The 57,671-nt window shown below is 53.7% G+C and carries 51 protein-coding genes, 1 tRNA gene and 3 pseudogenes (1 of these 55 running past the window's edge); 27 read left to right on the top strand and 28 right to left on the bottom strand.

The window, feature by feature from the left end; genetic code table 11:
- The 4 genes from D5269_RS05095 to D5269_RS05080 all read right to left on the bottom strand — a co-directional run.
- A protein-coding gene (locus tag D5269_RS05095; protein ID WP_120484065.1) for a lactate dehydrogenase crosses the window boundary here: on the bottom strand, positions 1-1,106 show its 5' portion. The gene continues 133 nt to the left of window position 1, outside the view; the window shows 1,106 of its 1,239 coding nt (coding positions 1-1,106); the start codon lies at positions 1,104-1,106; the stop codon falls past the left edge of the window.
- Between the two features lie 93 nt (positions 1,107-1,199).
- Positions 1,200-6,056, bottom strand: coding sequence for a cytidyltransferase-related domain protein (locus D5269_RS05090; protein WP_120484064.1), 4,857 nt, complete (start codon positions 6,054-6,056; stop codon positions 1,200-1,202).
- Positions 6,057-6,321: 265 nt separating this feature from the next.
- Complete coding sequence (locus D5269_RS05085) at positions 6,322-7,257, bottom strand: magnesium transporter CorA family protein (protein ID WP_016316753.1); 936 nt, start codon at positions 7,255-7,257, stop codon at positions 6,322-6,324.
- 784 nt (positions 7,258-8,041) lie between these two features.
- Positions 8,042-9,964 (bottom strand): FapA family protein, encoded by a 1,923-nt coding sequence (locus D5269_RS05080; protein WP_120484062.1) that lies wholly within the window; start codon positions 9,962-9,964, stop codon positions 8,042-8,044.
- 233 nt (positions 9,965-10,197) lie between these two features.
- On the opposite strand from D5269_RS05080, the gene D5269_RS05075 reads away from it, so the two are divergent.
- On the top strand, positions 10,198-10,872 hold the full coding sequence (locus D5269_RS05075; RefSeq protein WP_016316755.1) for a redox-sensing transcriptional repressor Rex: 675 nt from the start codon (positions 10,198-10,200) through the stop codon (positions 10,870-10,872).
- 55 nt (positions 10,873-10,927) lie between these two features.
- Here the strand turns inward: D5269_RS05075 and rsmA are convergent, their stop codons facing one another.
- Positions 10,928-11,776, bottom strand: coding sequence for a 16S rRNA (adenine(1518)-N(6)/adenine(1519)-N(6))-dimethyltransferase RsmA (gene rsmA / locus D5269_RS05070; RefSeq protein ID WP_120484061.1), 849 nt, complete (start codon positions 11,774-11,776; stop codon positions 10,928-10,930).
- Between the two features lie 199 nt (positions 11,777-11,975).
- On the opposite strand from rsmA, the gene D5269_RS05065 reads away from it, so the two are divergent.
- A complete protein-coding gene (locus tag D5269_RS05065; RefSeq protein ID WP_016316757.1) occupies positions 11,976-12,467 on the top strand; it encodes a dCMP deaminase family protein in 492 nt (163 codons plus the stop codon).
- Positions 12,468-12,661: 194 nt separating this feature from the next.
- Here the strand turns inward: D5269_RS05065 and D5269_RS05060 are convergent.
- A tRNA-Val gene (locus D5269_RS05060) sits at positions 12,662-12,737 on the bottom strand.
- Between the two features lie 882 nt (positions 12,738-13,619).
- Here D5269_RS05060 and ruvC point away from each other — a divergent pair.
- The 12 genes from ruvC (at position 13,620) to D5269_RS05000 (ending at position 26,716) form a co-directional block, all read left to right on the top strand.
- Positions 13,620-14,111, top strand: coding sequence for a crossover junction endodeoxyribonuclease RuvC (ruvC, locus tag D5269_RS05055; protein ID WP_016316758.1), 492 nt, complete (start codon positions 13,620-13,622; stop codon positions 14,109-14,111).
- 9 nt (positions 14,112-14,120) lie between these two features.
- A complete protein-coding gene (gene ruvA / locus D5269_RS05050; protein ID WP_120484060.1) occupies positions 14,121-14,720 on the top strand; it encodes a Holliday junction branch migration protein RuvA in 600 nt (199 codons plus the stop codon).
- Positions 14,721-14,747: 27 nt separating this feature from the next.
- Positions 14,748-15,797 (top strand): Holliday junction branch migration DNA helicase RuvB, encoded by a 1,050-nt coding sequence (ruvB, locus tag D5269_RS05045; protein WP_016316760.1) that lies wholly within the window; start codon positions 14,748-14,750, stop codon positions 15,795-15,797.
- Positions 15,798-15,822: 25 nt separating this feature from the next.
- Positions 15,823-17,163, top strand: coding sequence for a phosphoglucosamine mutase (glmM, locus tag D5269_RS05040; protein ID WP_016316761.1), 1,341 nt, complete (start codon positions 15,823-15,825; stop codon positions 17,161-17,163).
- A 25-nt stretch (positions 17,164-17,188) separates the two neighbouring features.
- Positions 17,189-18,064 carry a class I SAM-dependent methyltransferase gene (locus tag D5269_RS05035; RefSeq protein ID WP_120484059.1) on the top strand — a complete coding sequence of 292 codons (876 nt, stop codon included), beginning with the start codon at positions 17,189-17,191 and terminating at the stop codon, positions 18,062-18,064.
- A gap of 240 nt (positions 18,065-18,304) precedes the next feature.
- The gene (locus D5269_RS05030) at positions 18,305-19,156 is read left to right on the top strand and encodes an energy-coupling factor transporter ATPase (protein ID WP_016316763.1); all 852 of its coding nucleotides are present in this window, start codon (positions 18,305-18,307) and stop codon (positions 19,154-19,156) included.
- Positions 19,153-20,022, top strand: coding sequence for an energy-coupling factor transporter ATPase (locus D5269_RS05025; RefSeq protein WP_016316764.1), 870 nt, complete (start codon positions 19,153-19,155; stop codon positions 20,020-20,022). Before D5269_RS05030 ends, D5269_RS05025 begins: the two co-directional genes overlap by 4 nt.
- Positions 20,015-20,836 (top strand): energy-coupling factor transporter transmembrane component T, encoded by an 822-nt coding sequence (locus D5269_RS05020; protein WP_120484058.1) that lies wholly within the window; start codon positions 20,015-20,017, stop codon positions 20,834-20,836. Before D5269_RS05025 ends, D5269_RS05020 begins: the two co-directional genes overlap by 8 nt.
- Positions 20,837-20,921: 85 nt before the next feature.
- Positions 20,922-21,659 carry a tRNA pseudouridine(38-40) synthase TruA gene (gene truA, locus D5269_RS05015; RefSeq protein WP_016316766.1) on the top strand — a complete coding sequence of 246 codons (738 nt, stop codon included), beginning with the start codon at positions 20,922-20,924 and terminating at the stop codon, positions 21,657-21,659.
- A gap of 64 nt (positions 21,660-21,723) precedes the next feature.
- A complete protein-coding gene (locus tag D5269_RS05010; RefSeq protein ID WP_120484057.1) occupies positions 21,724-23,199 on the top strand; it encodes a DUF5711 family protein in 1,476 nt (491 codons plus the stop codon).
- 28 nt (positions 23,200-23,227) lie between these two features.
- On the top strand, positions 23,228-24,214 hold the full coding sequence (locus D5269_RS05005) for a CvpA family protein (RefSeq protein WP_016316768.1): 987 nt from the start codon (positions 23,228-23,230) through the stop codon (positions 24,212-24,214).
- Positions 24,215-24,409: 195 nt separating this feature from the next.
- Entirely contained in the window at positions 24,410-26,716 is a 2,307-nt protein-coding gene (locus D5269_RS05000) for an ATP-dependent Clp protease ATP-binding subunit (RefSeq protein ID WP_120484082.1), read from the top strand.
- Between the two features lie 31 nt (positions 26,717-26,747).
- Here D5269_RS05000 and lpdA read toward each other — a convergent pair whose 3' ends face one another.
- Positions 26,748-28,157 (bottom strand): dihydrolipoyl dehydrogenase, encoded by a 1,410-nt coding sequence (gene lpdA, locus D5269_RS04995; RefSeq protein WP_120484056.1) that lies wholly within the window; start codon positions 28,155-28,157, stop codon positions 26,748-26,750.
- A 219-nt stretch (positions 28,158-28,376) separates the two neighbouring features.
- Here lpdA and D5269_RS04990 point away from each other — a divergent pair, with 219 nt between their 5' ends.
- Positions 28,377-28,565 carry a YjfB family protein gene (locus D5269_RS04990; protein WP_120484055.1) on the top strand — a complete coding sequence of 63 codons (189 nt, stop codon included), beginning with the start codon at positions 28,377-28,379 and terminating at the stop codon, positions 28,563-28,565.
- A gap of 190 nt (positions 28,566-28,755) precedes the next feature.
- On the opposite strand, the gene D5269_RS04985 is transcribed toward D5269_RS04990, so the two are convergent.
- The 14 genes from D5269_RS04985 to D5269_RS04920 form a co-directional block, all read right to left on the bottom strand.
- A complete protein-coding gene (locus tag D5269_RS04985; protein ID WP_120484081.1) occupies positions 28,756-29,148 on the bottom strand; it encodes a hypothetical protein in 393 nt (130 codons plus the stop codon).
- A gap of 558 nt (positions 29,149-29,706) precedes the next feature.
- Positions 29,707-30,507, bottom strand: coding sequence for a TPM domain-containing protein (locus tag D5269_RS04980; protein ID WP_120484054.1), 801 nt, complete (start codon positions 30,505-30,507; stop codon positions 29,707-29,709).
- 12 nt (positions 30,508-30,519) lie between these two features.
- Entirely contained in the window at positions 30,520-31,605 is a 1,086-nt protein-coding gene (locus D5269_RS04975; RefSeq protein WP_120484053.1) for a hypothetical protein, read from the bottom strand.
- 55 nt (positions 31,606-31,660) lie between these two features.
- Positions 31,661-33,052 (bottom strand): SPFH domain-containing protein, encoded by a 1,392-nt coding sequence (locus D5269_RS04970; protein ID WP_120484052.1) that lies wholly within the window; start codon positions 33,050-33,052, stop codon positions 31,661-31,663.
- Positions 33,053-33,286: 234 nt separating this feature from the next.
- On the bottom strand, positions 33,287-34,813 hold the full coding sequence (locus tag D5269_RS04965) for a recombinase family protein (RefSeq protein WP_120484051.1): 1,527 nt from the start codon (positions 34,811-34,813) through the stop codon (positions 33,287-33,289).
- 33 nt (positions 34,814-34,846) lie between these two features.
- Positions 34,847-35,005, bottom strand: coding sequence for a hypothetical protein (locus D5269_RS04960; RefSeq protein WP_158604868.1), 159 nt, complete (start codon positions 35,003-35,005; stop codon positions 34,847-34,849).
- Between the two features lie 197 nt (positions 35,006-35,202).
- The gene (locus D5269_RS04955; RefSeq protein ID WP_120484050.1) at positions 35,203-36,567 is read right to left on the bottom strand and encodes an MATE family efflux transporter; all 1,365 of its coding nucleotides are present in this window, start codon (positions 36,565-36,567) and stop codon (positions 35,203-35,205) included.
- 89 nt (positions 36,568-36,656) lie between these two features.
- Positions 36,657-37,493 carry a sugar phosphate isomerase/epimerase gene (locus tag D5269_RS04950; RefSeq protein ID WP_158604867.1) on the bottom strand — a complete coding sequence of 279 codons (837 nt, stop codon included), beginning with the start codon at positions 37,491-37,493 and terminating at the stop codon, positions 36,657-36,659.
- A 126-nt stretch (positions 37,494-37,619) separates the two neighbouring features.
- Positions 37,620-38,453, bottom strand: coding sequence for a TIM barrel protein (locus D5269_RS04945; protein ID WP_120484048.1), 834 nt, complete (start codon positions 38,451-38,453; stop codon positions 37,620-37,622).
- A 15-nt stretch (positions 38,454-38,468) separates the two neighbouring features.
- Positions 38,469-39,845 (bottom strand): sodium/glutamate symporter, encoded by a 1,377-nt coding sequence (locus D5269_RS04940; RefSeq protein ID WP_120484047.1) that lies wholly within the window; start codon positions 39,843-39,845, stop codon positions 38,469-38,471.
- A 118-nt stretch (positions 39,846-39,963) separates the two neighbouring features.
- The gene (locus tag D5269_RS04935) at positions 39,964-40,371 is read right to left on the bottom strand and encodes a cupin (RefSeq protein ID WP_120484046.1); all 408 of its coding nucleotides are present in this window, start codon (positions 40,369-40,371) and stop codon (positions 39,964-39,966) included.
- Between the two features lie 54 nt (positions 40,372-40,425).
- A complete protein-coding gene (locus D5269_RS04930; RefSeq protein ID WP_120484045.1) occupies positions 40,426-41,154 on the bottom strand; it encodes a GntR family transcriptional regulator in 729 nt (242 codons plus the stop codon).
- Between the two features lie 109 nt (positions 41,155-41,263).
- Positions 41,264-41,605: a hypothetical protein gene (locus D5269_RS04925; RefSeq protein ID WP_243150710.1), complete on the bottom strand. Its 342-nt coding sequence runs from the start codon at positions 41,603-41,605 to the stop codon at positions 41,264-41,266.
- A 102-nt stretch (positions 41,606-41,707) separates the two neighbouring features.
- The gene (locus D5269_RS04920; protein WP_120484044.1) at positions 41,708-42,472 is read right to left on the bottom strand and encodes a 4Fe-4S binding protein; all 765 of its coding nucleotides are present in this window, start codon (positions 42,470-42,472) and stop codon (positions 41,708-41,710) included.
- A 144-nt stretch (positions 42,473-42,616) separates the two neighbouring features.
- On the opposite strand from D5269_RS04920, the gene D5269_RS04915 reads away from it, so the two are divergent.
- Positions 42,617-43,054 (top strand): Rrf2 family transcriptional regulator, encoded by a 438-nt coding sequence (locus D5269_RS04915; RefSeq protein WP_120484043.1) that lies wholly within the window; start codon positions 42,617-42,619, stop codon positions 43,052-43,054.
- 186 nt (positions 43,055-43,240) lie between these two features.
- Here the strand turns inward: D5269_RS04915 and D5269_RS04910 are convergent, their stop codons facing one another.
- The 3 genes from D5269_RS04910 to D5269_RS04900 form a co-directional block, all read right to left on the bottom strand.
- Positions 43,241-43,519, bottom strand: a complete 279-nt coding sequence (locus tag D5269_RS04910) for an SDR family NAD(P)-dependent oxidoreductase (protein ID WP_207709097.1) — start codon at positions 43,517-43,519, stop codon at positions 43,241-43,243.
- Positions 43,520-43,636: 117 nt separating this feature from the next.
- On the bottom strand, positions 43,637-44,803 hold the full coding sequence (locus D5269_RS04905; RefSeq protein WP_120484042.1) for an iron-containing alcohol dehydrogenase: 1,167 nt from the start codon (positions 44,801-44,803) through the stop codon (positions 43,637-43,639).
- A gap of 33 nt (positions 44,804-44,836) precedes the next feature.
- Positions 44,837-45,838, bottom strand: coding sequence for an alpha/beta hydrolase (locus D5269_RS04900; RefSeq protein ID WP_120484041.1), 1,002 nt, complete (start codon positions 45,836-45,838; stop codon positions 44,837-44,839).
- A gap of 360 nt (positions 45,839-46,198) precedes the next feature.
- Between D5269_RS04900 and D5269_RS04895 the strand changes: the two genes are divergently transcribed.
- The gene (locus D5269_RS04895) at positions 46,199-47,077 is read left to right on the top strand and encodes a LysR family transcriptional regulator (protein WP_120484040.1); all 879 of its coding nucleotides are present in this window, start codon (positions 46,199-46,201) and stop codon (positions 47,075-47,077) included.
- A gap of 2 nt (positions 47,078-47,079) precedes the next feature.
- On the opposite strand, the pseudogene D5269_RS04890 reads toward D5269_RS04895, so the two are convergent.
- Positions 47,080-47,373 (bottom strand): annotated as a pseudogene (locus tag D5269_RS04890) (IS5 family transposase); the annotation flags it as partial.
- Positions 47,374-47,586: 213 nt separating this feature from the next.
- Here D5269_RS04890 and D5269_RS04885 point away from each other — a divergent pair.
- Together D5269_RS04885 and D5269_RS18995 are read left to right on the top strand one after the other, a co-directional pair.
- Positions 47,587-48,033: pseudogene (locus tag D5269_RS04885) on the top strand (sigma-70 family RNA polymerase sigma factor); the annotation flags it as partial.
- Positions 48,010-48,191, top strand: a pseudogene (locus D5269_RS18995) (helix-turn-helix domain-containing protein). The pseudogenes D5269_RS04885 and D5269_RS18995, both read left to right, overlap by 24 nt.
- Before the next feature lie 312 nt (positions 48,192-48,503).
- Here D5269_RS18995 and D5269_RS04875 read toward each other — a convergent pair.
- Positions 48,504-49,298 (bottom strand): peptidoglycan DD-metalloendopeptidase family protein, encoded by a 795-nt coding sequence (locus tag D5269_RS04875; protein WP_016316413.1) that lies wholly within the window; start codon positions 49,296-49,298, stop codon positions 48,504-48,506.
- Positions 49,299-49,668: 370 nt separating this feature from the next.
- Here D5269_RS04875 and D5269_RS04870 point away from each other — a divergent pair, with 370 nt between their 5' ends.
- Both D5269_RS04870 and D5269_RS04865 read left to right on the top strand, forming a co-directional pair.
- The gene (locus tag D5269_RS04870; RefSeq protein ID WP_022788467.1) at positions 49,669-50,304 is read left to right on the top strand and encodes a corrinoid protein; all 636 of its coding nucleotides are present in this window, start codon (positions 49,669-49,671) and stop codon (positions 50,302-50,304) included.
- Between the two features lie 61 nt (positions 50,305-50,365).
- On the top strand, positions 50,366-51,451 hold the full coding sequence (locus D5269_RS04865) for a zinc ribbon domain-containing protein (RefSeq protein ID WP_016316411.1): 1,086 nt from the start codon (positions 50,366-50,368) through the stop codon (positions 51,449-51,451).
- A gap of 69 nt (positions 51,452-51,520) precedes the next feature.
- Here D5269_RS04865 and D5269_RS18865 read toward each other — a convergent pair whose 3' ends face one another.
- Positions 51,521-52,696, bottom strand: coding sequence for a hypothetical protein (locus tag D5269_RS18865; protein WP_120484039.1), 1,176 nt, complete (start codon positions 52,694-52,696; stop codon positions 51,521-51,523).
- A 292-nt stretch (positions 52,697-52,988) separates the two neighbouring features.
- On the opposite strand from D5269_RS18865, the gene D5269_RS04855 reads away from it, so the two are divergent.
- From D5269_RS04855 to D5269_RS04830, 6 genes are all read left to right on the top strand, one after another.
- Positions 52,989-53,489 carry a tRNA (cytidine(34)-2'-O)-methyltransferase gene (locus D5269_RS04855; protein WP_016316409.1) on the top strand — a complete coding sequence of 167 codons (501 nt, stop codon included), beginning with the start codon at positions 52,989-52,991 and terminating at the stop codon, positions 53,487-53,489.
- Between the two features lie 10 nt (positions 53,490-53,499).
- Complete coding sequence (locus tag D5269_RS04850) at positions 53,500-54,435, top strand: DegV family protein (protein ID WP_120484038.1); 936 nt, start codon at positions 53,500-53,502, stop codon at positions 54,433-54,435.
- 94 nt (positions 54,436-54,529) lie between these two features.
- Complete coding sequence (locus D5269_RS04845) at positions 54,530-55,414, top strand: hypothetical protein (RefSeq protein ID WP_120484037.1); 885 nt, start codon at positions 54,530-54,532, stop codon at positions 55,412-55,414.
- Positions 55,415-55,579: 165 nt separating this feature from the next.
- A complete protein-coding gene (locus D5269_RS04840; protein ID WP_016316406.1) occupies positions 55,580-55,987 on the top strand; it encodes a BlaI/MecI/CopY family transcriptional regulator in 408 nt (135 codons plus the stop codon).
- Between the two features lies 1 nt (position 55,988).
- The gene (locus tag D5269_RS04835) at positions 55,989-57,140 is read left to right on the top strand and encodes a M56 family metallopeptidase (protein WP_158604866.1); all 1,152 of its coding nucleotides are present in this window, start codon (positions 55,989-55,991) and stop codon (positions 57,138-57,140) included.
- Positions 57,127-57,378 carry a hypothetical protein gene (locus D5269_RS04830; protein WP_120484035.1) on the top strand — a complete coding sequence of 84 codons (252 nt, stop codon included), beginning with the start codon at positions 57,127-57,129 and terminating at the stop codon, positions 57,376-57,378. Before D5269_RS04835 ends, D5269_RS04830 begins: the two co-directional genes overlap by 14 nt.
- Before the next feature lie 74 nt (positions 57,379-57,452).
- On the opposite strand, the gene D5269_RS18295 is transcribed toward D5269_RS04830, so the two are convergent.
- Positions 57,453-57,671, bottom strand: a 219-nt coding sequence (locus D5269_RS18295) for a hypothetical protein (protein ID WP_207670302.1), incomplete at its 5' end; no start/stop codon positions are given.

The raw sequence follows: 57,671 nt of genomic DNA, 5'->3' as shown, positions 1-57,671 counted from the left end.
AAAAAGACCGACCCGCAATGCCACTCGCCGCGCAGCATCAGCAGCAGGGAGAGCGCCCCGGAGGAGAGCGCGGGCGCCACATACGGTTTGAAGCCGATCTCCCGCATCTTGAGATTGGCGGTGACAACCAAGTGAGTCAGCTCCTGCGAGAGTGCATCGTCGTAATGCGCAAGCGAATTCGCCACCACGAGCTCCTGACCGTGTGGGCCGAACGACCGTCCTTCGGTAAGGAAACTGGCGAACCGCGGGTCGCGCTTGGCGAAATAGGCGGCGCGGGCGTTCATCACACCCAAGCCAAACCCCTGGATCTGTTCAGGGCGCAGGCCCTGACCGTCAAACTCCCCGGCCTCGTTCTGGTTGCTGGCGAGGTAGGCGGTTTTGGCGAGCGGGTCTACCGGGTCACTCACTGCGGCCCACAGCCCTTTGAATTTCTGCTCCCGGGCCAGCTTGGCGTAATGGGCGACGATCTTCGAGTTGGTCTCGAACTGCGCCATCCGCACATCCTTGACCCCTGATCCGACCGGAGGAATCCCCTTGGATGCGACAAATACAAACAGGTCACAGTCGAACAGCCGGTCCGGGGGGATCACTTCAACTTCGGGCATCGCGTCGTAAGCCCAAGGCAGAGAAATCTGGTTCATCTCAAATTCCCAGCGGGCAGTTGTCTTTTCCGAAAGGTCGCAGATGCCGATCGAGGAGATCACATCCTGCCCGAGCAGCTTCAGTCCGGTTAAAAGGGTGCTTCCCACATCCCCAATCGCAAGGATATTGACCCGTTTTTTCCGTTTGTCCGGCGTGCAGGAGATGAGTGACTCCCACTGTGGGTGCCGGTAGTTGACCGCACGCAGCCTGCCCTCCTGAATCAGGCGTCCGAGCAGCGGGTCCGGGTCGCCGTCCGGCAGGCGGGAGGCATCCAGCCAGCGGATGCCCTCCGGCTGGGCGAGCTGTCCCGGATGCCCAACCGAGAACGAAGCGCGGCAGGACTGCGGGTCAGCCTCAAACAGGAAAACCGCTTTGGGTGCATCCGCAGGCGGTTCTACAGCGGGAAACGGCAGATCATGACGTGCACTGCAAAGCAGATGTCCGTCCATTTTGTAATAAAACATAGTTAATATACGCTCCTTTATGAAAATGTTCCACCTTTCGATCCCGCAGCCTTTCAAAAAATCACCGAAGGGTTTGGGATACAAGGCAGCTCTTCAGATCATCAGCTTGCGGGTACGCATCAGCATTTCGAGGTCGTTTTCGAGATAGACCGATGCCGAAAGGTTGGGGTCATAGGCCATACAGGCGCCTTTGTCCGGGCAGAGCGGCAGAATGACCGCCTCGGAAAGCCGGTTCAAGGTAAGGTTGCGCCCGAACTGTTCGCGGTATTCCGACTCGAGCACCATTAGGATGTCCCGCGAATTCTCAATGCAGCAACGGGAAAACTCGAACGCCGCCAGATGGGAGCAGTCGGAGACAAAGAACGGGGTCGAGTAGGGCAGAATCCGGTTGACCGACGGAAGCAGCCCTGCAACCGGCATATTTTCCCGCCGGACGGTGTCACCGCCGATAAACGGGTAGAGGGTGGATTCCACGAACCAGTATTTCAGATTCGGCACATAGTAGATGCAGTCAACCGGACGGTTGCGCATCGCCATCAAATCACGCCCGCGGCCCGAGAGCACCCCCACCATCAGCATCCTGATGCGGATATCCTCCTTGATAAAGAGCGGGTCGAGCGCCTGCATCCGGTATCCTTCGTGCAGCAGGCTGTCGACCAGGATCACCGGACGGTTGAAGGATTTGATCGTCCGGACCTGGCTCTCGATCGGGGAATAGTAGGGGAATGCTTCGATGCAGTTGTCTATGATATCGGGGGTGTAGACCTTATCGGTATGGAGCGTTTTCGTGACCGTATTTGGCACTACCGTACCGCGCAGAATCTTGCCGAACGGCACACACATATTCTTTCCGAGCCTGCGGGGGAAGGTCTGGGTATTTGAAACCCCGTTGAGTGCGGTAATCTTGTCGACCATCCGGTGGTGGATCATGTCCGCCGAGAGGGAGAGCACCAGACTGCCCGGTTGAATCTGGGTGGTGGCGAGCTGGAGCCGGTAGTGCGCGGCCTTGATGGCGTCCAGCACCCGCCGGTTGGAGCGGAACGGCTCTTTGATGGTGGTTTCAAGGTTCTGGATCAGGACAAGCGGCGCACGCATATCGACCACATAAAGTGGGCTTGGCGCCTTGTCCGAACATGGTGCACAGACAAATCCCTGCCGTTCGAGCATCTCATGGATGAACGAAGGCGAACCGCTTCCGTAGGAGGAAAAGACCGCATAAGTGCAGCCCTCCGCAAGCGAGGTTGCGAGCGCCTCGGTGAGCAGGAGCTGGGGCAGGTCGTAGGCAGTTTCGGTAATCTGGGTATAGATGCCGGTGAGCAGCAGAATCTTCCCAGAGGCGCGGCGGCGGACATAATCCGCGTAATCATCGCGGTGCAAGGAGAAAAACAGATCGGAACTGGTGATCTGCCGCAGGCTGGCATACCCGATGATCTGCCTGCGCTTGCCGAGATGCCGGAGCAGGATCAAGGTATCCCCATTCTCTGAGATGCTCTGGCAGATATGCTCAACCCCTGCCCGGTCGGCCAGAACCGAGCGCTCCAGTTCGGCCAGCAGTTCGGGCTGTGGCTCATCCTCTCGCTGGAACAGAATCTCATCGGTATGGATCACCGGCTTATACTGCGGTTCACGCAGATAGAGGCTGTTCTGGTAGATGAACTCCTGTACTGCCGGGTCGATCAGGTTGGAGATGTCGCGGTTGAGGTCGATGTTTTCACGGATACGGGTCGAACTGATGTCCTCCAGATGGGGCGGCAGGGTCAGCTCGACCACCTTGCCGGTGATGAGCGAGAGCGCCGCGCGGTCATGCTCTCCCTCGTCGCCCTCCTCGCCGCTGATCCGCCGGAACACGATATGGTTCATCGAATGGATCGAATCCGCAGACGGAGCCGCACGATAGGAGGAGGCGTTGCGCACCACGTCGCTGCCGACCACAATATAAAGCTCCTTGCTGGGGAACATCCCGCGCAGGCGGCGCAGGTCAGCGGGGTTGGCGATGTTGACCGGCACATCATCCGGGAACAGCTGGACATGCAGCTCGTCGGCAACCGACATGCTGACAATCTGCCGCCGGATCAGGTGGGGCTGGGTCTTTTTGGACCAGGAAAACTCGTCTATCGCGAGGTAGACCTCGAACCCGAGGTCGCGGATCGCCCGCACGATTCCCTTATGTGAGAGGGTGAACGGGTCGAAGGTCCCGGGGAAGAAGGCGACTTTCTGCCGCTGCTCGAAGTGAAAGCTGCCGTAGTCGATCCGGTGGAGTGCAATAAACCGGTAGATGTGAGAAAGGGCGGCTGCACGATAGAAGAATGCCAGACCGCCGCCCGGGTTCTCGGTAATCAGAAAGACCAGCTTTTTATAGCAGTGGGAGAACAGGTTGGTTTTTTCCTCGGGGGAAAGGTTGGATGTGCCGAAGATCGACTTGCCGATGACCAGCAGCGCTTCCTGACGCACCGACTCACGATAGTTGGCAAGCCCGTCGAGCAGCAGTCCAAGTAAGTGCTGGCGGCGTGCTTCGAAGGTATGCTCGCTCTGTACAAACCGCTCCTGATAAACCGGGTAGTGCTCGAGCAGGACGCCCAGCGTATTGAGCGAGACCGCAACAATCCAGTCGTTCGAGCTGCCGAGCAGTTCCTCCAGCCGGACGATCAGTTCATCCAGCTCCTTAGGATGCAGATAGAGCGCCAGTTCGCCCAGATAGTTGGGGATGTACTTCGAGAACTCGTATTCGCCGACCTCCAGCCCCTTGGCAAGCTCGACCGCGATCTCGTTGCGCTGGTCGAGCGAGAGCAGCGGCATGACCCGGAGCAGCGCGGAGCCGGCGTCATGCCGGACAACCACCCATTCACTGACTTTGATCAGGTTGGAAAGGTGGGTCGCAATGTGCAGGATATGTTCCCGCTGTCCGTGGGTGAGCTGGTCGAGCAGCACCTCGATGTTGATCGACTTGATAATCCAGGGGGTGGCCGCCTTGAGGTTGTCCAGATAGATGTCACTGAACACATCCTGGCTGTAAAGGACCTCCTCCTGCATACTGGTGCCGAGGCCGAGGCTTTGCAGGGCCTTATACTGCAAAAACAGCATCGGTATATTCTGCTGGCAGTCCAGCCCGCTGATCATCTCCCCGAGCATTCCTATGCAGGGATGTTCCCGGTCGAGCGCCGACGCAAGCTGGGTGAGGAACCGCATTGCCGCAGAGGCCAGGCGGATTTCCCCATCCAGCTTGAGGAAATAGCCTGCAAATGCGATCAGCCGTTCGATCAGTTCCGGGCTGCAAAGGGTATGCGGAAGATAAAGCATGGTATCGAGCAGCGCAAAGGCGGACCCGTCATCGTACCGCTCCGGATTGTTGTAATACCGGGTAAACCGCCCCAGAAAGACCGGTGCGTCATCCTCCCGGCAGGTGTCCAGCGCGGACCCGACAATAATCTTGACCGTATAGCCGATCCGGCTTTTTTGCTGGGCAGTGATCTTGTGGTCGGGGAAGATCAGCATTTCAAGGTATTTTTCCCAGAGGCTGAATGGGGTCTGTTCCGTGGGGTCGATCACTGCATCCTTGGGAAGCTCCTTTCGATACCCCATCCGGAACTGTGCGATAATCATGCCCATCAGCCCTGCGGCCTGACGCCGGATATCCCCCTCGCGGTGCATGAGCAGTTCGTACAGGAAGGAGAGCGCCTGCGTTTTCTGGTGAGGGCTGAGATAGGTGGAATACTCTTCGAAGATATCCAGATAGGCGCGCAGGCGTTCCCAGTTTTTCTCGCTGCGGGCCGCTTCGAGGATGTTGCCAAACTGACGGTTGCTGCTCAGGTTGTGCATCAGGCCCAGGTTGTGCTCAACCGAAAGCAGTACCAGCTTGTCGATCGTCTCGTCCGCATCCATCAGCGAGACGTTTTTCTGGGGAGGCGGCGAGAGCGGCCGGCCGGCTAGGTCAAAGTCCACCCCCAGCTGGCGCAGATAGTTTTCAAAGTCGTGCAGCTTGTCATAGACAAACCGATAACGGCGGCGCTTGGCCTCGTCCACATTGTCCAGTTTGTCCAGAATTACCTGGAAGGAAGCATCCAGATCATAGATCGTCGTGATCTCCCGGCCTTCGCTGTCCCGGCTCTGCTTGACCCGGAAGTCTGCATAGATCAGCGCCAGAGATTCGGCCGACAGGTTTTCGATCTCGAGGTCCCAGGTCGAATGGTTGGCGGCGATATGGCCGATCGTGGGGATGTCATGCGCAAGGAACCAGCGGTCGGTGTAATAGTAGTGCAGATAGGGTACCCGCTCCCCCGGCTTGCAGCCAAATTTCCCGAGATCGTGCCCCGCAGCAGCGCCCGAGACCAGTGCAAGGTCTACCGGTATGCCCGCCTCATGCAGCCCATAGGCAACTGTCATGGCGACATGGTGCACCCCGACCACATGTTCCATCAGGCAGAACGGGGTCACCTCCCGGGCGATCCGCAGAAGCTCATAGACATACTCCTCCCGGAAGATTTTCAACAGGCGCCGGTAATCCTGTGCATGGTCGCATCCGGTGAGATCCTCCTCGGGGACAAACCGGAAATCGTACAGACAGTCAAACGGCAGGGCCTGTTTTTCGTAGGCAAAAAGCACCTGCAAAAGCTGAAGCAGGAAGCGGGCGCCGTCGTTGTGTTTTTTGGCACGCGCAGCAAATTCCGCATCCGGAAACATCAGGTTGCGGGCAAACAGGAAGGTAAACTCGAGCCATCCTTCCTCCGGCTCCGGGGAGAGCCGGTTCAGCAGATCGACAACAAGGCTGGCAACCTTCCCGCAGTTCAAGCGTTCCTGGATCGGCAGAATCTGTCCCAGCAGGGTGGGCCAGTCGGCATCGTGCATTAGGGCGGTCATCGCCTTTTTGGTTATCGAGAGCCGCTGCAGGAACTCGCGTCCACACATCGCCTGGGAAAGATCGAGCGCTGCCTGTCGGATCAATTTCTTGGACATAGGGTTTCCTCCATCTCCTTACCGGGCCTGGGGGATGCCCGGCAAAATTTCAGTTGATCTTACAGTCATATTATGCACCCATTTACAAGGTTTGGCAAGGGATTTGCAGGGCAGAATTGCCGCTTTGAAGGATTTTTTCCCATCCTCGAATCCTGCCAGCCGTTTTGCTGCCTGGAAAGCAGCAGCCCCTGCGTTGGGGGTGGCCCGCGGCAGAGGCTGTGCCGGAAATTTCATCCGGCGTTGCTTTCTATCCTGATTTTGATGTTCAGTGGAACATGTCCTTTTTCATCAGCACGAGCGTCACGATCGCGCTGGCGATGAGCGCAATTACAATCGGGAACCACCAGACCGCCAATGGGAGTCCGGTTACATTCATGCCGTAAAAGCTGAACACGATATTCGGGATCGCCATAACAATCGTGATACAGGTCAGCACCTTCATCACAATGTTCAGGTTGTTTGAGATAACCGACGCGAACGCATCCATTGTCCCGGAGAGGATGTTGGAATAGATGTTCCCCATTTCGATTGCCTGTTTGATCTCGATCAGGACATCCTCGAGCAGGTCCTCATCCTCCTCATAGAGCTTAATGATCCGCCCGCGCAGAATCTTTTCAAGGGTGATCTCATCTGCTTTCAGCGAGGTGGAGAAATAAACCAGCGATTTTTCCAGCCCCAGAAGCTGGATCAGCTCCTTGTTTTTCATCGACTGGTGCAGCCGCTGCTCGGTAGTCGATGAAATTTTGTCAATCTGCTTGAGGTAGATCAGGAACCGCTGGGAAATCCGCAGCAGGGTCAGCAGCAGAAACCGCGTTTTCAGCGAGGTTTGCAGCCCTTTCACCCGTCCGGCCGCAAGATCAAGGATGGTCATATTCTCATGCAGGCAGACGGTGATTACATATTCCTGTGTGATGATAATACCCATTGGAAGTGTCGTATAAAGGATCGTCTTGTTCTCATCCGCCTGCTCCTCCGCAGACGGATAGTCAACGATCACGAGGGTCTGTCCCTCCTCGCTCTCGATACGGGAGCTTTCTTCCTCATCGAGCGCGGCACGCACGAAATCCGGCTCGACTCCGAGGTCTCCGGTCAGAAACGCGATTTCCCCTTCGGTCGGGCTGACCGCAGAGATCCAGCACCCCGTTTCCGGAGCGTCAATCCGCAGAACGCGGTTGTCTATTGTCTTGTAAAAATTCAGCATCGCAAACCCCTTTCTTCAAGGGGCAGCTCCCTCGGCGGCAGTTCCCCTTGACACTCGGTCCTGTTCTTTTTGCAGCCTGCTACTGTGGCCGTTTCCTGGGTCAGGGTTCAAAACTGTACACCTCCTGCTGTTTTGACCGGGACGGGAACAGGTTATGCCCGCGCACCGCCCTGGCCATCGTTTTGGTATCATAGCTGTTTTGCAGCTATGATGCCACAATTGCGAAGCGATGTGGTATCATTGGCCATCAGGACGGGAGCAGGCTGTGCCTGCGTATCGTCCTGGCCATCGTTTTGGTATCATAGCTGTTTTGCAGCTATGATGCCACAATTGCGAAGCAATGTGGTATCATTGGCCATCAGGACGGGAGCAGGCTATGCCTGCGTATCGCCCTGGCCATCGTTTTGGTATCATAGCTGTTTTGCAGCTATGATGCCACAATTGCGAAGCGATGTGGTATCATTGGCCATCAGGACGGGAGCAGGCTGTGCCTGCGTATCGTCCTGGCCATCGTTTTGGTATCATAGCTGTTTTGCAGCTATGATGCCACAATTGCGAAGCGATGTGGTATCATTGGCCATCAGGACGGGAGCAGGCTGTGCCTGCGTATCGTCCTGGCCATCGTTTTGGTATAATAGCTGTTTTGCAGCTATTATACCACAGAAATCCGCGATTGCAAACGGATTTTGCTCAAAAACCAACAATCAGGCGGCTAACATACATTAACCGCCTGATTTAGCCGATTTTGCAGAAAAACCCACTGTTTTCAGCCCTTTTAGCCAGGTCAACAGGTGCCGATCACGACCTCGTCCTCCCAATAATAAATGTTGCATTTATAGTAGGTAGAGGTTACAACTATGCTTGCTGAACCGATCGAGATGCTGGTTCCTGAATAGAGCACATCGCAGCGGATCCTCCCTTTGTTCGAGTTGTGGATGATCTCGCAGACCTCCCCAAGCTCACTGAGCTTTTGCCGCTCCTTCATTTGCAGCAACGGCTTTTCCAGACGGAGCTTTCCCAGAATTCTGGTACGGTCCTCATCCAAAGATTTCTGGCGTTTGAGAAATTCGAGATCCTTCAGCACCTCCCGCAGCCGCTTCTGAATGTCTGCAACCTGCTGTTCCAGATCCCGCTGCTTTTCAACGATCTGAGGGGTGCTCCCAATCACAAATTTGGTGTACCGGTTAGAACCGTTGCCAATCAGTTTGGCCTCGACATTGCGGATGACCGCAAGCTGGCCTCCAATAATGGTGCCGCGCCCGGTAGTAACATGTAAACTCCCGCCGCATGAGACATTCGACCAGAGGATCGAACTGGCGTAGATGTCCCCGGCCGCGATTACCTCGCAGTTCTCGATGAAGTTGCTGCGGATATCTCCCTGCGCTTCCAGCCTGCCGGTCAGATTCCCGTTGATCCCTTTGCCGAGCGTGATGTTTTTTTTGGCATAAATCTGCGCGCTCTCAACCATCCCGCGCACCTCAACCGAGCCGGTGGAACGGATGACCAGCCCTTCACAGACATCTCCATAGATCAGGATGTCCCCTGAATGTTCGAGGTTGCCCATTGAGTAATCAACATCCCCATTGATGACCAACAGTGTTTTGACCAAAAAATGGTTATTCTCGAAGGTGAGATAGCCATCAATCGCCGAGACGAGCATGGAACCGTCGGATGAGACCTGCGTATTCGGGATTTTGGGCATCATAACCGGTTTCGCGGTCTTCCCGCGCACCGGGCCTCCCTGCACATTGATCCCCATCTGCATCTCTACCGGGGGGATCGCCCGGAAAAGCGGCGTCCCCTTTACAACGCGGGTAATCTGGTTGATGCTATGGTAGACGTTCTGTTCCTCATCGGCTTCCTCTTCGAGCTTGACCGTCATCTCCCGGCAGTTTTCCAGCCTGCCGTCGATTCCGTCAACCGGAGGCTGGCCTTTCGCGATCGGAAGCAGTTTGAAATACATCCGCTTGGATACTGCCTGAAGGATGAGGTCACGGTTGATTCCAAAGTTGACGCCCATGCTTTCCAACCGCGCATCGACCGCATCTACGGTCATTTCCATCCCACCGTTGAGCGGAGGGAATGCAAACATCCAGACGGTCATGACATCCTTGGACAGCCAGAAATAAAGCAGGGCATTTTTATTGGATTCCCCTTCGTCGAGCTGTTTATGCGCCCGGCGTACCTGTGCAGCCTGCTGAAGCTCGGTCATCATATGGTCCCGCTCATTCTCTTTCGAGCTTTCCGGAAGGCGATCGGATTGTCCGGCTTCTTCCGATGCGGCATCCCCTTCGCTGCCTTCTGGACTTTCGGATTGTTCCGCAGGCTCGATCTCGGAAAACGGGTCATATGTCTGCCCTTGTATTCTATAGGTCAGCACCCACTGCTGCCAGAGGTCCAGAATGCCATCCCCGGTACTGTCCTCCAGCCATGCAGTTTGTTTCGCATCGCTGATGACCGAAGCCTGCTGCGCGAATGTGGGTTCGGAGGCGTCCTCCTCGTCCGGCTCGTCTTCGCCGGACTTTTCCGCTCCATCCCGCCCGGGTTTCGGCTTTCGCTTCTGCTGGCTCTTCAGCCAGAGGCGGTAGAGCAGGGTCTGTGTTTTGTCTCCGTCATTGGCGCTGGCCTGTTTGCGGCTTTCCTGCGTCTCCTGATCCTGTTCATCCAGTTCCGGCTCCAACACCTGAGTCTCTTTCTCCGGATCCATTCTTGCTTCACCTCCTATCCTCTATCCCTATTTTACTATATTTGAATCAGAATTACCATATCATGCATAAATTTTGGACAGAATTTTTTCGCTTATTTTTCTCATTTATCCCAAAAGCACACGGTTGCTTTTTATTTGACAATTCCCGTAACCTGTTATAATATTATCATATTGTACAGATTTTCTACAGGTTTTTACCTGCTATTTGATTTTTTAGTAAAGGTTGTGGTCTTATGCCAAAAAATGAAGGGGTTTCCCGCTCGGTGGTAAGACGTCTTCCCAGATATTACCGATTTTTGGGTGATCTTTTGAAAAAAGATGTGACCCGCATCTCTTCCCGTGAACTTGCGCAGCTCATGCAGCTCACCGCGTCGCAAATCCGGCAGGATTTGAACTGCTTTGGCGGATTCGGTCAGCAGGGATACGGTTATAATGTAGCGGCGCTCCATAAGGAGATCGCCAACATCATGGGGCTGAACAAGCTGAACGGCACAATCCTGCTGGGCGCGGGCAACCTTGGGCGCACAATCGCAAAGCATATGCATTTCGAATCGAGTGGGTTCCGGCTCGAAGGGATATTTGACGTCAACCCCCAGATCATCGGGCAGGCGCTCAATGGGCTGGTGGTTCAGGATGTAGCCGGGCTTTCCGCTTTTTGCGAAGCCCACCGCCCGCGCGCTGCAATCCTGTGCATCCCCAAAGAGGTCGCCTATGACTGCGCAAAAGAACTGATGGCGCTGGGCGTCAACTGTTTCTGGAATTTCTCCCATTACGACCTGACCCTCAACTTTGAAGGGGCAGTGGTGGAGAATGTCCACCTCGGGGACAGCCTAATGACACTCTGCTACCAGATCAATGCCTATTACGCGGATGAGGAAGCATCCGGCCTATCCGGAAAAGCAAAATAGCCCCTTTCCCGCTGGCCGGAAGCTGCGGGTTTGCATCCATCGCCGGAAATCCTGCTCAAAGAAGACTGCGCGCGATCGACGCGAACTGCTCCAGATCAAGCTGTTCTGCCCGCGCGCTGGATGGGACCCCTGCCCGTATGAGCAGGCTGTCCGCCTCGGCCTTGGGAATGCCAAGCCCGCCCGAAAGGCAGTTCAGCAGTGTTTTTCTGCGCATAGAGAACGCTGCTCTGACCACCCGGAAAAATGCTTCGGGTGGTGCGTCCACCGCCGGGTTGGGCAGCACATCCAGCCGGATCACTGCCGAATCCACATCAGGAGCGGGCAGGAACGAACCGCGGGACACCTGGAACAGCAGCTTTGGCTCGCTGTAGTACCGCACTGCAATACTGACTGCACCGACCTCCCGCGTGCCGGGCCGGGCGCAAAGCCGCTGGGCCGCCTCTTTCTGCACCATAACGGTGATCGACCGGATGGGAAGCCGCTGTTCAAGCAGGCGCATGATAACCGGAGAGGTGATGTAGTAGGGAAGGTTGGCGCAGACCGCCACTTGCATCCCTGCAAATTTTTCGGCAATCAGGGCGGAAAGGTCGACCTGCATCACATCAGCGTTGACGATCTCAATGTTGTCATAGCCGGCAAGGGTCTCGTCCAGCACTGGCAGCAGCCGGGTATCGATCTCGACGCAGACCACCTTATCCGCCCGTTTGGCCAGCTCGGCGGTAAGCACCCCGATTCCTGCGCCAATCTCAAGCATCCCGACTCCGGGGCCGGCTCCGCCCAGTTCGGCCATCCGCGGGCAGACCGCCGGGTTGATCAGGAAGTTCTGTCCCAGTGATTTGGAAAAGGTAAACCCGTGTCGGGACAGCACATCCCGGATCACGCCGATGTTGGAAAGCTGCTCCATAAAACTCCTCTGTCGCAGCATCTGCTGCGGCTTCTTGTAAAATTCACCAAGATTGGCTGGTTCTATTATAATGCATCCAGGACAAAGTCGCAAGCCTTGTCCGGATACAGCGGCTTTGCGGAACGCAGGTCCTCTTGGAGCGGCCTTAAAACAGTCCGCTCCATTTTCAGAGATTGATAATATAAAGGAAGTGTTCTATATGACAAGACGTGATAAAGCAAACTATTATCTTGATATTGCCGAAACAGTGGCCGAGCGCGGCACCTGCCTGCGCCGCAATTTTGGGGCGATCATCGTAAAAAATGACCAGATCGTTTCGACTGGCTATGTCGGTGCACCCCGTGGGCGCGAAAACTGCTCTGATCTTGGTTATTGCACCCGTGAAAAGCTCAATATCCCGCGGGGGCAGCGGTATGAACTCTGCCGGTCGGTGCACGCCGAGATGAACGCGATCATCCACGCTTCCCGCGTGGATATGCTTGGAGCCACCCTTTATCTGGTCGGCAGGGAGGTCAGCGACGGCAGCTATGTCCAGAACGCCAGCCCCTGTTCGATGTGTGCACGCCTGATTATCAACGCGGGGATATCCACGGTGGTGGTGCGGGACACGCGGGACGCTTATCGAGTGTATGATGTCAACGAAGCGTGGGTGGAACAGGACGAGTCTCTCAGCGGCCTCTCCAATTATTGAGAGATGGAAAGTCAATGTCATTCCCGATCCACTTTATAAAAGCAGCGAGGTTGAACGGGAGGCGGCGCCCCGCCGCTGACCGGGTGGGGCGCTCCCTTAAAAGCGGTACAACAGACATCCATGCGTTGGCCCCATGCAGAGTTTTTTTAGACAACAAAAAAATGCCGCCCGGACTATTGCCCGAACAGCACCCCTGGTGGACGGTAACGGGTTCGAACCGCTGACCCCCTGCACGTCAAGCAGGTGCTCTACCAGCTGAGCTAACCGTCCTTATTTTTTGTATCTGTCTCGCTGACGACGTTTGTTATTATATAACACTTGTCCGGAAAAATCAAGAGGAAAATACAAAAAATTTTAAAAAAATTTTATAGATCGGAAAAGTGCCCCGGGAAAAGGGCACTTTTTATGCAAATCTGTCAAATATTGCCCTGTGAATCCCGGCAAAATGGAGAAGAAAAGGGTTGTTCAACCAAAGCGGAATATGATATAATAGCTGCGAACCAGCTATTATATCATTACTTATGGCCAGAACGATCCGCGGGCAGTCGCCCGCTTCCGTTCGGATGGCCGATTCAGCCAAACCGCTCCGCGGATGTGGCTGAATAGCTGCGAACCAGCTATTCTATCATGGCTATGGCCAGAACGATCCGCGGGCAGTCGCCCGCTTCCGTTCGGATGGCCGATTCAGCCAAACCGCTCCGCGGATGTGGCTGAATAGCTGCGAACCAGCTATTATATCATTACTTATGGCCAGAACGATCCGCGGGCAGTCGCCCGCTTCCGTTCGGATGGCCGATTCAGCCAAACCGCTCCGCGGATGTGGCTGAATAGCTGCGAACCAGCTATTCTATCATGGCTATGGCCAGAACGATCCGCGGGCAGCCGTCCGCTTCCGTTCCAATGTCCGATTTAGCCAAATTGATCCTCGGCTGCGGCACAATGGCGATCGTATCCGAGAACTTTTGAAGCATTAGGGCTTGTCTGAAATCAGGGAAATGGATGGACGCTCTATAATAAAGTGAGCAGCTGCAAGAAAAAAGCGTGGGAACACATTATGTAATGTATCTCGGGTATTTCTGACGCAGCAAACAGTATTTTCGATTGGGAGAATACTGTGATTTCGATTTTTCAGACAGCTCCCAGGAGGAAACTATGGTCATCCTTGGAATTGACCCCGGCTATGCGATCGTAGGATATGGAGTGGTGCGCTATCTGCGCGGCCGGTTTTCTCCGGTGCGGTTCGGGGCGATCACCACGCCCGCCGGGATGGGATTTCCGGCGCGTCTCGAGATGATTTATCAGGACATGACCGCGCTGCTCGACCGGTCAAGCCCCGATGTACTTTCAATTGAGCAGCTCTTTTTTACCAACAACAAGACGACCGGTATTGATGTCGCGCAGGCGCGGGGGGTAATCCTCCTGGCGGCCCAGCAGCATGGGGTGCCGGTCTGCGAATATACACCGATGCAGGTCAAGCAGAGCGTGGTCGGCTATGGCCGCGCGGAAAAACAGCAGGTGATGGAGATGACTCGTCAGCTGCTCGGGCTCGAAAAGGTGCCGCGTCCGGACGATACCGCTGACGCACTCGCGCTTGCAATCTGCCATGGGCATTGCAGCGGTTCACTGCTCCGTCTGCTCAAATAGGGGGTAACCATGTTTTATAGTCTGACCGGAAAACTGATCCATACCGAAGCCTATCTCGCTGTTGTGGAATGCGGCGGGGTGGGCTATCGCTGTATGACATCCCTGACCACCCTTTCCTGCCTGCCGCCCGCGGGGGAACGGGTCACGCTTTATACCCATCTGAATGTGCGGGAGGACGCGCTCGACCTGTTCGGATTTTATTCGATGAACGAGCTGGATGCGTTTAAAAAGCTGATCGGCGTTTCGGGGGTTGGGCCGAAATCTGCGCTGGCGATCCTTTCGGATATGACCCCTGACCGGCTGGCGCTCTGTATCGCGTCGGGGGATGCCAAAAGCCTGACCCGCGCACCGGGTGTTGGCGTCAAACTCGCACAGCGCCTGATCCTCGAGCTGAAGGATAAAATTTCAAAGGCGGAGCTTGCGTCGGGGGTTGGAGAGGCGGCGGTGCAGATCGGCGCGGATGGCTCGGGTATGAACGAGGCGGCAGCCGCGCTCTGTACGCTCGGATACAGCCAGTCACAGGCTGCGGAAGCGCTGGCGGGGCTTGCCGCAGACCTGCCGGTGGATGAGCTGATCCGGCAGGCGCTGAAAAAGGTCGCGAGGCTGTGAACCGCTTGAGAAAGGGACGAAAGAACGATGTTTGACAATGAGATGGATTTTGAAAACCGGATCATGGCGCCCGATTACGTCCCGGAGGACACCGAGGTGGAGGTTTCTCTGCGTCCCCGCGTCCTTGATGACTACATTGGCCAGGAGAAGGTCAAGGAAAATATGGGGGTTTTTATCCAGGCGGCCAAAGGACGCGGGGAACCGCTCGACCATGTGCTGCTTTATGGCCCGCCGGGCCTCGGCAAGACCACCCTTTCGGGGATCATCGCCAACGAGATGAACGTCAATATCCGCATTACCAGCGGCCCGGCGATCGAAAAACCGGGGGATTTGGCCGCATTACTCACAAATCTTGCGCCAAAGGATATACTGTTTATAGATGAAATCCACCGGCTGTCCCGCGCGGTGGAGGAGGTTCTCTACCCGGCGATGGAGGATTTTGCGCTGGATATCATCATCGGGAAAGGCCCGTCGGCGCGCTCGATCCGGATCGACCTGCCGCACTTCACCCTGATCGGTGCGACGACCCGCGCCGGGCAGCTCACCTCCCCGCTGCGCGACCGGTTCGGTGTGATCCAGCGGCTCGAGCTTTACACCAACGAACAGCTCTGCACGATTGTCCGCCGCAGCGCCTCGATCCTTGGGATCGACTGCGAGGAGGACGGCGCATTTGAGCTGGCGCGGCGCAGCCGGGGGACGCCCCGCATCGCCAACCGCCTGCTCAAGCGGGTACGGGATTTCGCACAGGTGATGGGGGATGGCCGGATCACCCGGGAGATCGCATCGGTCGCGCTCGACCGGCTCGAGATCGACCGGCTGGGGCTTGACAGCGCGGACCGCCGGATTCTGGAAACGATCATCAAAAACTATGCTGGAGGGCCGGTTGGACTGGAAACGCTCGCGGCAGCCTGCGGAGAAGAGGCGGTGACAATCGAAGATGTGGTGGAACCGTTCCTGATGCAGCTGGGCTTCCTTTCGCGGACCCCGCGCGGGCGCTGTGCCACCCTTCTGGCCTATCAGCATATGGGCATCCGCCCGCCGCAGGGGATGGGCGGGGAACAGTTGGCTCTGGATTGAATTACATAGGATGGGGGAATACCGTATGGGAAGAATTTTTGGAACGGATGGGGTGCGTGGGATCGCAAATGGGGACCTCTCGATCGGGCTTGCAACCAATATCGGGCGTGCGGCGGGCATGGTTGTAGAGAAGGAGACCGGCCGCCAGCCGACCTTCCTGGTCGGCAAAGACACCCGGATTTCTTCGGATATGCTCGAAGCGGCGATCTCGGCAGGGCTTTGCAGCGCAGGCGCAAATGTCATCCAGATCGGCGTAGTGCCAACCCCGGCGGTCGCCTATCTTGTAACCCGGTACGGCGCACAGGCGGGCGTGATGCTCTCTGCGAGCCACAATCCCTATGAATACAACGGCATTAAACTCTTCAGCGGCGCGGGCTTTAAGCTGCGTGACGAACAGGAAGAGGAGATCGAACGGATCGTTCTTGACGGGGAGCGTCCGTACAGCATCAAGTCCGCAAGCGAGATCGGGACGATCTCGTTCGCGGCGCGGGCGGCGGACGATTATGTGGATTACCTGAAAACCACCCTCCCGGGCGGGCTTTCGGGGATGCGGCTGGCGATCGACTGTTCCAACGGCAGCGCAAGCGTCACTGCGAAAAAGCTGTTTGAAGGGCTGGGGGCCGAATGCACCATCTTCTGCGCCGAGCCGGACGGGCTGAACATCAACTGGCACTGTGGTTCGACCCATATTGAAGAGCTGTCGCGCAAAGTGCGGATGGGCAGCTACGACCTCGGGCTGGCGTTCGACGGGGATGCCGACCGGTGCCTGGCGGTGGACGAGAACGGCGCACTGGTAGATGGCGACAAGCTGCTCGCGCTGTTCGCATACCACCTCAAGGAGCAGGGCAGACTGAAAAATAACACCCTGGTCGCAACGGTGATGAGCAATCTCGGCCTGTTCAAGTTCGCAGAGAAGCATGGGATCGAGATGCGGGCGACCAAAGTCGGTGACCGGTATGTGCTTGAGACGATGCTCAACGAGGGCTTCTGTATCGGCGGGGAGCAGTCGGGCCACATCATCTTCCGCGATTTCATGACCACCGGCGACGGCCAGCTTTCCGGCTTACAGCTGGCGGGATTGCTCAAGAAGTCGGGGCAGAAGCTGTCCGAAGCCGCATCCCTGATGGAGACCTACCCCCAGACCCTGCTCAATATCCACGCCACTCCGGAGATGAAGGCATCGCTCGAGCAGGATCAGTCGGTACAGGAGGCGATCCGGCAGGAGGAGGAGAAGCTCGGAGGGAATGGCCGAATCCTGGTGCGCCCGTCAGGGACCGAGCCGCTGATCCGGATTATGATTGAGGGGCAGGACATCAAAGAGATCGAACGGATGGCGCAGCGGATCGCCAGTGTGATCCAGGGATGAGACAGAAGGGAAAAGGGAGGACGTCATGAGGGCAGCGACCGGATGGAGCGCATTTGAAGTGCTCGACGCCAGCGCAGGCGAAAAGCTCGAGCGATGGGGCCAGGTCACATTGGTGCGGCCTGACCCGCAGGTGATCTGGAACACCCCGCGGGACAGTGCTTGGGAAAAGGCAAACGCGCGGTATAACCGTTCAAGCGAAGGGGGCGGGAGCTGGAGCGTGCGCTCGCTCCCCCAGAGCGAATGGGAAATCCCCTATCGGGAGCTGCGGTTCCGCATCCGCCCGACCGGGTTCAAGCACACCGGCCTGTTCCCGGAACAGGCGGTCAACTGGGACCTGATGTCCGGGCTGATCCGCGCGGCGGGACGGCAGCTCAACATCCTGAACCTGTTCGCCTACACCGGCGGCGCAACCCTTGCCTGCGCGGCAGCGGGCGCCAGGGTCTGCCACGTGGACGCGAGCAAAGGGATGGTCCAGTGGGCGCGGGAGAATGCCGCGCTGTCGGGGCTTTCGGAACGGCCGGTCCGGTGGATCGTTGACGACTGCAAAAAGTTTGTCGAGCGGGAGATCCGGCGCGGGGTGCGGTACGACGGGGTTGTCATGGACCCGCCCAGCTATGGGCGCGGCCCGGGCGGCGAGGTCTGGAAGCTGGAGGACAGCGTCTATGAGCTTGTACGCACCTGTGCGCAGGTACTTTCAGAGGATGCGCGGTTCTTTCTGCTGAACTCGTACACCACCGGGCTTTCCCCGTCGGTCATGCAGTATATCCTCTCAGTGACGGTCGGAGCTATGCATGGCGGCACTGTCACAGCCGACGAAATCGGCCTGCCGGTCAAAAAATCCGGATTGGTTTTGCCCTGCGGCTCTACGGCGGTCTGGATGAAAAACAGTGTGTCTTTGTAAGGGCGTTTTTTCTCCTGCAAAAGCGCCCTCCTGCCGCCCGGGGAGCGGCGATCCACCCGGACATGCACTTCTTAGGATGAGTATCCCGCGCCAGGAGCCGCCTGCGACGAATGCATTTGAAGCGCTTCGCTGATGGCTCGCAGTGCAGAAGCTGACTGACGCGAAGCGCCGGTTTTTGGACCGGCGCAAAAGCAGACGAAACGTTTTGTCATGATTTTTACAGAAAAGGGATAACAGTATATGGGAGACATCATCACCGCAAACGGGGTTTCCTTCGGGTACCCCAAAGAGAACAATGAACTGAATGTTGTGCTGCGGGGCGTGAGCCTCACCATCCGTGAGGGAGAATTTGTTGCGGTACTTGGGCATAACGGCTCGGGAAAGAGCACGTTTGCCAAGCATCTCAACGCGATCCTTGTCCCGAATGAGGGTACAGTGACCGTCTGCGGCATTGATACCCGCGAGGAGGACAGGCTCTACGAGATCCGGCAGCAGGTCGGCATGGTATTTCAAAACCCCGACAACCAGATTGTAGCTACCATTGTAGAGGAGGACGTGGCGTTCGGCCCGGAAAATATGGGGGTCGAGCCGTCCGAAATCCGGCGCAGGGTGGACGAGGCGCTCGCGGATGTGGGTATGACCGAGTATAAAGCCCATGCCCCGCATCAGCTTTCGGGCGGGCAGAAGCAGCGGATCGCGATTGCGGGGATCATCGCGATGCGTCCGCGCTGCATCCTGCTCGATGAGCCGACCGCGATGCTTGACCCAAAGGGCCGCCGGGAGGTTATGTCCACCCTCAAGCGGCTCAACCGGGAACACGGGATTACCGCCGTTCTCATTACCCATTATATGGAGGAAGCCGCTGAGGCCGACCGGGTAGTCGTAATGAACGATGGACAAGTCCTGCTGGACGACAACCCGCGCGCGGTTTTTTCGCATGTGAAGGAGCTGAAACGGGTCGGGCTGGATGTCCCGCAGGCGACCGAGCTTTGTTATGAGCTGCGCAAGGCGGGCTACGACCTGCCGGAGGGCATCCTTTACGAGGACGAATGCGCGCAGGCGATTGCGCAGCTTTTGGAGGTGGCGGGATGAATGCGATCAAGGCCGAAAATCTGACCTATGTTTATTCCCCCAACACCCCGTTTGAAAAGGCGGCGATCCAGGATATCAACCTCGAGATCGAGCAGGGGGAGTTTGTCGGGGTGATCGGGCATACCGGTTCGGGCAAAAGCACCCTGATCCAGCATTTCAACGGCCTGCTCAAACCCACCTCGGGGAGAATCTTCATCAACGGCACCGACCTCTGGGCGGACGGCACCGACCGCCGCGCCTACCGGTTCAAGGTGGGGCTGGTGTTCCAGTATCCGGAATACCAGCTCTTCGAGGAGACGGTCTATAAGGACATCGCGTTTGGCCCGACAAATATGGGCCTTTCCCCCGCCGAGGTTGAACAGCGGGTGAGAGAGGCGGCGATTGCGGTCGGGCTGAAGCCGCACCATATGGAAAAATCCCCGTTTGAGCTTTCAGGCGGGCAGAAACGGCGGGTAGCGATTGCGGGGGTCCTTGCGATGGGACCGGATATCCTGATCCTGGACGAGCCGACCGCAGGGCTGGACCCGAAAGGCCGGGAGCAGATCCTTGGGATGATTAAGGCGTACCACCGCCAGCGCAGGAACACGATTCTTCTGGTTTCGCACAGCATGGAGGACATCGCCAGATATGCGAACAAGGTGCTGGTGCTCAACCGGTCGGGGGTCGCGATGTATGACGACGTAGCGACCGTCTTTTCCCGCGCGGAAGAGATCACCCGGATCGGGCTTTCGGTGCCGCAGATCACCCGGATTTTCGGCAGGCTCCGCGCGCAGGGGTTCCCGGTGAGCGAGAGCGTCTACACCATGGACTACGCAAAGCAGGAGCTGCTTTCGCTGCTCGCGAAGGGGGGAAAAACCGGTGCTTAAAGATATCACTATCGGACAGTATTTTCCAGGCAGTTCCCCGATCCACAAGCTCGATCCGCGGGTAAAAATCCTGCTGACCCTCGGTTACATCGTTGTCCTGTTTGCCGCGACCAACCCGATCGGGCTTTCGGTGGGCATCCTGTTTCTGGTGTTCGCCTACGGGCTTTCCAAAATCCCGCCGGTTATGATCCTGAAAAGCCTGCGTCCGGTGATCCCAATTATCCTGTTCACCTCGGTTCTGAACATGCTCTTCATCGAAGGGGATGTGATCTTCCAGTGGTGGATTCTGCGGATCACTGTGCAGGGGGTCACAACCGCGGTCGTAATGAGCGTACGGATCATCTGCCTGATCGCAGGCACCTCCCTGCTGACCTATACCACCTCGCCAATCGCCCTCACCGATGGAATCGAACGGCTCTGTTCGCCGCTCAAACGGTTCAAGCTGCCGGTGCATGAGCTGGCCATGATGATGACGATTGCCCTGCGGTTCATCCCCACCCTGATTGAGGAGACCGACAAGATCATGTCGGCACAGAAGGCCCGCGGTGCGGACCTCGAGTCCGGTGGGCTGGTCCAGCGCGCCAAAGCGCTGATCCCGATTCTGATTCCGCTTTTTGTCTCTGCCTTCCGACGTGCGGACGAGCTTGCGCTCGCGATGGAGTGCCGCTGTTACCGGGGCGGGGAGGGGCGTACCCGGATGAAGCAGCTCAAGCTTCATGCGCGGGATGTTTACAGCTCGGCATTTGTCCTGCTCTGCATCGCGGCAGTTATCTGTATCAATCTGTTTGCGCCTGAGATTTTGACGATGAGATAAGGTGCCGCCATTCGGCATCCCCTGATTATGAATACAGGTTTTTAAATGACAAGGTATTGCACCGCTTGACAGAAAGGAACGTTTTATGCGGCATCTGATGCTGATCCTCCAATATCGCGGCACCAACTACTGCGGGTTCCAGGTACAGCCCAACGGGGTTTCGGTGGCTCAGGTGGTGCAGGACGCAATCGAGACGGTATTCAAGCGGCGCTGGCCGGTCAAGGGCTGTTCCCGCACTGATGCCGGTGTGCACGCGAACCACTTTGTGCTGGCTTTTTTTACCGATGCACCAATCCCCTGTGATGCGGTGGTCCGGGCGCTGAATATCCACCTGCCGCCCGATGTGGCGGTGCTGGATTGCCGGGAGGTTCCAGAGGGGTTCCATCCCCGTTACGACTGTACAGGCAAACGGTATCTGTACCAGATCTGGAACAGCCCGGTGAAAAACCCGTTCCTGACCGACCTCGCCCTCTATCACAAATACCGCCTGGACCTGCCCCGGATGCAGCAGGCCGCAGACAGGTTTGTGGGGACGCATGATTTTTCCGCATTTTGCAGCGCGGGGTCCACTGTGCAGGATACGGTGCGGACGATCACCGAGGCATCCATTGCGCGTTCGGGGGAGATGGTGGCCATCTCGGTGACCGGCAGCGGATTCCTCTACAATATGGTGAGAATCATGGTGGGAACCCTGTTGGAGGTGGCGCGCGGCGCTATTTTGCCGGAGGAAATTTCCGGGATCATTGAAAGCCGGGACCGTTCACGCGCCGGGGCGACCGCCCCTCCGCATGGGCTGTATCTGGACATGGTATTCTATCATTGAGAGATGCGGCTTATGGTGTGAGATACACGAAACAGCTTCAAAAACCGGGAAAGGGGGAATGCCTGTGGCAAAACTGACCGATCTGGAGAAGGTGCGCCGGATACGCGCGCACAAGCGGACGCGTAAAAACCTGCTGCTTCTGGCGCTGGCTGCCATCCTGGTATTTTTCTCGGTTTCGCTGGTGAAAAGAGCGGAGGATGTCGACTTTGCAACCCTCTACAGCGATCTCAAGGTGGACCTCGCCGGAAATGGGGACGGTTATCCGGTTCCCCTTCCCGGCGGTAAGATCCTAAAGCTGCAAAATGCGGGGGACAATCTGCTCCTTTTGACGGATACCAACCTTTACACCTACAATATGTCGGGCAGGCAGACGCTCAATGCACAGCATGGCATGAGCAATCCGCTGCTTGCGCATACTGGGGACCGCACCCTTCTTTACGACCGGGGCGGGACCCGATATTCTCTTTATTCCAAGTCGGCGCTGGTACATAGCGGGTCGATGAATTTCCCACTCTACGTGGCGGACATCTCTTCCAACGAGAATTTTGCATTGGTGACAGGCTCTGACCAGAGCCTTGCACTGGTTTCGGTTTACAGCAATCCCAAAAAAGAGCCGATCTTCCGCTATTGGTCGGCGCGGATGGTGATTGACGTTTCCCTTGCGGAGAACCAGAACGCGATGGTGATCGCCTGTGTGGATGTGCAGGATGGGGATTACCTCTCGAGCATCAGCCGGTTCCAGTTTTCGATCGAGAAGGAGATGGGGCGGGCCGACCTGCCCGGTGAGCTGATCCTGGGGATCGACTGGTTCAACAACAACACGATCCGGGTGGTCACCGACAAGCGCGCGATCCTTTTTGACAACGATCTCAAACAGATTGCGGACTACAACTTCGCAGGGCAGAAGCTCGAGCGCTTTTTCTTCCGTCCGGACGGGGGCCTGCTGGTGGTGTTCGGCAGCTATGCTGAGGAAAAACAGCTCAAGGCAGTCCTCCTCAACAGCCGCTTCAAAAAACAGGGGGAGTATACCACCAACTATGAGATTGTGACCGCCAAGGCGGATGCGAACCGCCTTTATATCGCGTCGAGCAACAAGGTCGAGATCGTTTCGCACGACGGGGTCCTACTTACCGAACTCCCTCTGCCTAACCTGTATAAGGTCGAGCCGGTCGGGGATCAGCTTTTCTGCGCGGACAATACCCAGATCAGCGTCTCAAGCGTGAAGCAGCTGATTGCCGCTCAGGAGGAGAAGGACCGCCAGGAGGAGAAGGACCGCCAGGAGGAGAAGGACCGCCAGGAGGAGGCCGAACGCAAGGCCAAAGAGGAAGAAGAGCGCAAAGAGAAACAGGAGGAAGAATCCTCTGGGCAGTCATCGGAGGAGGACCCTGCTCCCGGCCCGGACAGCAGTTCTTCATCATCCGGAATGGGGGACAGCGATTCAGAAGAACTCTTTCAGGAGGCGGATGGGCAGGACGGTTCCTCCCAGTCCGGGGCGGATCCCTCTCTTGAGAATCTCTCAGGGGAGAGCGGTCAGGAATGACGCCCTCTGAAAACAAAAAGGAGAACCTATGGAATGGATTGCAGCGATTGCGCTGGATTTTACGGCGGTGTGGATTGTCATTTACTGCGCGCACGCGGCGGCGAAAAAAGGCTTCCTGCGGACGGTCGTGCAGATGGCCGCCTATGTGGGAGTCCTTGCTTTCTCGTCACATCTGAGCGGGGAGGCGGCGCCGGTTATCTACGAACGGGTGGTCGAGCCGATGCTCTTCGAGAGCAGCCAGAGCCAGGACGACCGGCCGCGTGAGCTGAAAAATGCGGACCTGGTTTCGTTTCTGCCCGGTGGGATGCTGGCTATGGACGGCGGATGGCGTCCGCTGCTGCCTGCCCGCGGGCAGCATTCAGAAGAGCCGGAGTCCCTGAGCCTGGACGACCTGGAACAGCTTGGGGTTGATCTGGACAGCCTGAGCCTGGAGGATTTGAAAGGTCTTGGGATCGACCTGAAGGGTCTGGATCTGGACAGTTTGGACCGGCTCGGGATTGACACGGATACCCTCGACCCGGATCAGCTCGGTGCGTTCGGTCTCGAAAAGCTCCGGGAATTTGGGATTGATCCGGACAACCTCGGTCTGGACGACCTCAAGCGGCTTGCGCAGGAGCTGCCAGAGGAGCTTGAGCAGCTTCTTCCCGAGGGGATCGGTCCGGAGGAGATCGTTAAGGAGATTGCGGACAATACGCTGCGTCCGGTGCTGATCAAGGCGATCGGGACGGTCAGCTTTGTGGTGATCTTCGCGGCCCTCTCGATGCTCTCCAACCTCCTGCTCTCAATGCTGGGGGTCATCAACTCCCTGCCGGTGATCGGCTTTTTCAATTCCACGCTGGGTGCGGTGGTCGGGATTTTGCAGGGCGTGCTGATCGTCTGGGTGGTCGGCTTGCTGTTCAAGGGGCTTTTTTATTTCAGCCCCGACGGCTGGTGGATTTTTAACAGTGATGTGGTCGGCAGTACCTTCCTGTTCCGATACTTCATGGAACCGGGGCTGCTCCGCCAGCTTGGATAGAAAAGGCCCAAAATACAAAATCGGAAGTTTTACAGCGGTAATAGGGTGCTTTTTGCGGGAGAAAAAGCACCCTGAAAAAATTATTTTATGGCTGTTAATACGGTGTTCATAAGAAGCATATAAAATATAGTCTGGGGTTTGCCATCCCTATATTTGCCATGGATTGTTTAGGAAAGATGTGATAGAGACATGGATATGATGTGTACAAGATGCAAAAAACGATTTGCCGTGGTGTTCATGACCCGTTTGGACGGGGACAAGACGATCAACGAGGGGCTTTGCCTGAAATGTGCCAAAGAACTGGGGCTGAAGCCGGTCAGCGATCTGATGGAGAAGATGGGCATTTCGGATGATGACCTTGAAAATATGTCCGAACAGATGATGGACATTTTTGGCGGGGACGGTGATTCGGGCTTTGAGATGGGCGGTGCGCAGGCGCTGCCGTTTTTGCAGAATATCTTCGGTGGAAACAGCGCGGAAAATGCGATTGTTCCGCAGGAGCCGGAACGGCCGCAGGAACCGCCAATCCCTTTCCCCGAGCGGCCTCAGGGACGCCGGGAACGGCGGCAGAAGGGCGCGCCCGAGAAAAAGTTCAAGCATCTTGATGCCTACTGCGAAAACCTCTCCCGCAAGGCGGAACAGGGCAGGATGGACCATATTGTGGGACGGGACCGGGAAATCTACCGGGTGCTTCAGATTCTCAACCGCCGCACCAAGAACAACCCCTGTCTGATCGGTGAGCCGGGTGTGGGAAAAACGGCGATCGCGGAAGGCATTGCGCAGCGTCTGGCGAACGGGGATGTCCCGTTCCGGCTCGCGGAGAAAAAGCTCTACCTGCTCGATCTGACCGCTCTCGTCGCAGGAACCCAGTTCCGTGGACAGTTCGAGAGCCGTGTCAAGGGGCTGGTGCAGGATATCAAAGAGGCCGGCAACGTGATCCTTTTTATCGACGAGGTGCACAACCTTGTCGGTGCGGGGGATTCCGAAGGCTCAATGAACGCTGCCAACATCCTGAAACCGGCCCTTTCGCGCGGCGAAATTCAGGTGATCGGCGCGACCACCTTCAATGAGTACCGCAAACATATCGAGAAGGATGCGGCGCTCGAGAGAAGGTTCCAGCCGGTCACGGTGGAGGAACCTTCGATCGCCGACGCGATTGAGGTGATCCAGGGGATCAAAGGTTACTACGAGAAGCACCACAGGGTATCGGTCAGCGAAGAGATCGCCCGTCGGGCGGTCGTGCTCTCCGAACGGTATATTACCGACCGGTATCTGCCCGATAAGGCGATCGACCTTCTGGACGAAGCCTGCTCTTGCGCAGTGCTGCGCAACCAGGAGCTTGCCCGATATGATAAGATGACCAGGCGGCTGGAGGAGTTCAAGTCGCGGATTGAGAATCTCGAGGCACAGGTGGATGCACCCGATTATGAGGCGATCGCCAACCTGCGCGGGGAGATCCTCTCGATCGAGGGGGAACTCAAGGAACTGGAACCGGAGGTGTTGAACCGTCCGGTGACGCTTGACGATCTCGCGCGGGTCATCGAACTCTGGACCGGTATTCCGGCCTCCAAAATCCGGGAAACCGAGCTGAAAAGGGTCGCCAGCCTTGAGCCGGAGATGAAAAAGAAGATCATCGGCCAGGACGAAGCGGTTGGGTTGGTCGCGGCAGCGGTGCGCCGCAGCCGTGTGCAGATTTCTGCGCGGCGCAGGCCGGCATCGTTCATCTTTGTCGGGCCGACCGGTGTGGGCAAGACCGAGCTGGTCAAGGTGCTTGCAAAGGAACTGTTCGATACCACCGACCCGCTGATCCGGCTGGATATGTCCGAGTTTATGGAGAAACACAGCGTCTCGAGGATCGTAGGGTCGCCGCCGGGATATGTTGGCTACGATGAGGCCGGCCAGCTCACCGAAAAGGTGCGCCGCAAGCCATATTCGGTGGTACTGTTTGACGAGATCGAGAAGGCGCATCCGGATGTGCTCAACATCCTGCTTCAGATTCTTGATGAAGGCCGGATTACGGATGCACACGGCCGGGTGGTTTCGTTTGAGAATACTGTTCTGGTCATGACCTCCAATGCCGGCAGTGAACGCCGGGAAAATGCACTTGGCTTCAACCGGGAAGCGGGGCAGGTTGCCAAAGAGAAGGCGATGAAGGCGCTTTCCGACTTCCTGCGGCCGGAATTTCTCGCCCGTGTGGACGAGATCGTCGTATTCCGCCAGCTTTCAAAGGAGGACTACCAGCAGATTGCCGGGCTGATGCTGGAGGAGCTGAAAGAGCCGCTTGCGGAAAAGGGTATTCGTTTCGGCTGGGATGAGCAGGCGGTCTCCTACATTGCGCATCAGGCGTATGGCAAGAAGAGCGGTGCGCGTGACCTGCGCACCGTGATCCGCCGGGAGGTCGAGGATGTGATCAGCCTGCGGCTGGTGGAGGACCCGGATAACCCGCCTGCGCTGATGAAACTGACGGTTGAACAGGAAAAATTAAGCCTGCTTTGCAGTTAAGCAAAGCAGGCTTTTCGATATTCTTCAGAGATCATTCCTCAATATTGCGGATAGCTTCAGCGATCCCCTCGTTAAAAGTCGGGTGTGCGCGCATTGCGAACATCAGATGGCGTGCGGTCAGTCCGTTGGCGATGGCAGTGGCCAGTTCCCCAATCATATCAGTGGCGCGCGGGCAGATCATCTGCGCGCCGATCAGCATCCGGCTGTGTGCCTCAAATACCAGCTTGATAAAACCGCTCTCTTCCTTGGAGATGATCGCCTTCCCGTTGCCGGACATCGAATAGCGTCCGCATTTGACCGAGATGCCATGTCTTTTGGCTTCTGCCTCCGAGATGCCGACCGAGGCGATTTCAGGATCAATATAGATGCAGCTCGGAACGATCGGCAGATCGACGAACGCACCGCTGGGAACCGTTGAAAGCAGCACCGAAGATGGCTTGCCTGCGAGTTTCTCCACCACGTGGATGCCCTGCGCGGAGGCAAGATGGGCAAGCTGGATTCCTTCGATCACGTCCCCGACTGCATAAACACCCCGGATGCTGGTCATGAAATCGCCGTTGACCACGATTCGTCCGTTCCGGGTTTCGAGCGATACGTTTTCGCCGGTCAGGTCGTCGATATTCGCACGCCTGCCCACCGCCACCAGAATCCGGGTAGCCGGGAGCGTCTGTTCCACACCAGCCTGTGTGAAGCAGCAGGCTAATCCGCCCTCATTGGTGATCCGCTCGACCTGTGCGCCAGTGTAGACTTCAATCCCACGGCTGCGCAGGAGGGATTCCAAGTTTTCGGAAAGTTCTTCATCCATCGGCGGAAGCAGCCGTTCAGCCTGCTCGATGACCGAAACCTGCGCGCCAAGCGCATTGAAAACGGTTGCAAATTCGATGCCAACCACACCGCCGCCGATGATGACAAACCGGTCGTAGTTCCAGACCGGCTCGGAAAGGACCTCCCGGCTGGTGACCACACCCGGCAGAAGGACACCCGGGATCGGAGGTATGGCCGGTCGGGCACCCGAGGCGATCAGGATATGCTGTGCGCCGTAGGTGGTTTCGGAGCCGTCCGCTGCGGCGACCCGTACCGATTTGGAACCGATCACCCGCGCGTGCCCTTCTATGTAGGTAATCCCGTTTTCCTGAAACTTATGCCGGATTCCGTCCCGGAACTGCCCGACCGCGTCGTCCTTATAGGAGAAGATTTTTTTCAGATCAAAACTGCCCTGTTCAAATTGCAGGCCAAACTGCCCGCAGTGGTTCATGATGCTATACAGGCGCGCTGCGTAGATGAGCGATTTGGTGGGGATGCAGCCGCGGTTGATGCAGGTCCCGCCCAGCTCGCGTTCTTCAATAACAGCGGTTTTCATGCCGAATTTTGCAGCGTGCTCGGCAGCCGCATAACCGCCCGGTCCGGCGCCGATGATGATGAGGTCAAACAGTTTATCCATTCCAGAACCCTCCCAGCGTCTTGTCGCAGAAATTTAAAACAGGGCAGGACCCTGCCCGCCACTTTTTGACGTTTGTTTCCAGATTGATTATATCTTATCAGTATAAAATTGTCAATCATAGACAAGGGGCCCACCTACTGAGAAAGAAAATTTACAAAATGCACTTGTAATCTTTCCCATAAGAGGATATACTGGAAGAGAAAGAAAGGGGGTAACTCGATGGATTTATCTGTAATTGCTTCAGCGAGCACCAGCCTCCATATGGGGGATGCGCTCCAGTCGGTTGCGGTCTCGATGCTGAAAAAAACGATGGAATCGGTTGAGGTAAGCAGCGCCCAAATGATCCAAAGTTTGCAGCAGGCGGTTCCGGCATCTGTGTCTGGGCATCTGCTCGACACCTACGCGTAAGTCGAAAAATCCCCCGGATGGTTTCCCATCATCCGGGGGATTTTTATGCCAACGGCCTGTGCATGAATTTAATGTAAAATATAAGAATTTTTATCTGTTTTTCCCAATAAGCAATCAGGCCCCCTGAGCGCATGAATGCCTATTTCCCCTTCGCTGGCCGCTCTGTAAAGGTCCCCGATAAACTGTAAATTTATTCAATTCTAACTTCTACACCCTCGATTTCGACATAAACAGTTATCTCTGTGTCTGTTTTATTTTGCATAGATATACCAACTTTGAACCATGCCCCTTTTTCAGCGTCCATTTTTACTGGCATACCGGGCGTAAGATATTCTGCTTCATCATACGCGTTTTCTTCCTTAACTTCGATTGGCTTTAACACGACTTCGGTATCTCCCAATCCCTCGCCAGAAGAAATAGTAATCTTATTGCCGGTAGGGGATATTTCTTCGTCCGAATAAACGTACGTCTCTGTACTTCCGGCAGGAACAGTAATTCCAATCTTGTACGAATTGTTCTTTCCGCAACCTGTTAAACCCAGCACGAAAACGAATGCGAAAACCAACGTAGTTGCCTTTTTCACACAACCACGCTCCTTTGTCAAATTTACGATTTGTCGGTTTGTTGCTACGTGTATCATAGCACATAAGGACGGTAAGCTCAAGCTGTAGACAATAGCGTCGGAAAGCGTATCAAGATATTTTTGGATATCTCGATGCGCTTGTTTCCGCCAGAATCGTATGGCCGGGTGCTTGTACATAGATGAATTTTCCCAAAATTCACGATTTTCTATGTATTCTTCTTACCAAAAAATCTGAAAGGACTCGTTGACATTTCGGTGCAAATTTATTATGATAAATTCAATCGAGATAAGAACCTGTATTCATAATCAGAGGATGCCGGATGGGCGAGGGATTTTGCTGCCCTGCAAGGCGAAAAAATGCAGACAATACTTTGTGTATGGTTGTGAATACGGGTTCTTACTTAAATTGCTAACTTCGGCGAAGCAAACCGTACTGGTTTAAGCAGATTTTATTCCCCGTGGGCGGCAGCCTACAGAAGATACTTAACAGCATGGCATCCGCCAGCTCCCAAAAGCACACTGGATATGGGGGCTTTATTCCCATATCCAGTGTGCCTTTTAAAATCTCCCGCCGCCACCGCCGTGTCTTGCACCCGAAGATGAGGTGTGCGTCGCCGAACTGCTTTTGGGCGGGTCTTTCACTTTTTTAGTACGGACAATATTTCTATACAGGAACAGATCTTTCTCCCTTGTTAAGCGCATGCTGCCAGTTTCGATATAGTTCCCTGCCATCGACTGCCTGTGCACTGTCTTCAGCTGCGTCCTCATCAGCCCTGTCACAACCAATGCAATCACAAAACCGACCGCCAATGCAGTTACAAGGCTGCCAAACACTTCGAACGGCTCCTTCGGAAGACGCCCTGTTTGATACGGCATGTCCGTCCTTGCCTGCGTTATAAAGTCATCACACAGCCGGACAAAGGTCGTAAACGCCGATGCATAGCTGCCTTCGCTCAGGTCACCCAGAAACTGTTCGGACATGTACTCCAATCCCGCGTCAGTAACCGCCGTTATTCCATATCCCCTGGTTGATATGTACCATTCCCGTTCTTTCATACTGATGAGGAAGAGGATGCCGTCCCGGTCCTCTCCGAAACCATAGCCGCTATCATCGTAGAAATCATCGGCATATTCCCTGGCAGACGCCCCCGACAGGGAATTGGCCGTAACCACTACGATGTCCACTTCCTGTCTCTCGCTGACCTCGTCCAGCTGGCTTAATAAGGCAGCTTCCTCACCGGCGGAAAGCAGCTCCGCTTCGTCTATAAGCCGCGGCAGACCTGGCTCGGCGAACACGGGGGTCACCAAAGCGATGCATAAAAACAGCGTGAGAAAGACACCGCAGAATCCCTTTTTCATCCTCAGCCCCCCTTACAACAGCCAAAACAGATAGGAGGCAGCAAACACTGCCGCGCCTATTATGCCTGTCAGGCCAAACAGCCATTTCCGATATGCCGATTTATCCAGCGGCAGGTTCCCCACCATCTTCCCGCTCTGCCCATTCATGGCAAAGAGGTAATTCTGGCCATTCCATTTGGTGCTGAGAAGCCAGACAGGGTAAAGCGCATATTTCACCTTGCTGTTGCACAGCTGGATGCTGCCTGCTTCTTTTATAACCGTTGCATAACCTTGCACCGTTGCATCAAAAGCTTCCTCTGTGCTTTTCCTGATCCGCTCATTGGCGCGCTTCATGCTCTGCTCGACATCCACATCATATTTATCCGCCAGATAGCCCGCCAGATACGCTGTTTGAAAATCCACCGCTTCCGAGAAGTCAAAGGGCTCAATGGATTCCATCAAATCATCCGGCATCTTCTCGGAGCCGTCAACAGGAACCCGCGCAAACCCAATGCGCCCGCCCCTGCTTACCGAAAAATAGCTGGTTTCTGTGTAATGGTACTGGCTGTCGCTCCAGGACCTGATCCGGGTCGCCTTATAGCGCATATTGGCATCAGCCTCTGCATCAAACAGCCAGAATGGCACATATACACCTTTGACCTCATCAATATGGTTTTCATCCTTGAACACTTTCGGAAGCAGGCGCTTGCCTTCATAATGCTTCCGAAGCGCCTCCTTTGCTGCCTTTTTATCCAACTTGAACGGGATGATATAATCCGGTTTCAGCGCGCCTGAAAGCTGTCCCATCATAACGACAGGGTTGCCGCAGAACGGGCAGGCGGTAGCCGCTGTATTTTCGTCCCCCACAATTTCGCCGCCGCAGGATTTGCAAACATAGGAACGCAGCCCATCCATTTCTCCATTCTGCCATTCCTCACCGGAAACAGGCTCCCAATTCATGTCATCCGGCTGTTCGCTTTTCAGTTCTTTGTCGTAGTCTGCCAGCGTTTCCATCTCGAACTCTGTATCACAGTAAGGACACTTCATCTTCTGTATGGTACTGTCAAAAGCAATCGCACCGCCGCAGCAGGGACATTTATATTCCTGTATTACAGCCACCGTCTCCACCTCTCTTGATTAAAAAGAATCGCTTCCCGAACCTGCCTCTATCCCATCAACGCGCATCCTTCTCATCGAACGGGTCCCCGCATTCCGGGCAGAACTTCGGCGGATGCAGGGGGTCTTCCGGTTCCCATCCGCACTTGTCACATTGATAGAGAGGTGCCGCCGCCGGTTTCTTCGCCCCACAGTTCTGGCAAAACTTCCCTTTGTTCACTGCTCCGCAGGAGCAGTTCCATCCGTCCGGATTCACAGGTCTTGCCGCGCCGCACTCCGGACAGAATTTGCCTGACGCCGTTGCCCCGCAGGAACATTTCCATCCGTCACGCGCCACAGGCTTTGCCGCGCCGCATTCGGGGCAGAATTTTCCTGATGCCGTTGCCCCGCAGGAACATTTCCATGCCCCCGTCTGTGACGCAGTTTGCTGCTTTGCCTGCTGCTGTCCCATAGCGAACAGGTTTTGTGCATTCATGCCGCCCGCCGCATTCATCGCCATCCCGACCCCCATAAAACCAGCCATGGCGCCCGCAGAGTTGGAAGCCGCCGCTTTCATGGCATCTGCCTGTGCGCCGACTAAAGTCGCCCCGGCCATATTCGGGTTTTGCAAAACCGCTGTCCGCTGGAGCTCCTTGATCATCTGCGCATCTTCTTCCGGCAAAGTGACCGAGCCGAGCGCGATACTGACCACTTTCAACCCGCGCAGTTCGCCCCATTTTGCCGAAAGTACAGCATTCATTGCGTTCTCGAGGTCGGTGTTATGTGCGACAATCTGGTTCGGGCGCAATTCCAGATCGGAAAGTTTTCCGAACGCAGGCTGCAGCGCGCTGATAAATTCTGTTTTCAGCTGGCCATCCAGCTCATCACGCGTATACTCCTGCTCCACATTGCCGCAGACATTGGCATAAAACAGCATCGGATTCGCGATTTTATAGGAATAAACGCCGGAACAGCGGATGGAGACATCCACATCCAGCCCGATCTTGGAGTCTACTACACGGAACGGGATTGGGTTCGGCGTGCCAAACTTGTTGTCGATCAGTTCTTTGGTATTGAAGTAATACACCCGCTGGTCCTTCCCGGTATCACCTCCGAAGGTGAACCGCTTGCCAATCGTCTGAAACGTCCCCAGTATGCTGCTGCCAAGGCTTCCGGCAAAAATGCTCGGCTCTGTGGACGTGTCATATTGAAATTCCCCCGGCTCTGCGCACAGCTCCACAACCTTGCCCTGTTCTACAATCATCATGCACTGTCCGTCAGCAACCGCAATCACGCTGCCATTTGAGATAATATTGTCATTCCCTTTGGTGTTAGAGGAACGGGAGCCTGTGCGTTTCCTGCCCTTGGTGACCATGACGTCCTTGTCCATCGCTTCACAATAAAAATACTCTTTCCATTGATCTGCAAGTGTACCGCCAAGCGCACCTAATCCAGCTTTAATAAGTCCCATAGCGCATCCCTCTTTCTGTGCTCAAACTCATTTTTTACATTTCCCACAAATACGTTGCATTTTGGGGGGCACTGATAAACACACCGCCTATTTGCAAGATTATATTACCACACACTCATACACTTTTCAATCATCAGCAGGGAGCTAAAATGCCGGATTTATAAGAAGCTGTCCTCTTTTGGGATGTTAGCCTGCTCTCAAAAAAACGTCAGGGCGCTCTGCCCTGGCGTTTTGTTATAGGTTCCAAAGCACCTTCGTGCTGCCGTCCTCGCTGATAAAGATTTTATGTATCATCGCCATAGCAACCGCTTTCTTCCGCTTATCGCCGGCGGTTCTCCATAACTGGGCCAGATTGACAGCGATGCCCGTTGCCCTCCTGCTCTTTTGGGCTTCTATACGCTGATGCAGCGCCAATCGATCCCGCTCGAGCTGGACGGCTCTCTGATTTGCCAGTGTCAGAAGAGCATCGTTGAATCCACCCGCCAACATGACATCCAGGAGCTGTTTCTCCGACCTCTCAATGGCCCTGATTTTCAGCTTCAGATCGTTGATCCCTGCCGCATTGCCCTTTTGGGGCGTACACTCCGTCTCTTTCAGGTCCTCCAGCTTTGCGGAGATGCATTCGCAGATCATATCCTCCAAATCCCCGGCATAGATCGTCACCTTTGGCCCGGTGCAGGTTTTCTTATGAGACCTTCCGGTGCAGTTGAAATACCGCCGTATCTCCCCACGCTTATTGATCCTCCCCTTGATGGTGGTCATCGTATGGCCGCACTTCTCACAGACCACCTTCCCGGCCAGCCAACTGGTGGAGTTGCTGACGCTGTTGCCAATCTTCCGGTTCTGCTCCAGCTTGTGCTGGCATTTTAGCCAGATGCCGGAACTTACAATACCGGGATGGGTCAGAAGCACCAGCTTCATATCCGACCAATCCGCGTTTCCGGAGTCATGCTTGGTATGGCCATAAAGCTGCGCACCGTTCTCCCCGGTAAACAGAGACACGTCCGTAACCATCTGAACGCCGCGGCAGTCATAATAGTCGTACACATCAGAGTCAGCCTTGACATAGATCGGGTTCTTCAGGAGCGTGGACAGCTTTGCCGTTGTCCAGCTGCTTCCGTTCAAGGGCTGCTTGCCTTCAGCCACCAGAGTGTCCTGGAGCCGCCGCAGGGACAGGTTCTCCCGGGCGTAGGCTTCGAAAATGTACCGTACCTGCTCCGCCTCATCGGGGATGGGATTCAGCTTCTTGGTTTTGACATTATGGATGACGGTTGGTATCAACTCAAACCCGTAGGGCCGCCTGCCGCCCATATAGAATCCCATTTCGCTGCGGTGGGCGTACGCCTGGGTGACACGGTTGATAATGGATGTACGCTCAAACTCGGCAAATACCATCAGGAGCTTGACGAGCATCTCCCCATAAGGCGAGGACGTGTCAAAGGATTCCTGCGAGGACACAAATTCTACCCTGTGCTCCTTGAACTCCTGCAAAATATTCACGAAGTCTGACAGTGAGCGGCTGATACGGTCCAGCTTATAAACGATAACCTTCTTCACTTTCCCCTGCCGCACCAGCTTCATCATTTTCTGGAAGCCGTCGCGGTTGACGTTGCCGCCGGAGAAGCCATTGTCCACAAAGGTAAATACCTTCTCGTCCTGTTCATCGGGCTTGATAACCGATCTGCAATATGCAAGCTGGGTTTCGCAGCTGATGCTGTTCTCACGTTCCACGGATCTGCGGGCATACAGGATGATTGCCATTTGACCAGTTCCCGAATGGTAAACGATATCTGTTTATGATGCGGGAATCCGCTTTTCCGCGCTGGTCAAAGCAAGAAACAGTTCCTCCTTGACCCGTTCCCGATCGGCCGAATCTTCCGCATGAACAGTAAGATGCTCTACACGATGTCTCCGGCCTTTCATGTCCGTGTATTCCTCTTTGAGACCAGCCATAGCCGTACCTCCTAAGCAGCCCTGCGCAGGGGGCGTATTGGAATCCCATCCGCTACCATTATATGTGTGAAGTCCCGGCATATTGCGCAGTTAAGCAGATTTAGGGCGGCTCTCCTGTTTTTATGATGCGTTCAGGGGAAACTTCCAGAGCAGATTTGCCCTCAAGCTCTGCATCAACTTTAGGCAGTGATTTCGCCTTACACTTTTTCAAAAATACTTTTTCGAATAAACAGATAAACCCCAATCTGGAAGACCGCGGTAACAATCCATGTGACCGGATAGGACAGAAACAGGGTTTCAGGCGTCGGATTGCGTGGGAAAATGGTATAAACCCACACAAGCCTCAGCAGGCACGAACCGACCAGCGAGCCAAGCATGGGCACCACAGAGCAGCCCAGGCCGCGCAGAGAACCAACCATCGTGTCCATAATACCGCACAAGGCGTATAGCCGCCCGACATGGCCCATGCGGATCAATCCCGCTTGAATCACCGCTTCTTGTTCCGGGCCCGGCTGTACATAAATTGCAATGAGGTCATGGCCAAAATAGAACATCAGGTTTCCTAAAATCAGGCCAGTCGCAACCGTAAAGATTTGACAGTAAACCGTCACTTTGTCCACGCGCTCATATTTCCCCGCACCATAGTTTTGACTGGTGAAGGTCATTGCAGCCTGGTAAAACGTGTTTATCATGGCGAAAACAAATCCCTCGATATTTTGCGAGGCAGCAGTCCCGCTCATCATGGTGGAGCCAAACGTATTCACTGTAGATTGAATGACTACGTTGGACAGCTCGAACACCATCCCCTGAAAACCAGCGGGCAAACCCACCCGAAAAATGCGCCGGACAATTTCCGGGTCCATCCGCAGCTGGCGGAAGTCCAAGCGAATCGCGTCCTGCTCCTGGGCCAGGAACCACAACACCAGTCCCGCAGAAATATATTGAGAGATCGCGGTAGCAAAGCCAACACCGGCTACTCCCAGGCCCATGCCTATGACAAACAGCAGATTCATTGCCACATTGGCAACTCCCGCAAGAAACAACGCGTACAGCGGACGCCGGGTATCCCCCTGCGCAGACAGTACCGCACCGCCGAAGTTATAGGTCATAGTGGCGGGCATTCCAAGGAAATAGATCCGCAGATACAGGGAAGCCAGGTCGATCACATCGTCCGGAGAGTCCATCCACCGCAGGAGCTGCGGAGCAACGCACATGCCGAATACCATCAGAACAACCCCGCTGAATAAAGCAAGACAGACGGAGGTATGCACGCCCCGCCGTACCGCATCCATCTGTTTGGCCCCAATATCTCTCGCCAAGGTTACGTTCGTACCAATCGACAGCCCTACAAAGATGGAAATCAACAGATTGATCAACGCTGTATTGGAACCTACAGCCGCCAGTGCCTCCTTGCCTACGAATTTGCCGACCACCACAATGTCTGCGGCATTGAACAACAGCTGCAACAGCCTCGAGGCGGCCAGAGGCAGGGCAAAGAGCAAAATTTTGCCCGGCAGGCTTCCGCTGCACATGTCAATCGTATGCTGTTCCTTTTTTGTCATAAAGCTCATCTCTTTCCGCAATCATGGCAGACAATTCTCCCAGCCGCATGGCGGCTGGGAGAATTGCCCCTAAAAGGACTTCTAACGGATCAACCATTGATCGCCCGCGTCAAATATGCCAGGCACTTTTTCATCGTTTCCTCCGGGTCGAAATCATACAGGCGGTTATAAATTTCAAATGGGATTGCCCCTGTATATCCGAACTCATCCAAAGCGTTCAAATAGTCCAATAGCGGGAGGTTCCCTTCGCCGGGGATCAGATGTCCCAACGGCGTCCCATCCGCAAAATGCAGGTGAACCATATCCGCGCCAAGGAGTGCCAGGTCCTCCCGGATATCCTCTTTCGCCATGGCCACTGCGCAGGTATCCAGCATACATTTTAGATTTGGGCTGCTTATCTCGTCCAGCATCCGGCGAATCCGCGGGCTGTCGTATACCACGTTGGTTGTGTTATAGCTGGCGGCCTCAATCACCATCGTCACGCCGTACCGTTCCGCTTTATCCACAATGCGGGCCATCGACTGTACACTGCGCTTCCATGCATCTTCCTCCGGGTTGTCAAAATAGCCCCTCCCGCAGACGATTTGTGCATATGGCGCTTGCAGCTGTGCCGCAAATTCGATGGTCTTGAAAAAAGTCTGGACACTGCGCTCCCGGATGGCGTCATCCTCGCAGGCTATGTTGATCGGATAGACGCACTGCTCCTGTGTCAGACAGCATACCCTAATCTCCCGGGCATCCAATTCCCGTTTCAGGTCATTCACGGTTGCGTATGTAGCATCCTCGATGCTCAGATGAGGGCTTGCGGCGTAAAATTCAATCAGATGCTGGTCCAGCCTCGCCATGGAATCCAGAAAATAGGGGAGGCTGTATTTGATATAGTGATAGTTTGAACTGGCGATCTGCGTTGTTTTCAATGTTTTCATACGGTGCCTCCATAAATCACGTTTGATTCTGCCGTTGATGATACGGCCAACAACGACGAAAGACAGAGCTTGGATCGCCCTGCCTTCCGCCATATTCGTAGAGATAGAGTAGCGCTTGCAAGTTCCTCATCCAATCCATTTGCGGAACAGGTCCATGGACTGTTTGTCAGCAAGTTCGGGCTTTTCAAAATACCGGCGATCGGAAATTTCCATGGAAAGGAAACCCGTGTAGCCATAGGCCCCGATGGTTTCCACAAATTCCTGGAGGGGAATGGTTCCATCACCGAAAGCCAGATGCCCGCCCGGCATGCCGTCCACAATATGGATGTGGATCAGGTCTTTCCCCAGGGCTTCAAAGTAGTCCCGGACATGTTCCCCAACCAGGCATACCTGACAGGTATCCAGCATGGCCTTCAGGTTGGGGCTTGGAATCTGACCCAATACCATTTTCAAATCGGCTGCGGTGTTAATCAGGTTGGAGCTGATGGGGGACAAGTGCTCCAGCGCTAGGATAACACCCTCCTTTTCCGCCTTTCTGGTCAGAACCTCTATGGATTGGAGCGCATAGGGCATCGACTTTTCCCTGCCGCTTTCCACATATCCCCATCCCGGGGTAAGCAGCATCCGTCCACAGCCCAGTTCCGCAGCGATTTCGATTGCCCGGGACAGGTATTGCAGGCTGCGCCAACGGATATGTTCCTCCTCTGCCGCAATATTGATAGGGTATACCACCGTTTCCGGCGTGTAGCAGATCAAATGCAGGCCCCGGCTCTTGATGGCCTTGCGGACATAGTGGAGCCGTTCCGGCGAAGCATCGTCCACATACAGATGGGGAGAGGCGCCCCAAAGTTCCACATTTTTGATCCCCAGCGCAACCTGCTGATCCAAAAAATACTCCAGGCTATGGTGCTGGTAATGCAGGTTCATGCCGCTGAGTTGTTCCATGCGCAGTGCGCCCATGCTGTCACCTCCCGATTATCTCTTCTCCAACAGGGATTCGTCAAAAACACTGCGGGGATGCTTATGCCACCACCGGAAGATGAGGCTGGCAACGATCAAACCTGCCATGTAAATCAGGATAGGTGCCACACCGATGACCCAGTTGCCCTGCACACAGGCCACAGGGACATAGGCCAGCGCAAAAACCTCAATAATCGACTCAATGGGTGTGACGATCGCGGCATCATCCAAGGTACAGCTCTTGTTCTCGGGATCGACGATGCGCAGCAGCGCCATACCGATCGCGGTAACGCCGGTGGAGTAGCCGTAGACATAGATCCCGCGCTCGAACCACTCCTGCTTGAGCAGACGGGGGGCGATCACTGCAAAGTGGATCACAACCCATACGATACCGAACAGCATCAGCAGGGAGAAAGGAACGATGTACTCCAACACCACCGGGATGTTGATGGTAGCCACGCCGAAGAAGACCAGGAAATCGGTGCAGCAGCTTCCCATGCGGCTGACGATCCGGTTGTCCACATATTTATCAGCCTTTATCGCTTTCAGCACAAAGTGGAACACGATGGCGACCAGGAAGCCGATGGAGAAGCTGGGCAGGCCATACCCGGTGAGGTCCTGGAGGTAATTGGTCAAAAGATAGCCCAGGCCAGTAGGGATCAGGATCAGCATCAGGTGCCAGGCCAGAGGATCAATGGCCATCGGGGAGACGGTCTCTTCACCCAGGGCAGGGCGGTTGCCCTCCTCAATCAGTCCGGTGCGCATATCATTCGGAAGCTGGGTAAAGTCTTTGACAAACTTTGTATAGCCCTTTATGGTACCCAGTTTAATCAGGGCAATACCGCCGAAGATACCGGTCAGGATACCGATGGTAGCGCTGGTCATGCCCAGGTCATTGGCGGCTTCCCAGCCCAATCCGCCCAGGGTATTGCCCAAAGCCGCGGCTGTACCGTGGCCGCCCTGGAAACCGGCGGGGATCAGCATCCCAAAAGCGGGATTCAGGTCAGGCGCAAAAATGCCCAGGATCAGCACAGAAAAAATGATGGGGAAGCTGTACTGGAAACACCAGCCGATGTTGCGCAGGCAGTAATAGCTGCCGATCCGGTCGAAGTTCTCCTTGATGCCGCCCTTGGAGAAGTTAAAGCCTCTCAGGCCAAGGGAGACGAACACAGCGATAATGAGCATACCGGAATAAGAACCAGCCTGGCCGGAGAACTGGATCAGCTTCAGGCCGTTCTTGCCTGCGATCAGGGCCAGGAAACCGGCCAGCAGGCTGACAGGGATAAAGAGGCTTTGCAGGATTTTGATCTTCTCGCGCAGGAGCTTTGCAACGAATAGGAATATAGCCGCAATGGTAAAATCAATCAGCATCGAGTAGCAAGTAAACTCCATGGAGGATACCTCCCCTTCACAATATTTGACTTCGCGTAAAACTCTTCCAAAATATGATTCTAAAATGAACTATATTATTTTATAACATTATAGTTCGGTTCTAAAAAAAAGCCGGATATTACAGCAGCCCTTTGGCTGTCCGCCGTACAGATTCCAACTCTTCCGCTGTCATGTCCTGATACTCACTGTTTTCTCCTGTGGTGCCAGCGTCCTGAACATAGACCAGCTTTGTGTCCTTTTGGGTAATCGTGTTGAACCAGGTGTCCTGAGGGACATTGTACACCTTCCCCTGCTCCATCGGGATCACCTGAATATCAAAACCCTTTTCATCCCGGCTGGCAACCAGCAGGAGCGCCTTGCCTTTTACCAGGATGAACTGTTCATCTGTCGCGTGGTGAATTTCCAGATACTGAATCTGATCCACATCGTTGTTGGGCTTCCAGTTTTTGATGCAAACGACCCATTTTTTGTTATCGAATACACACTGGATCCCCTCTGCTTCATGGGAATAAATATCTGCGTACATCGTGTCAGCCTCCTTTTGGTTGGACTCCGGCAAACAAGGGTCTGTGCTGCGGCGTTACAGCACAATTCCCTGCGTGATTTGAAGAGTGAACCGTTCGCCGTTCATCACCTGTGTACCTACATAAATCGGTTCGCCTGTCTGGACATACGCCGTACTTTTTACCAAAATCAGGGGTGCATTTACCGGGACCTTGAGCAGCTCCGCCTCTGTATTGGTTGCGCGGCACATCTCGATTTCTTTATCCGAGCGGGTGACCGTCACCTGATAGGTTTCCTTCAGGAACTCAAACAAAGAGTTGTTATCAAATTCTTGTTCCATCAAAAAAGCGTATTTCATGGGAAAATAGTTCCGCTCAATGATAACCGGCTCCCGGTCCGCAAATCGCAAACGGCTCATGTAGATCCCCTGGCTGCCAGGGGCCTGCTCCAGGCGGCGGGCTATTTTCGGGTTGAGGACAACCGTACTCTTCTCCAGAGTTCTCCCGCCGGGAATCATCCCCTGGTCGCGGCAGGACTCTGTAAAGCTGGACAGGGTGCGGCTGTCGCGCATGTATTTCACCTTCCGCACAAAGGTTCCCTTGCCCTGTTTACGCTCCAATAGCCCGCGTTTGCACAGTTCTCCCACTGCGTTGCGCACTGTGATAATGCTAACACCGAACTGTTTGGCCAATTCACTTTCAGATGGCAACCGCTCCCCAGCTTCCAATTCTCCAAATGCAATCTGCCGTTCTAAAATTTCGATCAATTGAACGTACAAGGGGGTAGCAGTTTTCGCGTCCAGCATGGTTAAAACTCCTTACTTGTGTATATCTAAAGCGAATGGAAAAAAACATCCATTTATATAAGATAACAAAAGCACAAGAAAAAAGCAAGCCAGACAAGAAAATTAAGCCTTAATATTCTACCTTCCACATGTAGCGGCGATCGTCCATCGAGTGGCCCCGCAGCTCCGCCATCTGGGAAACATAGTAACGCTCCACCGGAATCATCACCACAGGGTTGAAAAACTCCACTACGCTGGGGTCGATCCGGCCCTTGTTGATCTTGGCAAAGTCGATGGTGATAAAGTTTTCGGCATAGGTGTTCAGGAACTTCAGGCAGCGCTCATCCAGTGTGCGGGTGCGGCCTTCGCTCATCAGCAGGATCATGGGAAGCTGCTTGTCGGTGGTTTCAAACGGCCCATGGAAATACTCGCCGGTGTGCAGGCAGACAGCGTGCTTCCACTGCATCTCCATAAAGTGGCAAGAGAACATTTGTCAAGGGGGATTTCACCGAGTGAAATCCCCCCTTGTTCAGTATTCATCAGCAATAATCAAACGATTCCCTCTGCTTTGCCACTATATGAAAAGTTCGGCTTCTTTCTTCTCGCTGCAAGCCTTTTTGATTGCCAGCGATGCAACGGATACCAACGCACCATTTACCTTCCGGGCACCTTGGGGACACCTCGCAACGCACCGCATGCAGGAGATACACTTCTTGGGATTCGCTGTTTTCAAATTCTCTTTAGAGATTGCCCCTGCTGGGCAATTATCTGCGCAGAGTCCGCAGCCGTTACAGCTTGTACCAGCCTTTGGGACCAAGCTCGCATCCCCTGCCTTTTTGTAAGGTCGATTGCCTGGGATCTGCGGCCCTCCATCCAATGTTCCTGCCTTGAATTTTTCAAGGATTACTTTCGCAAAGGACTTGAGCTGGCGCTCATCTTCTTGGTTCGGCCTACCAGACGCATACTGGTGCATAATAGAGTGCTCCGCAACTGCGGAAATAGCGGCAACAACGGAGAACCCAGCCTTTTTTGCCACGTCTGCCATTTCAACCAGCGTATCCTCATAAGCCCGGTTACCATATACACATAGCAACACACACTTTGCGGAATTACCCGGAATCTTTGCCAGTCTTTCAGCGGCGAGGCCAGGAACACGCCCACCATAAGAGGGCAATGCAATCAGAACAAGGTCATCTGCTTCCATCTTGTATTTCGAGTAATTTACAGCAGGATTTGTTAGGTCAATGTTTTCTACAGACGGACTCCACTCCGCTGTAACCATCTCCGCCGCTTTTCTTGTTCCGCCTGTCGGGCTGAAAATCAGTTGTGCATATTTCATATCATGTACCTCCAACGTGTAATTTTTAGATTTATACCGCAAAGAGTATACTCCACATCTGATGCAATGTCAATATTTACACCGCAATTTTTTTGTGATATCATAGCCGATATACAATTGCGTTGAAACGGGGAGGATAGCCATATGCACATAAGTACCAAATGCTCTGTGGCCATACATTGTCTTGTTTTTATTTGTGAGTATGGAGAAAGCAAGAAAGTTACAAGTGAATTGTTGTCACTCTCCACTGGCGTGAATCCTGTAACCATACGGAATATCGTCAGTGCATTAAAAAAGGACGGCATTCTCTCTGTCAAGTTTGGCACTGGTGGTACGACGCTTAATTGTTCTTTGGACGAGATTACTTTGTATCGTATCTGCAATGCAATTGAGCCGGATTTTCTCAATAAACTGATTGGCATCCATGCATCTCCATCCTGCCTGTGTCCAGTAGGGAGAAGCATTCATGGTGTACTGGATTCTTCCTATCAAAATGTCCGAGAGGACTTACAGAAAAGTCTGCAAAATATCAGTATGGAAGAAATTATGGATAAGTACCACCAGCAAACGGAGAACACGTAGACGATCATGGTGATCATGGCAAGCAATGCACAGGTATATACCCTGTGCCGATTGTTAGAACCTGTATCCATAATCAGAGGATGCCGGATGGGCGAGGGATTTTGCTGCCCTGCAAGGCGAAAAAATGCAGACAATACTTTGTGTATTGCAAGATTTTTCAACGCGGCAGGCCGGCAAAAGACCCGCTCAGACGGTGTCGAATGGTTGTGAATACGGGTTCTTAGTGGCCGAGGCCCCCAAGCCCCCGGTGATCGGCGCGGCTGCGTCTGATGTACAAGCCGCTGTTGGCGTCTGCTGGTATATACCGGCAGGAGACATAATGCCCGCATTATTGTACAGTATATCCACCCGGCCATGCAATTCCGCAGCCATATCGATCACAGCTTTTACTTCTTCATAGCTGGCCACATCCGCCGCCTTATAAGCAATGGTGCATCCTTCGAGGGAATCTGCCAGTTGCCTCACCGATCCCACTGGATGCCCCTAAAATTACAACCACCTTGTCATTTATTGTATTCATCTTATCTGCTCCTCTGTTTTTATACGTTGGGACAGCCTATTTCGCTCTGTTATACTGGCTTTTTATAGGCTGTTCTTTAAAATCTCCCTGATTTCATCCTTGTCCGGCACCTTATATCCGCCATCCATGATCAGTGTGCTTTCAACAATTCCCGGAAGCATCTCCTCTGTTACCCCAAGCTCTTTCAGATTCATCGTAAGACCCAGTTCATTCATATAAACTTCCATTTTTTTCAGGCCTTCCGCTGCGATCTGTTCATCACTTTTTCCTTCCGGCTCTACATCCCATACGTTCACGGCAAATCTCTTGAACTTTGCCAGCCCAAATGGGCAGATAAAGCGGTAATAGGCCATGGATACCGCCGCAAGGGTCATGCCATGGGTTGCATCCGTATGTGCCGCAACCGCCTGCCCAAGCATATGCACCATCCAGTCTGTAGATTTTCCTTTTGCCACCAGGGTATTTAACGCCCATGTCGCAATCCACATGATGTTGCTCCTTGCCTCGTAATCCGTAGGATTCTTCACAGCGATCCTGCTGGAATGGATCAAAGATCGCAGCAAGCCTTCCATCAGATAATCAGAAGTATTGTCGTCCTCCCCGGAGAAATATTGCTCCGTAATATGGTTCATGATGTCATAGATTCCTGCAACCATCTGATACTGGGGCAGCGTGTAGGTATATACCGGGTTTAAGATGGAAAATTTCGGATATACCCTCTCATCAAATACATGGCCAATCTTCAATTTCTGCTCATGGTTCGTGATAACTGCGCCGCCATTCATTTCAGAGCCGGTGCCAACCATTGTCAGGACACATCCCACCGGAATGATCTCATTGTCCACATCTTTCATCTGAAGATAATATTTTTCCCAGGGATCTTCTGTGCAGTATGCAGATACGGAAACCGCTTTTGCATAGTCGCAGACAGAACCGCCCCCAACCGCAAGAATCAGGTCTGCCTTACCCTCTCTGGCAATCTTACAGCCTTCATACAGCTTCTGTACCGTTGGATTTGGCATCACGCCTGCATCTTCAAGCACATTTTTTCCATTTGCTTTCAAAATCTCCATGACTTGATCATAGATACCATTCTTTTTGATCGACCCGCCGCCATACACAAGCTGTACATTCTGTCCATACTTTGGCAGTTCTTCATTCAGACTGGCAAGGGAATCCTCGCCAAAATAAAGTTTCGTCGGGTTACAATACATAAAATTTCCTAACATCGTCTTCCATCTCGTATTTTAAGTTTATAAATGTCATCTCATATTTTCCGAAAAAAACTGCTCCAGCTTATCGAACGGGATGGCGTCCTTCCCGCCGCCGTCATACAGATCTGTGTGGACGGCGTCCGGGATGATCAGCAGCTCCTTATTATCTGTATAAGGGTTATCCTTCACCATTGCGGCATAAGCATCGCGGCTGAAATAGCAGGAATGTGCCTTCTCCCCATGCATGATAAGGACTGCGCCGCGTATCTCATTGCTGTACTGAAGGATAGGCTGGTTCATAAAGGACATACAGCCGATCACATTCCAGCCGCCGTTGGAATTTAACGAACGTTTGTGGTAGCCGCGATCCGTCTTATAATAATCATGATAATCTGCTACAAAGAAAGGCGCATCTTCCGGAAGCGGATCGGCAACGCCACCACCCAGCGCATAGCTGCCATTTTTATAATCCACGAGCCTCTGGGCGTTCATGGCTTCCTTCTTTGTGTATCGTGCGTCTGCGGAATTATCCGCATCAAAATATCCGTTGGCATTGACACGGGACATATCATACATGGTAGAGGCAGCCGTCGCCTTGATGCGGGTATCCAGTGCCGCCACATTCAGGGCCAAGCCTCCCCAGCCGCAGATGCCAATAATGCCGATACGCTCAGGGTCAACATTCTCCTGTACGGAAAGGAAATCCACAGCCGCCTGAAAATCCTCTGTATTGATGTCCGGTGAAGCCATGTATCGGGGTGTGCCGCCGCTTTCACCAGTGAAGGAAGGATCAAATGCCATCGTGAAGAAACCACGCTCCGCCATCGTCTGTGCATACAGCCCGGATGCCTGCTCCTTTACCGCGCCAAACGGCCCGCATACCGCGATCGCAGCCAGCTTCCCTTCCACTCCTTTCGGTTCATAAAGGTCTGCCGCCAGCGTGATCCCGTAACGATTAGGGAATGTCACCTTGCGGTGGTTCACCTTTTCACTTTTCGGGAAAGTCTTATCCCATTCCTTTGTCAATTCCAGTTGTACAGTATTTTTCATCTTGTAATACCTCTCTTTCTTTTTTGTTATTTTTAATGATTACTTTCCCTTTTCCATTCTCCATACTAAAAAATCAAGACAGTCAACCCTTTCCTGACTTTCATGCAGGCTGTCCATCAAGTTGCAGCGGTGCTTCCGCAGCGTTTTAATCACATCCTGAACCTGGCCGTTACCATACAGCCTGCAGACCTTCTCAATGGTCTGAGCACTGCAACCTGCATCCTTTAGATTCTGAATCAGATCATCCGTATGACCGCCTCCCCTCCTGCTATGTCTGTATTATATCCTCTTGACTTTCATTTCGCTAATGGCTATAATTTATATCATGATATAAATTTTTAGAATATCACAGAGGACAATATGGAACTTCGGACAATGAGATATTTTCTCGCAGTGGCAAGAGAAGAAAACATGACCCGTGCGGCGCAGCTGCTCCACGTCACCCAGCCTACTCTCTCCAAGCAGTTAAAAGCACTTGAAGACGAGCTTGGGAAAAAACTGTTTACTCGCCATAGTTTCAGCATACAGCTGACTGAGGAAGGTGTTTTGCTTCGAAAACGGGCAGAAGACTTGATAAAAATAGCTGACAAAATTACAACAGAATTTCTTGCTTTGGATGATGTTCTGGGAGGGGATGTTTACTTCGGTTTGGCGGAATCTTACCAGATCAGATGCCTCGCCGCCACAATCAGAAGATTCAAAGAGTCTTACCCTGATCTGCATTATCATATTACCAGCGGCGACACGGAACAGGTTACAGAAAAACTGGATAAAGGTATCATTGACTTTGCCGTACTGGCGCAGGAACCCAATACTGCAAAATATCATTATTTAACCTTTCCCCATGCTGATCTTTGGGGTGTTGTCATGCCAGAGAACTGTCCATTAGCGGAAAAAGAAGCCATCTGCGTGGATGACTTATTTGGACTCCCTCTTTTTTGTTCCGAACAGGGATGGAGCAATGATATTTCCAAATGGTGTGGCAACAGCATGGATAAATTACACCTTGAAGGGTCGTTTCGTCTATCATATAACGGGTCGCTTTTTGTGAAAGAGGGGCTGGGTTATCTTTTAACTTTTGAGCATCTAATTGACACAAACCCTGAAAGCGGACTTGTTTTTCGTCCCCTCACGCCAAAGCTTGAAACAAAGATATATTTAATTTGGAAAAAATACCAAATTTTTACCCCTATTGCCGAACGACTGCTTGAAAAATTGAAATCTGAATTGTTAGAATAGAAGTCGATCATCAGCCATTCACAATCCGGCTCATCGATCAGAATTTCCAAGAGTTTTTCCCAAACACCTTTTCTGCGCCAACGGATGAACCTCTGATGAACACTGCCCCACTTCCCGTAATCGGGAGGCAGGTCACGCCAGGGTGCTCCGGTTCGCAATATCCCAAACACCGCATTGATAAAACGGCGGTTATCCTGAGCAATCCCGCCCCACTGGCCTCGTTGCCCCGGCAAATGTGGTTCAAGCAACTCCCATACTTTATCGTTTATGTCGTGTCTATGATAGGATGCATCCATCTTTCTGCCCCCGGTCTTTTAAGATAGTTCCATTCTATCACAATCCCCCTCTTGTGTAGACGATATCCAGGGGATCTACTACCCATGAATATGAGCTGTCAAATCATTTCGTATGTCTTGATGATTCGTATTAACCAAATGCCTATGCTGCTTTATGCTGCATGGGCATTTGTTGTAATAGCCCCCTACTGGGAAGAAAGGGGGTGAGAGAAAATGAGATATTCTGAACAGTTCATGGAACATATCGAGTATGCGTTCCATGCGTTCTGCAAGATTGTCCTGCGCCATGAAGCAATTAATGCATGGCGGGATTTGAAGCAGAAAGAGGCAAGAGAAATATCCCTTGACTATCTGATATCAGAACGATATTTTGAACCGTCTGCTATGGACAGCTACTTTGAAAAACAGGATAAGCCGACTGTATTTATTGTGTTGGGAAAGGAAGTTATCGTTGATGATGAACGGTTGGCAGCGGAATTATTAAGATTGCCGGAATTAAGGCGGGAAGTTTTGTTGCTTTATTACTTCGTTGGCTATCGTGATGAAGCAATCGGCAGATGATACGGGCGTTGCAGGAGTTCGATAAACCGCAGGAGAAATGTTGCGCTGAAACAGTTACAAAAAGAATGGGAGAAATTGAAATATGAGCAACAAAAAGCCGTTGCCAGAGGGCCGGAAGCGGTAGACGCCGTATTGCGGCATTATACTGCGCACATCAATATCCGTCTATGTATAAAGGGTATTTCAATGACGATACGCAGGACAGATTAAAGGCAAAACTGGTTGAAGCCATATTGCAATTCCGCTTCGACCGATAGTAGGTAGCAAAGAGAGCGAAATCAGCAAACTGCTTTCGCCCTCAATTTATTATGGGGATTGTTACACAGTAGGGGGTGTTTTATCCTTGATTTATGCGGCTTTGCGGATGTTGAAATAACAAGGTAAGGGTTTTATATGTCTGTCCTCAAAAACAGCGTTCTATTGCGTAACAGAAAAGCAGAGAACCGACCACTAATGAAAGTGATGTGTTCTCTGCTCTTGCCTGCACCCTGTTTGCCAGCGTTGATGATAAGTTAGTTTCTATCCTTCCTTATCACCGTAAAACTAAGGATTTCTGGCCTTCTTTACCTTTACTTATCCATATAAACGAGCGGATCGAGGAATGTCCCCCCCACCCGAATCTCAAAATGCAGATGGTTCCCGGTCGAGTTCCCGGTCGAGCCAACTTCCGCGATTTTCTCCCCCTGTTTCACCGTCTGCCCAACCGACACATTCAGCTTACTGTTGTGCCCATAGAGGGTCTTGCTGCCATCCGAATGCCCGATGATGACACACCGTCCATACTCGCCGTACCAGCCCGAAAGCTCGACGGTGCCGCCCGCCGCCGCATAGACCGGCGTTCCATAAGGCGCGGCGAGGTCGATCCCATTGTGACCGTGGTAGTCGTAAAAATCCGCTGACAGCCATCCTCTGGTCTTGAGCGGGTTTGCAAACGAGGTTTTCCAAACGCTCCCGTCCGCCGTCGGGGTACGCAGCAGCTTGGTCCCGCGGCGGACCACCTGGTTGACCGGCCGGCCGGTTTCCGTCGTCTTGATCGAAACCACCCTTACCACCTGATCCCCTTCATAGATCACCTGCGCCTCGACCTGCCGCTCGCCCATCACGCCTTCGCTCACCAGCTCGGTATAGCCTCGGTAGGTGTTTGGCAGGTCGACATAGGTCGTCTCGAACGGGATTTTTTCGGTAACGGTCACGGTTTTGGTCTCCTGTGCGGGCGGCGTAAGTGCTTCGGCCTGCATCTTGGGAGAAAACGCGCAGAGCAGCAGGAATGCCATCCCTGCACCTGCTGACGCTATGTATTTTTTCAGTCGTTTTGTCGATTTCCCTGCTGTCGTCGCTTGCTGTTTGACCGCAGGTTTCTCCATGGATCATCCTCCTTTTTTTGATCTGCCCCCCATTCTACCGGCCGTTTATGAATATTCTATGAATTCTCCCGTTTGTTTACGAATCTTTCACGATATTGGAAACCGCTGTGCCGGTGGGTTTCCGTCCCGTTTCCTCTCAAGGCGATTTTTGGCGCAGTCTTGAATTTTGACCGGTTTTGGGGTATGATGTTTTTAGAAGTGATCCGAACGCCCGCTGCTTTGGCAGAGGGTGAATAATCGGGACCAGACGTTTTCGGCCTTTGCAAAGGCTGCGGAATCGAGGGGTACCCCTCTGTCTGTGAGGCGTCGGGTTCCAAACGCATTTGCTGTTGCATTCGGGGGACAAAATCTGTTTTCAGGGGGGCTTATTTTGGAAGGACTGTTGGAGGATCTGAGCAAACTGTTGCAGCAGGGGCGCGCACCCGCTGTCAAACAGCAGATTCAAAAAGCGATAGACGCGGGAATCTCCGCCGACCAGATTTTAAACGATGGGCTGCTGGCCGGCATGAATGTGATCGGTGAAAAATTCAAGGCAAACAAGGTGTTTATCCCTGAAGTGATGCTTGCCGCCCGCGCGATGAACGCCGGCCTTGGGCTTTTGAAACCGCTGCTCGCTGATGCGGGGGTGGAATCGAAGGGCACCGTGGTGATCGGCACTGTCAAGGGCGACCAGCACGATATTGGAAAAAATCTCGTAAAGATGATGTTTGAAGGCAAAGGGTTGAAGGTCATCGACCTAGGGGTGGATGTGCCTGCCGAAAAATACCTGTCCGCAGCACAGGAACATGGTGCGGCAATCATTGCCTGTTCCGCGCTGCTCACGACCACCATGCCCGAAATGAAGCGGGTCGTTGACCTGGTCAGGGAATCGCCGCTTGCCGGGAATGTCAAGGTGATGATCGGCGGCGCACCGGTTACCCAAAGCTACTGTGACACGATCGGTGCGGACAGCTATACCCCCGACGCAGCGACCGCTGCCGAGGTTGCGCTGCGCTTCTGCGAGTAGCAGCGCGAATCTTTGCGCGTTGTTTCCCGATGGGGGCAGCGCTGAAATGAGGTTGATTTGTATGTTTTGCAGAAAGTGCGGACGGGAAATCCCGGAGGACAGCCTTTATTGCTGTTATTGTGGGATCAAACACCCGGAGCAGACGCCCAAAGCTACGGAACCGGTGTCCACTGTTCCGGATGACGACTGCATCCGTCCGGGGATGCCAAAAAAGCACTGCCATGACTGCGGCAAGGAACTTCCCGGAAGCTACATTGATGATGTCTGCGCGATCTGCACCATCCGTCGGAGAAACCAGGAGATCGAACGGGAGCGTGACCGCAAGGACGAGCCTGCCCCCGACCGGGACCGGTACGACATCTCTGACGAGTTCGACCAGAGCGTATTTCAGGGAAGCCACTACTACCATGAAGAAACTGCCCGGCGGTTTGCCCACGGAAAAAAATATCAATCCGCGTCCAAGCTGGATAAGCCGCTCAGAAAGCCTCCTCTGGTTGGATGCCTGCTTACTGTGGTCATCGTCATGATCTTTTTCACTCTGCTGCCTGTGGGATTGTCGTTGGTGTTCTCATACGCGCAGGAGAACGAACAGCTCCACTCGGAAGCGGCTAGTGCCCCCGCTCCGGAAGAGATCGCGACTGACTGGGCGGGATCCCAGCCCGAGGAGCTGGAGCACTTCTGGGAAGAATCCCAGCCGGATACCGAGTATATCGACCCGCTCAGTTCTTTCCAGCTCTTTTTTGACGAGGTTCTCCAGCCAATTACGGTAGCAGTCCTCCAGCAAAACTATGGCTGGGTAGAGGCGGCCCTCTTCGCGGATGATGTTTATACCGATGGGGTGTATATCTACCTGCCTGGGACGGTTGCAGGCGGTGAAGATTCGGTGCTCGAGGAAGAGCCGTTCCTTCTCTGCATCATGGTTTCAGACAGCGCGTTCATGCCGCTTATGCTTTCAGTGGGCGACGAAATGCTGTTTGACGTCCGCGATCAGGTCGGAAACGATGGGAACCTGACCGAATTTGGGGAGCTGATTAGTGAAGACTCAGGCGGAGATATGAAGGCCGGGGATTCGATTTTCCCGGACGATACCCCCTATGTTCTCGCCGGAATCTTCGAGGAGCTTCTGGACCGTTCCCCCAGCTTCTGACCCGCTGCAGGTCTCAGACGATCAAAAATACCGCCGGTTTTGCAACCGGCGGTATTTTTATTCTGTCCGTTATCTGCCTCCTGCGCACAGGTTGCAGGGGTCCGCTTTTCCGGCGGACAGCGCCTGCTGTAGGCTCCCGCTCAGAATGGTTTTGGAGCGTTTCAGCGTGGTGCAGTTGGAAGAAAAATGATAGGATTTTCCGCGTGGTACCCAGTAAGCGGTTTGATCCAACGGCCCGGTGACCTCATTGGTGTCGGATGCGTTTTTATCAAGGTCAGCGGTCCAGCTGTTGTCCGCCGGCGGGGATGTGACCGCAGGGGCCGGTGCAGCAGGAACCGGTTGTTTCTGTACGGCAGGCTCCCGCGCAGGCGATTCCGATTGGCCGGAAGATACAGCCCCTGCACGTTCCTGCTCCAATTCCTGCGCGGTAAACGTCGTTGCTGCCCCATCCTGCGTCACGCTTGCAATGCTGAATTTCTCGTCATCATCTGTTTTGGAGATCGTCCAAAGCGGAGTCTGGTTGGCAGACACTGCAAACGTATAGAGGGAAACCTGATACCCCTCTATCGCTGCAAAGGTGTTATAGAGCGTAACCGCCGCCCATTTCGCCGCTTTCATATCGTTTTGAAGAATTGTCAGCTCTGTATCAACGGCAAATTTGTCTTTTGCCGAGACGGTAACCTCAATTTTGTCTATGCTTGCAGCATTGGCTTTTCCCGCGGCTTTATAAAGCGCAAGTTCCAAAGACAGCCTGTCCGGCTCCATCTCTTTCAGGATTGCCTGGCTGACATTCAACCGCTTTGTTAAGGCCGGTTCGGGCGCTTGCGATCCGGATTCCCTCTCTGCTAGGGAAAGGGAACCGACAGTTGCTGCGGCCGGCAGATGTTCCGGCACTTGCCTTTCGACCCCCAGCGGGGCAGGGGCACAGGCCAGAAAAGAGCAGGAGGCCACACACAATCCGGCGCATGAAAGCCTTTTAAACCGGCTCCCATCCAGCCTTTTTCCCTTTTTCAGAAGGGACAATATTCCGATTGCAGCCAACAGCCAAAGCAACGCAGGCAATCCCCAGCCGAGCACGTCCGCCGCCGTGTTCCCCAATACTGATATGACCGCTTTGGACGTTGGGTTCCATCCGCTGCACTCCCACATCAAAATAAGACCTACAGAAACAAAGAGCAGAAGAGATAAGATGATCCGGATATTTTTTGGATACCATTTTTGTGTTGAACCGCTTTGCTTCTCCATTTCCCTACCTCCTATGTATATTTTTTAAAATATTATCATAGTTTGCACATTCTTTCAACAAGTATTTTTGATGATGTGGAAAAATATCCTTCGAGAAAACCTGTGTTGTCGACCCGGCGGGCAGATAACGGCTGAAGCTTCCCCTATGCTGTTCACAGGACGTCAATTTGCAGGAAAGAAGCGCTTGTACGATATTGACTTCCTCGGGGACAAAATGGTAAAGTAGAGAAAACAGACAGAGGGCTCTGGCTGGGAGCGCCAGCCAGAACTCTGTACCGCGAGGATGGAAAACATGCCGACCTTAAACATTGTTCTGATTGAGCCGCAGATTCCCCAGAATACCGGCAACATCGCGCGCACCTGTGCAGCGACCGGTGCACGCCTGCACCTGGTAGGGCCTTTGGGCTTCGAGATCACCGATGCCAAACTCAAACGCGCGGGGCTGGACTACTGGCATCTGTTGGACATCACGACCTATCCCTCATCGGCCGCATTTTTTGCGCAAAATGAGGGAAGATTTTATTATTTCAGCACCAAAGCACAGCAGACCTATACCGAGCCGCAGTATCCGGACAACACCTACCTTGTATTTGGCCGGGAGGACCGGGGGCTCCCCGAGGAACTTCTCCATGCAAATCCGGAATGCTGCGTACGTCTGCCGATGATCGCGGGGGCACGCAGCCTGAACCTCTCGAATACGGTGGCGGTGGCGGTTTATGAGGCGCTGCGCCAGTGGGAGTTTCCCGAACTGCAAAATGCGGGCAAGCTGACCAAATACGAATGGAACGGATAGGAGAACAGATATGGCAAAAAAAACAGCACACAACCAGAAGATTCTGCTGATGACCGACTCTGCAAGCGACATCAGCGATCAGGACCTGACCGAAGGCGGCATCGTGATGCTGCCGATCCCGATCACGATCGACGGGAAGGGCTATTACGAGCGGGTGGATTTCACGATCCCGGAATTTTACGAAAGACTGTCCGCAGCAAAGGAGCTGCCAGTCACCAGCCACATCCTGTCGCTGACCTACCAGCAGGCGTATGAGGACGCTTATGCACAGGGCTATACCGATATCATCAATACGACGATCACCTCCGCAGGTTCAAATATGTTTGAAGCGGCGGTTTTTGCAAAAAAGACCTTTTTCGAGGAGCATCCGGACGCGCAGGACAGGCTGCGGATCACAATTCTGGACTCCGGCAGTTATACCCTGGGCTATGGCTACCCGCTGGTTGAGGCGTCCAAGATGGTCAAGGCCGGCAAAACGGCAGAGGATATTGTCTCCTATCTGGACGACTTTTTTTCGACCGTTGAGATTTATTTTGCCCCCTACACCCTGGCCTATGTGAAAAAGTCCGGGCGGGTGCCCGCAGCAGCGGCCTTTGTGGGGGAGGTGCTGGGTCTGCGCCCGATCATCTCGATCATAGACGGAAAAACTACGGTGATTGAAAAGGTGCGCGGCGACAAAAACCTCATCACCCGTCTGGCAGAGGTGGGATACGCCAACTGCGCGGATAAAAAAGCCCCGACCGTCGTGGTCTACGGCTCGGCCGCCGAGTGCGGGGAGGAGATGAGCAAGGCGATTTCCAAACGGTTTGGCCATTCCCCCAAGGCGCTCTGGCAAGCGGGTGCGGCAATCGCCATCAATGCCGGGCCTAAAGTCGTGGGGTTGATCGTCCGGGGCAAGAAGCGGTTGAATACCCGCGCACGTGAACAGGACTATGAACAGGTCTGATGGCGCTTTAACGGTTTCTCTGCGCCAGGGAAAAAAAGGTGGTCCCGCCCAAACCAGATGGTTTTTTCGAAGGACGGTTGCGGCGGTCCTTTGCATGGTTCTGGCTGTTCTTCTCTTGTCGACCGGAATTTCGGCGGATATGGGGCCGAAGGCCTCAACCCGCATCCGGTTCGAGGGGCTTGAGGGACAACGGTACATGGCTACGCTCCTTTCTCCCGAGCCGTTTTGCGGGCCGTATACCGCGCTGGAGGAGTTTCCAGACAATCCGCGCTATACGCCTGAAGACCCGGAATACCCAATCTGGGAAAAATTTGTAGCGTTTGAGGGTCCGGATGGCTGGTACTTCCTGCAATATTTTCAGGACTGTACCGAGACCTCCTCGTTTACCTGGGGCTATTTTCCGCCTGCCCGTTTTAAACTTCTGCTCTATTTTCCCGAGCAGGATGCTTTTGTGGTGAGCGCCGAAAGCTATGAGCGGTACGCATTTGACAGCCTGTTCACCGCGGATCTGCACGATCTTTCGCTGTCGCCGGGCGAGACAAAAATCGGCGAATTTTCAATGCAAAGATCGTATTGTTATCTCTGGCAGATTGTTTCGTTTTTCTGCCGGATGGCTGCAACCGTCGCGATCGAACTTGTGGTTGCGGTTCTGTTCTGTTACCGCGCCAGACAGCAGATACGCATTGTTCTGGCGGCTAACCTTGTCACCCAGGGGATTTTGAACCTCCTGCTCAATCTGACCGCCTATCATGCGGGCGGCCTGCTGCTGATGGTCGAATATGTTCTGTTGGAATTTCTGGTATTTCTGCTCGAAGCGACTGCCTATGCGTTTCTGCTGCCCCGGTACCGTCCGGCGGGAGAACCGGCGCGCCGCTGGCTGGCAGTTATCTATGCGCTTGTTGCCAACGGGGTCTCGTTCGCGGCGGGCGCGGCAATCCTGATCGTTACCCCCGGCTTTCTCCTTCCGGTTCCGTTTTGATTTGCCGCGGCTTTTTTAGCCTGCGTCGTACTTTTCGGGGGCAGATACCCGCTTTTTCAAAAAACGGATAAAAATTTCCCTCAGAACTATTGACTTTCTATTTTTTTGTATTATAATTATTTATAAAATAAATTCCGTTTTAGGAAAAAAGAAAGGAGATGTGCTGTGCCCCAAATTAGAAATCCAATTCAGTTGAGCCGCAGGGAAATGGAGGTCATGACCCTGCTGTGGAAAAGCGATACGCCTTATCTTGCGTCTGAGATTGCCAGGATCAGTTCTACAAGCATCAACACCGTAAATGTGGTTCTGAAAAATCTTCTGAATGCCGGGATGATCGAGATCGCGGACATTGTCCACAGTGGAACCGTTCTTTCCCGTCGGTATAGACCCAATGTGGATCCCGAAGTGTATACGACCGAGCTTTTCATCAAACAGTTCAAAGACATCAGCCCCAAGCTGCCTACGACACAAATCGTTTCCAGACTCCTGGAAGAAGATGTAGACAGAAAGACGATTGATGAGCTGGAGGAGCTTGTTCACCAGCATCGGGAGAAACTCGAGGCGGACTCTTAAGATGATTTCAGCAACCGGTTTGTTGAGCATCATTTTTTTCGGCAGTCTGCTGGTTTACTTGGTCTGGCGGTTTTTACAAAAGGACGAGTGGCTTGTTTATACCGGTTCGAGAGTGATTATCTGGTTTCTGATGATTGCTATGATCCGCATGGTGATTCCGTTTGAGCTTGGCTTTGAAACCAGTATCTATCTTGGATGGGGCCTGCCTGCATTACGGGATTTCCTGATTACCCCACTTGTATTTGGGGAAATAGCGGTATCCCCGGGAGTGATTCTCGTCACAATCTGGCTAATCGGTGCGGTTATCTGCTTTTCGCGGTCGATGCTTCCTTTTTTACAGCTTGAAGGAGCTGTACGAAAAACGGCGGTTCCTTGTCCTGCGGAAGCAAAAATAGCGTTGGTTGGGTTATGCAAAAAGCGTTCCAAGGGAATTGCAACCTTCCAACTGATATGTTCTCCTCTGGTTAAAGTTCCGATGATGGTTGGATGGCGATACCCAGTCATCGCGATACCTGACATGGAGCTTTCCATTGGGGAATGGTCACATGTCCTCCGGCATGAGATCGCACATTATGATAACCATGATGCCTGGGTCAAGATATTTTGTGAATTTGTCTGTGCGGTGTATTGGTGGAATCCAATTACATCGCTTCTCAGGAGTCAGCTTGCAAAAGTCTTAGAGCTTCATGCTGATGAAGTGGTTACCCAGTATATGAGCGACAAAGAAACCAATGACTATATGCAGTGTCTGGTGGATGTCGCAAGGATCAGTGTTGATTCGCCGCTTTCCAACTGTGCCTTAGCGTTTGCAACAGCAAAAGAGGCTCCAGTGAAACAGCGATTCCAGTTGCTGTCAATGAGCAATCGGCAGACCAAAGAAGCGCGTCAGCGACATCTTGTACCAAGTATGCTTGTGTGTGCAGCGCTTCTGATTGGCGCTTTTTCTTTTATATTGGAGCCAGAATATCCTGTTCCAGATGACTACTCTCTTTTGGACTCTGATAATGCATATCTTATTTTGAGTTCAGATGGTCAATATGACATTTATATAGATGGCGTACATTGGGGAAGAGTTTATGATAACCATAATCTATTTTCTGATTTACCAGTTTATAATTCTATCAATGAGGTGAGACAGAATGAAACTTCGTAAAAAAATGATGTCTACTTTATCGGCAGGTCTGCTTGTGGTTTCTTTTTTGGGGGTGCAGGTATCTGCCACAAGTTTGACTTCTGCGCAGATTGTTGCGATCAAAAATGAAAACTCTGCAACTATTCAGCCCCGTCAGGATAAAATTGATTGGGTTTATAAATCCGAAAATGGTCGTGTTTATCGTCGTCTTTTTAATTTTTCTAAAAACGAGTGGGTTGGGGACTGGATTCTTTGCTAATTGAAGAAAATGAAATTATGTTCAGAAAAACGCCGTATTTCGTGATGAAATGCGGCGATCTTTCGTTTATAATCTTAATACAGGTCACCAAACCGGAAGGGGGCTTTTTCTCTTGCAAAAAGCCCCCTCTTGCCGCCCTTCGGGCGGCAATTCACCCGAAAAATGCGCTTCTCAGGATAAAGCGTTCCGCGCTCTGCGGAGCGCGTCGAGGGCTCCGCCCCTCGACCCCGCGATTTTTTGAAAAAAATCGAGTAAAACTTTGGTTTTGGGCAAGCTCTGGCTAAAGCAAAAGA

The sequence above is a fragment of the Anaerotruncus sp. 1XD42-93 genome (assembly GCF_009917605.1).
GTDB lineage: Bacteria > Bacillota > Clostridia > Oscillospirales > Ruminococcaceae > Anaerotruncus.
Note: the sequence above shows the minus strand (reverse complement) of the source record. Positions and strands in the feature narration are given on the sequence as shown.

Bases quoted from the DNA above. Each gene is read 5' to 3' on its own strand.
- D5269_RS05090 (WP_120484064.1), bottom strand. From the start codon at position 6,056: ATGTCCAAGAAATTGATCCGACAGGCAGCGCTCGATCTTTCCCAGGCG.
- D5269_RS05085 (WP_016316753.1), bottom strand. From the start codon at position 7,257: ATGCTGAATTTTTACAAGACAATAGACAACCGCGTTCTGCGGATTGAC.
- D5269_RS05080 (WP_120484062.1), bottom strand. From the start codon at position 9,964: ATGGATCCGGAGAAAGAGACTCAGGTGTTGGAGCCGGAACTGGATGAA.
- D5269_RS05075 (WP_016316755.1), top strand. From the start codon at position 10,198: ATGCCAAAAAATGAAGGGGTTTCCCGCTCGGTGGTAAGACGTCTTCCC.
- rsmA (WP_120484061.1), bottom strand. From the start codon at position 11,776: ATGGAGCAGCTTTCCAACATCGGCGTGATCCGGGATGTGCTGTCCCGA.
- D5269_RS05065 (WP_016316757.1), top strand. From the start codon at position 11,976: ATGACAAGACGTGATAAAGCAAACTATTATCTTGATATTGCCGAAACA.
- ruvC (WP_016316758.1), top strand. From the start codon at position 13,620: ATGGTCATCCTTGGAATTGACCCCGGCTATGCGATCGTAGGATATGGA.
- ruvA (WP_120484060.1), top strand. From the start codon at position 14,121: ATGTTTTATAGTCTGACCGGAAAACTGATCCATACCGAAGCCTATCTC.
- ruvB (WP_016316760.1), top strand. From the start codon at position 14,748: ATGTTTGACAATGAGATGGATTTTGAAAACCGGATCATGGCGCCCGAT.
- glmM (WP_016316761.1), top strand. From the start codon at position 15,823: ATGGGAAGAATTTTTGGAACGGATGGGGTGCGTGGGATCGCAAATGGG.
- D5269_RS05035 (WP_120484059.1), top strand. From the start codon at position 17,189: ATGAGGGCAGCGACCGGATGGAGCGCATTTGAAGTGCTCGACGCCAGC.
- D5269_RS05030 (WP_016316763.1), top strand. From the start codon at position 18,305: ATGGGAGACATCATCACCGCAAACGGGGTTTCCTTCGGGTACCCCAAA.
- D5269_RS05025 (WP_016316764.1), top strand. From the start codon at position 19,153: ATGAATGCGATCAAGGCCGAAAATCTGACCTATGTTTATTCCCCCAAC.
- truA (WP_016316766.1), top strand. From the start codon at position 20,922: ATGCGGCATCTGATGCTGATCCTCCAATATCGCGGCACCAACTACTGC.
- D5269_RS05005 (WP_016316768.1), top strand. From the start codon at position 23,228: ATGGAATGGATTGCAGCGATTGCGCTGGATTTTACGGCGGTGTGGATT.
- D5269_RS05000 (WP_120484082.1), top strand. From the start codon at position 24,410: ATGATGTGTACAAGATGCAAAAAACGATTTGCCGTGGTGTTCATGACC.
- lpdA (WP_120484056.1), bottom strand. From the start codon at position 28,157: ATGGATAAACTGTTTGACCTCATCATCATCGGCGCCGGACCGGGCGGT.
- D5269_RS04990 (WP_120484055.1), top strand. From the start codon at position 28,377: ATGGATTTATCTGTAATTGCTTCAGCGAGCACCAGCCTCCATATGGGG.
- D5269_RS04980 (WP_120484054.1), bottom strand. From the start codon at position 30,507: ATGAAAAAGGGATTCTGCGGTGTCTTTCTCACGCTGTTTTTATGCATC.
- D5269_RS04970 (WP_120484052.1), bottom strand. From the start codon at position 33,052: ATGGGACTTATTAAAGCTGGATTAGGTGCGCTTGGCGGTACACTTGCA.
- D5269_RS04965 (WP_120484051.1), bottom strand. From the start codon at position 34,813: ATGGCAATCATCCTGTATGCCCGCAGATCCGTGGAACGTGAGAACAGC.
- D5269_RS04960 (WP_158604868.1), bottom strand. From the start codon at position 35,005: ATGGCTGGTCTCAAAGAGGAATACACGGACATGAAAGGCCGGAGACAT.
- D5269_RS04955 (WP_120484050.1), bottom strand. From the start codon at position 36,567: ATGACAAAAAAGGAACAGCATACGATTGACATGTGCAGCGGAAGCCTG.
- D5269_RS04950 (WP_158604867.1), bottom strand. From the start codon at position 37,493: ATGAAAACATTGAAAACAACGCAGATCGCCAGTTCAAACTATCACTAT.
- D5269_RS04945 (WP_120484048.1), bottom strand. From the start codon at position 38,453: ATGGGCGCACTGCGCATGGAACAACTCAGCGGCATGAACCTGCATTAC.
- D5269_RS04940 (WP_120484047.1), bottom strand. From the start codon at position 39,845: ATGGAGTTTACTTGCTACTCGATGCTGATTGATTTTACCATTGCGGCT.
- D5269_RS04935 (WP_120484046.1), bottom strand. From the start codon at position 40,371: ATGTACGCAGATATTTATTCCCATGAAGCAGAGGGGATCCAGTGTGTA.
- D5269_RS04930 (WP_120484045.1), bottom strand. From the start codon at position 41,154: ATGCTGGACGCGAAAACTGCTACCCCCTTGTACGTTCAATTGATCGAA.
- D5269_RS04925 (WP_243150710.1), bottom strand. From the start codon at position 41,605: ATGGAGATGCAGTGGAAGCACGCTGTCTGCCTGCACACCGGCGAGTAT.
- D5269_RS04920 (WP_120484044.1), bottom strand. From the start codon at position 42,472: ATGAAATATGCACAACTGATTTTCAGCCCGACAGGCGGAACAAGAAAA.
- D5269_RS04915 (WP_120484043.1), top strand. From the start codon at position 42,617: ATGCACATAAGTACCAAATGCTCTGTGGCCATACATTGTCTTGTTTTT.
- D5269_RS04905 (WP_120484042.1), bottom strand. From the start codon at position 44,803: ATGTTAGGAAATTTTATGTATTGTAACCCGACGAAACTTTATTTTGGC.
- D5269_RS04900 (WP_120484041.1), bottom strand. From the start codon at position 45,838: ATGAAAAATACTGTACAACTGGAATTGACAAAGGAATGGGATAAGACT.
- D5269_RS04895 (WP_120484040.1), top strand. From the start codon at position 46,199: ATGGAACTTCGGACAATGAGATATTTTCTCGCAGTGGCAAGAGAAGAA.
- D5269_RS04875 (WP_016316413.1), bottom strand. From the start codon at position 49,298: ATGGAGAAACCTGCGGTCAAACAGCAAGCGACGACAGCAGGGAAATCG.
- D5269_RS04865 (WP_016316411.1), top strand. From the start codon at position 50,366: ATGTTTTGCAGAAAGTGCGGACGGGAAATCCCGGAGGACAGCCTTTAT.
- D5269_RS18865 (WP_120484039.1), bottom strand. From the start codon at position 52,696: ATGGAGAAGCAAAGCGGTTCAACACAAAAATGGTATCCAAAAAATATC.
- D5269_RS04855 (WP_016316409.1), top strand. From the start codon at position 52,989: ATGCCGACCTTAAACATTGTTCTGATTGAGCCGCAGATTCCCCAGAAT.
- D5269_RS04850 (WP_120484038.1), top strand. From the start codon at position 53,500: ATGGCAAAAAAAACAGCACACAACCAGAAGATTCTGCTGATGACCGAC.
- D5269_RS04845 (WP_120484037.1), top strand. From the start codon at position 54,530: ATGGTTCTGGCTGTTCTTCTCTTGTCGACCGGAATTTCGGCGGATATG.
- D5269_RS04835 (WP_158604866.1), top strand. From the start codon at position 55,989: ATGATTTCAGCAACCGGTTTGTTGAGCATCATTTTTTTCGGCAGTCTG.
- D5269_RS04830 (WP_120484035.1), top strand. From the start codon at position 57,127: ATGAAACTTCGTAAAAAAATGATGTCTACTTTATCGGCAGGTCTGCTT.